Origin of the sequence: Novosphingobium sp. ST904 (assembly GCF_001298105.1) — a bacterium.
GTDB lineage: Bacteria > Pseudomonadota > Alphaproteobacteria > Sphingomonadales > Sphingomonadaceae > Novosphingobium.
In genome coordinates, this window is sequence record NZ_LGJH01000147.1 from 54494 (window position 1) to 95974 (window position 41481).

Here is a 41481-nt window from a genome sequence, read left to right on the forward strand (position 1 = left end):
CCGCCGCGCATGAACCACCAGGCCCCGCCGCCACCGGCCAGCAGGGCCAGAACCGCGGCTCCGCCGATCACCAGCATTTTCCGCCCGGGCTTCCTGGGCTCCGGCACATCGACCGGCGTCACGTCGATCACGTCGTCGCTGGACACTTTCATCCCCTTGGCTGTCGGGATGCGCCCCCTCACCGAAATGGTGTCCGCGCATCCGCTTTCGCGATTTCGCCTCTATTATAGGAAAGCCGCGCGGCAAAATCTGCCTAGCGCCGAATATCGAGAACTTTTTCGCAAGGTGCTGGAATGGACGTATCCTCCTTCGTTCTGCTGAGCCACGAGCAGGCCTTGCGCCGGCAGCTCGACATCACCGCCAACAACATGGCGAACACCAATACCGTGGGCTACAAGCGTGAGCAGGCGCTGTTCCACGAATATGTCGAGACCGTGAAGGATGCGCCCGTCCAGGATGCGCGCAAGACTTCGTTCGTGCTCGACTTCGGCGCCGTGCACGACACCGCGCAAGGCGCGTTCCAGTCTACCGGCAACCCGCTCGACGTGATGATCGACGGGCCGGGCTACCTCAACGTGGAAACGCCCGAAGGCGGCGTCGCCTATACGCGGGCAGGCTTCGTGAAGATCCTGAGCACCGGCGAACTGGCCAGTTCCGGCGGCCAGCGCCTGCTGGACCAGAACGGCCAGCCGATCACCATCCCGGCCGACCAGATGAACCAGGTGTCGATCACCGAGGACGGTTCGGTCATGGCCGCGGGCGCCCAGGTCGGCCGTCTCGCCGTCACCAGCTTCGCCGACGAGAACATGCTGGAACCGCGCGGCGACGGGATGCTTACCGGCACCGGCGGCCGCTTCCTCGCCGCCGCGCAGACCAAGCTCAAGACCGGCGGGGTCGAGGCCTCCAACGTCGAGCCGATCAAGGAGACCACCAACATGGTCGAGATCCTCCGCTCGTACCAGACCAGCCAGCGCCTCTCCGCCGACCTCAACGACATGCGCAAGCGCGCGATCGACCGGCTCAGCCGCGTAAGCTGACCCCCGCACAGTCCCACCTCATTTTCACGAAGGAGCCATCATGCGTTCGCTCTCCATCGCTTCGACCGGCATGCTCGCGCAGCAGACCAACGTCGATGTCATCTCGAACAACATCGCCAACATGAACACCACCGCGTTCAAGCGCCAGCGCGCGGAATTCCAGGACCTGCTCTACCAGCAGGTCTCGCGCCCCGGCGCGGCGACCAGCGCCGACGGCACGCGGGTTCCCTCGGGCATCCAGATCGGCGCCGGCGTGAAGACCGGCGGCGTGTACCGCATCACCGAGCAGGGCGCCCTCACCAACACCGGCAACAGCTACGACCTGGCGATCGACGGCCCGGGCTACTTCCAGGTCATGATGCCCTCGGGCGACCTGTCCTATACCCGCGCCGGCTCGTTCCAGCTTTCGGACCAGGGCGAACTCGTCACCACCGACGGCTACCGCGTCCAGCCCGACATCACGATCCCGCAGGGCGCGCTGGGCGTCACCGTCTCCAAGTCGGGCGAAGTGCAGGTGAAGATCGCCGGGCAGACCGAACTGCAGACCGTGGGCCAGCTCGAACTGGCGACCTTCATCAACGAGGCCGGCCTCGAAGCCATCGGGTCCAACCTCTACCTCGAAACCAGCGCTTCCGGCCAGCCGACCGTCTCGACGCCGGGCCAGCCCGCTTTCGGCACCCTGAGCCAGGGCTTCGTCGAAGCCTCGAACGTCAACCCGGTCTCGGAAATCACCTCGCTGATCACCGCGCAGCGCGCCTACGAGATGAACAGCCGCGTGCTCAAGACCGCCGACGAGATGCTCCAGACCTCCACGCAGATAAGCTGAGACCATGCTCACCGCTCTCCTCCTCGCCCCCGCGCTGGCCAGTGCCCCGGCGCTTCCGGCCGGCGAACCCGCGCCGGTTCTCGCCCGCACCGTAGAGCGCGGCGAAGTGCTCTCGAAGGCGGACTTCGTCACCGCGCCGGTGCTGCCGGCAGTGGCCCGCAACGCGCTGAGCCCGGCCGAAGCGGCGGGGCAGGAAGCGGTGCGCCGTCTCAACGCCGGAGCGCCCGTGCGCGCCACCGACCTCACCGCCCCGCACCTCGTGCGGCGCGGCGAGGCGGTGACGATCTCGCTCATTTCCGGCGGCCTCAAGATCACCTCGGCGGGCCGCGCGCTCAGCGACGGCGCCAAGGGCGAACAGGTGCGCGTGCTCAACCTCGCCACCAACCGCACGCTGGATGCCGTGGCCGAAGGCAGCGGCGATGTCCGCATGTCGGTCCAATAAGCGGCGCAGCGGTACCCAGCCCTGCGCCCAAGGAGGCAAGCTCATGAAATCGCGTTTCACGCCGTTCGTTTCCGCGCTGCTCGCCGCCAGCCTGCTGTCAGGCTGCGGTTCGATCGGACGGCTCAAGAACGTCGGCAAGGCGCCGAAGATGTCGGAAGCGGAAAGCCCGGTCGCCCCGCGCCTCCAGCCCTCGCTCGGCAATCACTCCGTCGATGACCGGGCGCTGGCGGGCGGCGATGCCCCGCAGGCGGACGCGGCGCGCGGCGCCTCGTTGTTCCGCACCGGTGGCGGCGCCTTCTTCCGCGACCAGCGCGCCTCCCGCGTGGGTGACATCGTGACGATCCGCATCAACATCGCGGACAACGCCCAGGTCGCCAATTCGACCACCCGCACCCGCAACGGCAGCGAGACCGGCGGGATCGCCGCGCTGCTGGGGCTCGAAAGCCAGATTCCCAAGATCCTGCCCGGCAGCCCCGATCCGGGGAACCTCGTCAGCACGGACTCGAAGTCCAGCGCCACCGGCATCGGCAACACCACCCGGAGCGAACAGATCAACATGACGGTCGCCGCCACCGTCGTCGGCGTGCTGCCCAACGGCAATCTCCAGATTCGCGGCAAGCAGGAAGTGCGCGTCAATTACGAACTGCGCGAACTCGTCGTCACCGGCGTGATCCGGCCCGAGGACATCGCGCGCGACAATTCGATCAAGCACTCCCAGATCGCCGAGGCCCGCATCAGCTACGGCGGACGCGGCCAGCTTACCGATGCACAGCAGGCACGCTGGGGCCAACAGATCTACGACGCGCTCTTCCCGTTCTGAGCGCAGTCCATTGCGAAAATGCATGGCCTCTCCGGCATTGGCCGGAGGGGTTTTCGCACATCTGCAATAACGGTTTCAAACCGACCCTATATTCACTGTAAACTCCGAAAATATTTTCGGCACATCGCCCGCAGTTGTTTTCGAACTTCCTAGAATGAAATCGCAGCCGGAAGATTTCCTGCTGCACGCATGGCAGCGTGATCTGCCGTCTGGCCGCAGAACCGGCCTGTAATTCTAGAAGGAAATGATACAATGGCGTTTTCGGTTAACACCAATGCTGGCGCAATGGCGGCTCTGCAGAGCCTCAACTCGACCAACCGCGGCATGGAAACCACGCAGAGCCGCATCAACACCGGCCTGAACGTTGCTTCGACCAAGGATGACTCGGCGAAGTACACCGTGGCCCAGACCCTTCGCGGCGACCTCGGCAAGCTGAGCGCGGTTACCTCCTCGCTCAACAACGCCAAGAGCGTCACGGACGTTGCGGTTGCCGGTGCAGAGCAGATCTCCGACCTGCTCAACGAGATGAAGTCGAAGACCCTCGAGGCTTCGGACACTGGTCTCGACGTCGAAAGCCGTACCGCGATCTCGAAGGACCTGGTTTCGCTGAAGAACCAGATCGGCACGATCATCGACGGTTCGGACTTCAACGGCACCAACCTGCTGAAGGGCACTGCCGCAGCCACCGACGGCAACGTCAGCGCTCTCCAGTCGATCGCTTCGGGTGCAGCTACCCTGACGGTTGCGAACCAGGGCTTCACCACCAAGGCCGACACGGCCTTCGGTGCGTCCGGTACCGACACCGACATCACTGCCCTGAACGATGCCGACTCGGCAACCGGCGCTGCCGCAGCCACCGCCCTTTCGACCAAGCTCGACACTTTCTTCGACGAAGTTAAGGACAGCCTGAGCGATCTGGGTGCAGCTTCGCGCCAGCTCGAAGGTCAGCAGACCTTCAACAGCAAGCTGACCGACGTGGTCACGACCGGCGTGGGCAACCTCGTCGACGCCGACCTCGCCAAGGAATCGGCGACCCTTCAGGCCCTTCAGGTCCAGCAGCAGCTGGGCGTGCAGGCTCTGTCGATCGCCAACCAGGCGCCGCAGACGATCCTGTCGCTCTTCCGTTAATCGGAGGATCGATGGTCTCCCGGTTCGCCGGGAGGCCAATCGTCAGGAAGGCCGGGATGGTTCACCATCCCGGCCTTCTGTCGTTTCGGGGAGCATGAACCGGGGTGAGGTCGAAAGCGCAGGAGCCAGAATTCCTGAGATCGGCAAACACCATGGACAGGCAGCCGGGCGGACCCTGGAGATAGCCCGGAACCCGCAGTTTTCCGGGAATCCGGGACCAGCGATTCACCCGCCGAACTATAATGATAATGGCGCGCCCATGGCGGGACCGACCCCCCAAGCAGGAACTGGAATACAAATGCTTGATTTTCTGAACAATTGGCGGTTGCCCAAGAAGTTGTGGGCGGCCTTTTCGATCATCAACATCATCATTGCCGTGGTCGGCATCAACGGGTTCTTCGCAACCCGTGAACTCAATTCCATCGCGCAGCAGCATGTCGAGCGCGGTCTTGCAGGCATGTCCCGCCTCGCCGATCTCATCAGCGACGTGAAGGAACTGCGGATCGTCGTCTACAGCTACTACAACGCCAATTCCGCCGAGGACGCCGCCAAGCTGCGCGACCGCCTCAAGGAAGGCGAGGACAAGCTGATCGGCTCGGTGAACGCTTATGCCGAAGTGGCCGGAGACGATTTCAAGGCCGACGTCGACCAGATGCGCGAACGCGCCGTGGCGCTCAACAAGATCAACGACCATATCTTCGAAACGCGCACCAAGGGTGATTTCGACGGTGCGATGGGCCTCATCAAGAACGAGGGCAAAGTCGCCTCGCACGACATGATCGCCCAGACCGAAGGCCTGATCGAGAAGTCGCGCCAGCGGTCCAAGATTGCCGCCGAGGCAGGCGCGCACACCGCGGACGTGGCGATCTACCTTTCGGCCACTCTTGCCATTGTCGGCATGGGCCTGATCGTGTTCATCTGGCTGCTCATCAACCGCACCGTCGCCGCGCCGATGAGCCGTATCGCGGATGTCACCACGACGCTGGCGGAAGGCGGGCGCGCCGATGTTCCCTATCGCGAGCGCCATGACGAGATCGGCGAGATCGCCGCGCCGTCGAGCAGTTCCGCGCCGCCGCCGAGGCCCGCGCCGAGATCGACGCCAAGGCCGCCCGCGAACAGGAAGTCGTCACCTCCACCCTGCGCGGCAGCCTCCAGGCGATCAGCGAGGGCGACCTCACCCAGACCATCTCCGCCGAGTTCCCCCCCGCTTACGGCGAACTCAAGAGCAACTTCAACTCCGCCCTCGGCGCCCTGCGCGACCTCATCGGCGCCGTCGCCGAAAGCGCCGTCGCCATCCGCACCGGCTCGAGCGAGATCGCCCAGGCCTCCGAAGATCTCGCCCGCCGCACCGAGAGCAACGCCGCCAGCCTCGAAGAGACTTCGGCCGCGATCACCCAGATGGACGAGCGCCTGCGCGCCACCGCCGCCGCGCCGGACGCACCGTGCAGCGCGCCGACGGGGCGATGACCGTGGTCGGTTCCGGCCGCGACATCGCCGACGAGGCGGTGCAGGCCATGGGCCGCGTCAGCGAAAGCGCCAAGGGCATCGATTCGGTGATCGAGGGGCTCGACAAGATCGCCTTCCAGACCCGCGTCCTTGCCATGAACGCCGCCGTCGAGGCGGGCCGCGCAGGCGATGCCGGTCGCGGTTTCGCGGTCGTGGCCGATCTCGTCTCGGCGCTCGCCATGCGCTCGGAAGAGGAAGCCAAGCGCGCCCGCGAACAGCTCACCGCGACCCAGACCGACATCGGCACCGCCGTGGAAGCGGTCCAGCGCGTGGACGGCGCCCTGCAGAACATCTCGGGCGACGTCACCGAAGTGCACTCGCTGCTGAGCAACATCGCCAGCGACAACCAGGCCCAGTCCTCGACGATCACCCAGATCAGCGCCACGATCGGCACGATGGACCAGGCCACCCAGCAGAACGCCGCGATGGTCGAGGAAACCTCGGCGGCGGCGCGCAACCTCAACAGCGAGGTCACCTCGCTGTCGGACCGCGCCGCGATGTTCCGCATCGGCAACGAACCGCAGGGCCTGCGCCCGGCGCTCCGCCCCGTGCCTGTCAGCAGCTCGGCCAGCATCCCAACCGGCATCCCGGCCAGCGCGCCGATCCAGACGATGGCCTCGCGAAAGCCGCTGAAAGCGCTCGCCACCGCCGATGACTGGATGGACTTCTAAAAAGCCTGCCTGAAAACCGGAAAGCCGCCCCCGAAAGGGGCGGCTTTTTCCTTGCCGGCTACTTCAGCACCAGCGGCAGCCCCGCCGCGACCAGGACGGCATGATCCACGGTTGCCGCGACCTGCTGGTTGAGCCGCCCCGCCTCGTCACGAAAACGCCGGCCCAGCGAGGTCTCGGGGACGATCCCCATCCCGACCTCGTTCGCCACCAGCACCAGCGGCTTGGGACAGTCGGCGATAGCCCGGCACAGCGCATCGAACCGCGGCTGCACTGCCGCTTCCGCCAGCATGAGGTTCGACAGCCAGAGCGTCAGGCAATCGACCAGCACGGCGTCGGCTTCCCCTGCCGCCTTCAAGATCGCCTCGACAAGTTCCATCGGCGCCTCCAGCGTCGACCAGCGCGGACCGCGATCCTCGCGGTGCCGGGCGATCCGCGCCTCCATCTCGTCATCGAGCGCCTGCCCGGTAGCGATGTAGACCAGGCGGCCGGGAACCCCCTCGACCAGAGCCTGCCCGTGCCGGCTCTTGCCCGACCGCGCGCCCCCGAGAACGAATGTGCTGGTCATGCGCGATACTCCGTAAGGGCCAGCAGGCCGTCGATATCGAGATGGCGCTCCATCCCGGCGGCCAGTTCGTCGAGCGCGGCATCGACACCGGCTCCATGATCGCGCCGGTCGCTTTTCGCGCCGAGGCGCGCAAGCAGTTCGGCGCGCAGATCGGTGGAGGCGAGCAAGCCGTGGCAGTACGTTCCCATCACCATTCCGCTTGCATCGACAGCGCCGTCGGGCCGGTTGCCGCCCAGCATGGCGAAAGGTTCGGCCCGGTGTCGTTCAGTCACCCCCAGGTGCATTTCAAACCCGGTCAGCGGCTTGCCCAGCGCGGTGCCGGAAACCTCGCGCAGGGCCTTGCGATCCCCGAGCACGGTCGTCACGTCGAGCAGGCCCAGACCGGCGATCTCGCCCGCCGCCCCCTCGATACCGAGCGGATCGGCGATGCTGCGCCCCAGCATCTGGTAGCCCCCGCAGATCCCCAGGATCATGCCTCCGCGCCGGTGATGGGCAAGCACGTCGATGTCCCAGCCCTCGGCCCGCAGGAATGCCATGTCCGCCACGTCGCCTTGGAGCCCGGAATCACGATGAGCGCCGCTTCGGCCGGAATCGGCGTGCCGGGCGGGATCATCGCCACGTCCACGCCGGACTCCTGCCGAAGCGGTCGAGGTCGTCGAAATTGGCGATGCGCGGCAGGATCGGGCAGGCGACGAGCAGCTTGCCCCCGGCGCCGCCGAGCCCGCGTTCGAGCACCACGGCGTCCTCGCTCGGCAACCGGCCGACCGCGCCGGCCCAGGGCATGACTCCGTAGCCGCGCCAGCCGGAAAGACGCTCGATCGCGGCGTATCCATCGGCGAACAGGGCCGGATCGCCGCGAAACTTGTTGATGAGGAAGCCCCGGATCTGTGCGGCATCGTCAGGCTCGATCACCGCCCGCGTGCCCGCCACGGCCGCGATCACCCCGCCCCGGTCGATATCGCCGACCAGCACCACCGGCACCCCGGCCTCACGCGCGAAGCCCATGTTGGCGATGTCCCCGGCGCGCAGGTTGATCTCCGCCGGAGAGCCCGCGCCTTCCACCACCACGAGATCGCAGCGCGCCTCAAGCCGGCGATAGCTTGCCATGACTTCGGGCAGCAGGGTCCGCCGCGCCTCCCGGAAATTGGCGCTGCCAAGCGTGCCGCGCACCTCGCCGTGGACGACCAGCTGCGAGGTCCGGTCCGCCTGCGGCTTCAGCAGGACCGGGTTCATGTCGACATGGAGCGGCGCCCGCGCGGCCAGGGCCTGAAGCGCCTGCGCCCGCCCGATCTCCCCGCCTTCCGGCGTGACGGCGGCATTGTTGGACATGTTCTGCGGCTTGAACGGCAGGACCTTGAGCCCGCGGTTGGCCAGCGCCCGACACAGCCCCGCCACCATGACCGACTTGCCCACGTCCGAGCCGGTTCCCTGCAACATCAAGCCAGCCATGCCACTCCCAACGCGATAATTCCCAGCAAGGCGCAGGCCCTGCGATAAATGCCCAGCGCCCGGCGCAGATCGCGCGCGCCCGCTTCCCGGCCCTCCTCCCCGATCCAGGGCTTGGCCGCAAGCACACCGTCGTAGATGATCGGCCCGGCGAGCCGCACGCCCAGCACGCCCGCCATCGCCGCCTCCGGCCACCCGGCATTGGGCGAGGCATGGCGTCCGTGATCGCGCGCCATGACCCGCCACCCGCCGCCACCGGCGAGGCAGATCAGCACCCCCGCAAGCCGCGCCGGAATCAGGTTCGCCGCATCGTCGATCCGGGCCGCCGCCCAGCCATAGGCACGCAGCGGCGGCTCGGGATGGCCGATCAGGCTGTCCGCCGTGTTGATCGCCTTGTAAGCCCAGCCCCCCGGCACACCGCCCAGCAGCAGCCAGAACAGCGGCGCGGCCACACCGTCGCAGAAACTCTCGGCAAGGCTCTCGATCGCGGCGCGAACCACGCCCGCCTCGTCGAGCCCTGCGGTATCGCGGCCGACGATCATGCCGACCGCATGGCGGGCCTCGGCCAGATCCCCTGCCTCCAGCGCGGAGAGAACCGGGCGAACGTGATCGTCGAGACTGCGCGCCGCAAGTGCCGGCCATGCGAGGATAGCCAGCAGCAGCCAGGCCCAGTCGCCCGCCATGCCGCGCACGATCCAGACGATGAACGCGGTGCCCGCCCATACCATGCCGATCAGGCCGAGCATCGCCGCAAGCCCGGCGATCCGGCGCGCCATGTCGGACCAGTCCGCCCGGTTCAGCTTCCGCTCGCAGCCGGTGATGACCCTTGCGAAAAGGCCCACGGGATGACCGATCAGGCCGTAGAGCCGCCCCGGCCAGCCCAGCCCGCCTTCCAGCACCATGACCGCAAAGCCGACCGGCTCGATCACGCCAGCGCCTCGCCAAGCCGGTCAAGCGCGGCGGGATCGGCGGGCACGCCCAGCCGCACCCAGTCGGGATGTTCCGCGAAGGGCCGCACGAGAATGCACGCACGGGCAAGCCGCTCGAACAGTGCCTTGCCCTCGCATCCCGTCACCAGCCGGAATAGCGGGCAGTCGCCCTCGGGCGAAAGGCCGTGACGGCGCAGCACCGTATCGAGCGCCGCGGCGCGGACCGGAAGCTGGCGCCGCGTCTCGGCAATCCACGCACTGTCGCCATAGGCCGCCTCGCCCAGCGCCAGCGCGGCCGAATGCACCGGCCAGCTACCCAGCATCTGGCGCAGCAGCATCATGAGCGCGGGCTGGCCGAGCACGAAGCCGAGCCGCAATCCCGCAAGCCCGAAGAACTTCCCGAACGAGCGCAGCACGATCATCCTGAAGCCGGGTGCCACCGCGCCGGCTACGCTGGCCTCGGGCTGACAATCCGCGAAAGCCTCGTCCACGATCAGGAATCCGCCCGCCTCGTGGATGTGCCTCGCCCATTCGATGACCGCTTCGGGCGCGCGCAGCACGCCGTCAGGGTTGTTCGGATTGGCCATGACGAAGACCTCCTGCCCCCGTGGCACTTCGCCGAATTGCGCCGGACGCGACGGGAAGAACGCCTCCTTGTGCGTGCGATAGGCCGGAACCAGCGCCCGGCCCGGCAGCGCCAGCGCCTTTCCGAGCAGGCGCAGCGCGGTTTCGCTGCCCGGCACCGCACAGCACAGGCCGGGCTCCACGCCGAAATGGCGGGCGGCGGCGGCTTCGAGGCGGGCCAGCGCATCGGGATCGGGCAAGGCGGTCCAGTCTACCGGGGCCTGCGCGGGCCAGGGCAATGGATTGAGGCCCGTGGAAAGGTCCAGCCAGTCCTTCGGCGCGCCGCCGTAGAGTCTGGCGGCCTCGCTCACCCGGCCGCCGTGGAACATGAAGGCGCCGCTCATCGCACCACCAGCAGTGCGAGGAGCAAGGCGGTTTCCACCAATTCGATCCCGGCCCCGTGCCCGTCCCCGGAAATGCCGCCGATCCGGCGTTTCAGCCACCAGCCCCACGCCGGAACCGCAAGGAACACCGCCAGCAGTGCGGGCGCGACCAGCAGCCCGGCGGCCAATGCCGCCACGCTCCAGCCGATGACATGCCCCCAGCCGACGGCGCTGCGAAACCGGCTGCCGAGCCCTTCGTGCAGCGGCGGCAGCGTGAGCGTCCACACCAGCGGTGCGATACGCGCAAGCGGCGGGACAAGCACCAGCGCCCACACCGCTCCGCCCACCTGCCCCGTCATCTGCCCCGCCATGTGCCCTGCCGCCAGCGCGTGAAGCAGGACCAGCTTGGCAAGCAGCTGGAGCACCACCGCAACCACCGCGAAGCTGCCGACATGAGGGTCCGCCATCACGGCGGACATGCGTGCCCGATCCTTGTGCGCCGCGCCCGCACCGTCGGCAACGTCGCCAAGGCGTCGAGATGGAGCGCGCCGGTTATCGCGGCCCAGCCGGCCAGGCCAAACAGCGCCGCCAGCCAGGCGTCGCCGGTGTACATGCCCAGCCGCCACGCCGCCGCCACCGCCGCGCCGACCGCCAGCCCCGCCACCGGGAACCAGCGCATGGACCGCGCGAAATCACCGGCATCGGCCTGGACCGCCGGAAGCGGCAGCCGGGTCAGGAACTGGAGCGCGAGGACCAGCCCCCTCATGCCGGCTTGCCGCTGTCGAGCGTGATGATCTGCGCGGCGGGCAGGTTCTCCCCCGGCCAGATGCGCAGGCTGACGAGCGCGCCATAGGGCAGTTCGAATGCCCAGACCTGCCGATGGTCGAACCCGAACAGCACCGAAAGAGCCGCCCGCATGGCGCCGCCATGCGTGAGGATCAGGCTGGCGCCGTGGATCCCGGTCAGCGCCTCGCCGACGCGGGCACAAAGCTGCGACCAGCGCTCGCCGCCGGGCGGGGCATGGGTTTCCGGATCGTCCCAGAACTGCGCCTGCACCGCCGGATCGAGCTGCTGGGGGGCAAGGCCGTCCCATTCGCCGAAATCGATCTCGCGCCAGCGCGGATCGCGTTCGTGCGGCAGGCGGCGGCTGACCGCGATCTGCGCGGCAGGAATGCTGGACCGGCGCAAGTCCGAAGAGATCACCCGATCGAACGTCAGCCCGCCCGAACGCGTGACGCAGCGCGCCACGCCCGCCGGGGTCGGCGCATCGTCGCGGTGGCCGAGCAGCAGGCCCGGCTCCTGCGGCGCCCCATGCCGCATCAGGTGGACGAGGATCCCGCTCACGCCTGCGCCGTTTCCGCGTCCCTGCCCGCGTCCTTGCCCGCAACCGCCGCTTCGGCGAACGTCGCCATGCCATTGTGCGCGGCGAGCGCCAACGCACGATCTGCGCCGCCACCGCCGCGCCCGAGCCTTCGCCCAGCCTCATGCCCAGTTGAAGCAGCGGATCGAGGCCGAAACGATCGAGCAGGCGGGCATGGCCCGCCTCCGCCGAACAGTGCGCGGCAAGGCAGTGCGCCAGAAACGCGTCATTGTCGGCGAGCAGCGGCGCCATCGCCGCGCAAGTGATGAACCCGTCGAGCAGGACCGGCACCCGCAAGTGCCGCGCCGCCAGCACCGCGCCCGCCATGGCGGCGATCTCCCGTCCGCCGAGACGGCGCAGGGTCTCGAAGGCGGTGCCGCAATGCCGGCCGTGCAGCGAAAGCGCGGCCGCCACCGCCGCGGCCTTGCGCGCCAGCCCGTCATCGTCGAGCCCGGTGCCTCGCCCGATCCAGTCCGCCGCCTCGCCCCCGAAGACCTGCGCGGCGAGCGCGGCGGCAGGCGTGGTGTTGCCGATGCCCATCTCTCCCACGAACAGCAGTTCGGTATCCGCCGCTACCGCTGCCGCACCGGCGTTGAGCGCGGCCAGGCAATCCCCCTCGCTCATGGCGGGCATGCAGGTGATGTCGCCGGTCGGTCGGTCAAGATCGAGCGGCACCACCGCAAGTTCGGCCCCGCAGGCCGCGGTCAGCGCATTGATCGCCGCGCCTCCGGCTCGGAAGTTGGCGACCATCTGCACCGTCACTTCGGGCGGATAGGCGCTCACCCCGCGTGCGGCGACGCCGTGGTTGCCTGCGAAGATCACGGCGCGGATCAGATCGGCGCGCGGATGTTCGCGGCCCTGCCAGCCGGCCATGAACACCGCGATCTCCTCCAGCCGGCCGAGCGAGCCCAGCGGCTTGGTCAGTTCCGACTGCGCGCGCGGGCGGCCTCGGTAGCCGCCGCATCGGGCGCGGGAAGCCGGGCGAGTGACGCCGCGAAGGCGGCAGGATCGGCGAAACGGATCATGAGCAGATGAAACCTTCAGGCGGCGTGCGGGTGATGAAGTGGCCTTTCACGCCCTGCGGCCACTCCCGATAAGGCACCTGGCCTTCCTCGCTGGCAGCATGGCGCACGGCATATTCGAGGATCGCACGGGCAGCCTGCTCGTCCGGCGCGAAGTCACCCAGCACATAGCCGAGCTTGCCCGGCGCCCGGATCGCCACGGTGCAATGGCGCTGGCAGGCGAAGAGGCAGGGCATCTCGTGAACGGCAACGCCCTGCAGGTCGGGCTCCGCCGCCTGCACGTCGCGCATGGCCTCGGCCAGCAGCGCACCGCCGCGCTGGCCGTTTTCGTCATCGCGTGCCTCGGCGGAGTGACGGCATGTGCTGCACACCAGCACGGCGGGACCGGGTTCGACGGGGCGCAGCATCAGAACCGGCTCCTCAGCCCGAGGTACAAGGTGCGGCCGAGCGTGCCGTAGCCGCTCACGGTCTCATAATTCTCGTTGCCCACGTTTTCGATACGTCCTTGAAGAATAAGGCCTTCCCTGACCTGCCACTGCGCGCGCAGGTCCACCAGCCAGTAGTCGCCGAGCATGGCGGTGCCGGTGGCGGCGTTGTAGCTCTCGCCCGAATAGCGCGCGGCCACGCTGGCGCGCAGGCCCTGCGGCAGGTCCACGCCGGCCTCGGCATTGGCGAGGTGCCGGGGCACGCGCTGGAGCTGGCGGCCGTAAGTGCTGCTGCCCGCTGTGCGGTCCTCTGCCTCTATCAAGCTGTAGTTGCCCTGGGCGAAGAGGATGCCCCATCTGGCCGAAGCCGCCAGCTCCAGCCCGCGCGCGTGGCTCGCCTTGACGTTGGCGTAATAGCCGAAGCGCGATGTCGTGGTGCCGGGAACGTAGCACACGTCCGGCAGGGCGCCGCTGGTCGGGCAATAGGCGAAATCGATCAGGTTGTCGGTGTCCCGCTCGAACCAAGTCGCGGAAATGCGCAGCACTTCGCCGAAACCCTGTTCGGCGCCCACTTCCCAGCCCCTGGCCTTCTCGGGCCTGAGATCGGCCGCGCCGTAGAGGCTGAACAGCTGATAGAGCGAGGGCGCCTTGAAACCCTCGTCATAGCTGGCGCGCAGCACCGTGGCGCCGGCGTTGGGCGTATAGACCGCGCCCGCGCTGAACACCGTGCTGCCGCCGAAGCGCGACTGGTGATCGTAGCGCGCGCCCCCGTTGAGCGTCAGCCCGGCCAGCGGTGTCAGGCGCAGTTCGCCGTAGACGCTGTCCGTATCCGCCGTGGTGGGGGTGAGAACATAGGCCGCCGTGCTGTTGGAGGGCGAGGCGGTGGTCATCCGCTGCTCCTCGCGCTCGGCGCCAAACACGGCCTGCACCTCGTCCGAGAACGCGTAAGTGCCCTGGTACTCGAAGCGGCGCACGCGGCCATGGGCGTCGAAGGTGATGGGGCGGATCGTCCGCGCGGGGTCGTAGTTTTCGCGGTCGGTCTCGGTCTGGAGCACGGCGACGCGGTTGGCCAGCCTGCCGCCCGCCAGTTCGAAATTGAGCCCGGCATAGCCCGACCATTCCCCGGTCCGGCCATAGGCCCGTGAATCGCCCGAGGTGCCGTCGAAATCGTTCTTCGAATCCGACCAGTAGCCGCGCAGGTCCAGCGAGACGCCCGGCGCAACGCGGAAGGTCATGGTGCCGCTTGCGGAACTGCGCCGGTAGCCATCGTCCTCGGTGCCGTTGGACCGGGCCGAGATGCCGTCGGTGGTGAAGCGGGAGGCGGAAATCCGCCAGTCGATCGCCTCGGAGGTGCCTCCCACCCCGGCGCGGGCCGAAACAGTATCGTGAGTTCCGGCCTCCAGCGCGAAGCTGCCTTCCAGCGGCTCGGTCGGACGGCGAGTGCTGACATTGACGACCCCGCCGATGGCATCGCTGCCCCACAGGATGGACTGCGGTCCGCGCAATATCTCGATGCGGTCGATATCGTCGACGAACAGGTTGGCGAAACCGTATCCCCCTGCCGTCGAGGAGGCATCGGACAGGCGCATCCCGTCGATCACCATGACGGTCTGCCCGGCATCGGCGCCGCGAATGCGCAGCGAGGTGGTGGTGCCGTAGCCACCGTTGCGCGACAGGCTGATACCTGGCGTGCGCAGCAGCGCGTCGGTCAGCGCGATGGGCTGGGCGGCGACGATCTGCGCCTCGTCCAGCACGGTGACGGTGTCGGCCACGCGGTCGGCCGCAACCGGCGTGCGCAGCGCGGTAACGACGATGCGCTCGCCGGAGGACGCGGCATCGGCCTCCTCGGCCAGCGCCGCGAGAGGGTGACAGGCCAGCGCAAGAGCAAGGGTGCTGGCGGCGGGTATTCGGCAGTTCACGGCATGTCCTTCAAGCGAGCGTCGAACCGCCGGGTCGGCGACTCGCGCGAAAGGCAGCAGTCGTTCGGCAGGCGACGACAGGCCCTTTCGCGCCGGGAGCCGGCACGGCAGTGGCTGTCGTTGCGCGAGGATGGCCCTTCGCCCGGCTCACCCTGTCCGGTCGAAGAACGACTGCGGCAGGCAGGTCTCCTGGCTCACGGGTCAATGCCGTTTCGGCCGCCTTCTCAGGGATTTGCACCCCCAATGGCGAAATGGCCGCACGGCTCTCCGCTTACAGTTGCAGGGGCAGCCCGGGTCTTGAACCCGCGTTCCCTTTTGATCCCCTCGCGGGGAACCTGTCGCAGCGGCGGCCCTATCGGGTGGCGGTCCGGCGTGCAAGAGCGCGCTGCTTGCGCAGCCTTGCGAAGTGCCATAGGTCCGGCCGCCGGAAGGGGGGAACCGAACCATCATGCACCACTGCCGAGCCTTTCCGTCCGGGCGATATCCGTGCCTCCGCGCGGTGGCTGCCCGATGACCGCCTGCCCCGCCCTGCTCGTCGCCGCGCCGTCCTCGGGACAGGGCAAGACGCTGGTGACCGCCGCCCTCGCCCGCCGCCATGTCCGTGCCGGGCGCCGGGTGCGGGTGTTCAAGTGCGGGCCGGACTTCCTCGACCCGATGGTCCACCAGATCGCCAGCGGCGCGCCCGTCCACCAGCTGGACCTGTTCATGTGCGGCGAAGACCAGTGCCGCGCGCTGCTGCACGAAGCGGCGCTGGAGGCCGACCTGATCCTTGTCGAAGGGGTGATGGGCCTGTTCGACGGCACCCCGTCCTCCGCCGACCTCGCCCGGCATTTCGGCCTTCCGGTTATGGCGGTGATGGACGGTTCCTCCATGGCGCAGACTTTCGGCGCGCTCGTCCACGGTCTGGCGACTTACCGCGACGATGTGACCCTCGCCGCCGTGCTCGCCAACCGCGTGGGCAGCGAACGCCATGCCGAACTGCTGGAACGCGGCCTGAGGGAAGGCGTGCAATGGCTCGGCGCGATGCGGCGCGACGAGGGTGCCGGCCTGCCGAACGTCATCTCGGACTGGTGCAGGCCGTGAAGTCCCCGATATCGAAGCGCGGATAGACCGCGCCGCCGATCTCCTGCCCGAAAGCGCCCTGTGGCTGCCGGAACCGGTGTCCTTCCCGGCCGCCCCGCGCCCCGCCGCGCCGCCGCCCTCGCTGGCGGGCCGGCGCATCGCCGTGGCCCGGGACGAGGCGTTCGGGTTCATCTACCCGGCCAACCTCGCCTTTCTCGAAAGCGCGGGCGCCCGGCTGTCATTCTTCTCGCCCCTGCGCGACACGGCGCTGCCGGAATGCGACGCGCTCTGGCTGCCCGGCGGCTATCCCGAACTTCACCTCTGCGCGCTCACCGCGAACCGGACGATGATCGGGGCCATACGGGAGCATTTCCTGGCCGAACGCCCGATCCTCGCCGAGTGCGGCGGCATGCTCTACGCCTGCGAACGGCTGGAGGACGCATCGGGCACGAGTGCACCGATGCTGGGGCTGCTGCCCGCCCAGGCCAGGATGCAGCCCCGGCTTGCCGCACTGGGCATGCAGGAAGCCGAACTCGGCGGCCACGCAGTCCGCGGCCACACGTTCCATTACTCCATGCTGGAAACCGGCCTTGAACCCGCAGCGCTCGCCCGCACGCCGGACGGGCGCAAGGGCGAGCGGATATTCCGGCAGGGCTCGCTCACCGCGAGCTACATGCACTTCTATTTCCCGTCGGCGCCGGAACTGATCGCGGCACTTTTCGGCTAGGCAATCGCCGGCAGCTTCGCGAGGTGCTTGTCCAGCGTGATCGGATAGTCGCGAATGCGGACGCCCGTCGCGTTATAGACCGCGTTGGCCACTGCCGCCCCCACGCCGCAAAGCCCGAGTTCGCCCACGCCCTTGGCCTTCATCGGCGAGACCTTGTCGTCCGCCTCGTCCAGGAACACCACTTCCTGATGCGGGATGTCGGCGTGGACCGGCACTTCGTATCCGGCAAGGTCGTGGTTGACGAAGAAGCCGAAACGCTTGTCCACCGCCAGTTCCTCCATCAACGCGCCGCCCACGCCCATGGTCATCGCGCCGATCACCTGGCTGCGCGCGGTCTTGGGGTTGAGGATGCGCCCGGCCGCGCAGACCGCCAGCATCCGCCGCACGCGGACTTCGCCGGTATAAGAATCCACTGCCGCTTCCACGAAGTGCGCGCCGAAGGTCGATTGCTGGAACTTCTTGGCGAGATCGCCCCACTGCATCGTCTCTTCGGCAACGAGTTCGCCCGATTTCGCGGCATCGGCCAGCCGTGCCGAACGGTTGCCCGCGCGAATCTCGCCATCGGCGAATTCGGCCGCCTGCGGGTCCATGCCGAGTTGCTGCGCCGCCATCTCGCGCAGCTTCACGCAGGCCGCGTAGACCCCCGAAGTCGCGCTGTTGGCGCCCCATTGCCCGCCCGAGCCCGCCGAGGCCGGGAACGAGGAATCGCCCAGCTTCACGCGCACTTTCTCCACCGGCAGGCCCATCATCTCCGCCGCGGTCTGGGCGATGATGGTGTAGGAGCCGGTGCCGATGTCGGTCATGTCGGTCTCCACCGTGACCATGCCGTCACCCGACAGGCGCACGCGCGCCGCCGAAGTCATGTTGATGTTGTTGCGGAACGCCGCCGCCACGCCGAGCCCGACGAGCCAGCGCCCGTCACGCACTTGCGCCGGTCTGGCGCTGCGCCGGTCCCAGCCGAAACGCCGCGCGCCGTCCTCGAGGCAGCGCACCAGGTTGCGCTGCGAGAACGGCCGCTCGGGATGCTCGGGATCGACCTGCGTATCGTTGAGCACGCGGAACTTCACCGGGTCCATGCCCAGTTTCTCGGCCATCTCGTCCACCGCGATCTCCAGCGCCATGAGCCCCGGCGCCTCGCCCGGCGCGCGCATGGCGTTGCCTTCGGGCAGGTCGAGTTCGGCCAGCCGCAGGGCGGTGAGGCGGTTCGCACCGGCGTAGAGCAGCTTGGTCTGCTGCGTCGCCCCTTCCGGCCCGCCGCCGGGCAGATCGCCGGACCAGCTTTCGTGGCCGATGGCGGTCAGCTTGCCGTCCTTCGTCGCGCCGAGGCGGATACGCTGGATCGTCGCCGGACGGTGCGTGGCATTGTTGACCATGAACGGGCGCGGCAAGGCGATCTTGACCGGCCTTCCGCAAGCCTTGGCGCCCAGCGCGGCCATCACCGCATCGGCGCGCAGGAACAGCTTTCCGCCAAAGCCGCCGCCGACATAGGGAGACATGACGCGCACCTTCTCCGGCGGCATCTTGAACGTCGCCGCCAGTTCCCGCTTGTTCCAGGCGATCATCTGGTTCGAGGTCCAGAGCGTGAGCGCATCGCCTTCCCACCAGGCGATCGTGGCGAAAGGCTCCATCATCGCGTGGTTGTGATCGGGCGTGGTGTAAGTCTGGTCGATCTGCACGGGAGCCGCGGCGAAAGCACCCGCGAAGTCTCCGGTGTGGGTGTCGGCATCGTTGCCGGTCAGCGGCTGGGCGCCCGGCTTCTCCTTGGCGAGATCGAAGCGTCCCGCCGCGCGCTCGTACGTGATCCGCACAGCATTGGCGGCAGAGCGCGCCTGTTCGAAGCTTTCCGCCATCACCACGGCAAGGGCCTGATGGTAATGATCGATATTGGGCCCGCCCAGCAGCTTGGCGGTGTTCATGCTGCCCTTGCCCAGCGGCTGCGCGTTCTCGGCCGACACGATGGCCAGAACGCCCGGCATCCGCCGCGCGTCGTCCGCGTTGAACGTGGCGATACGGCCCTTGGCGATCCCGGCACCGATCACGAAGCCATAGGCGGGCTTGCCCGGCACCTCCCGGTGCTCATAGGCATAGGGCGCCTGTCCGGTGGTCTTGAGCCTGCCGTCCACGCGGTCGACGGCCTTGCCGATCACCTTCATCGCATCGATGGGATTGGTGCCTGCGGGCGTTTCGAACTTCATGCCCTGTTCTCCGCGATGAGAGCCGCCAGCGTGCGCTCGGCCAGCGTGATCTTGAAAGCGTTCTCGTGCGTGGGACGAGCGCCCGCGAAAGCCGCGCGTGCCGCCGCGCCGGCACCGGCAGGCAATTGCGCATCGGCAGCCTCCACCCGCCACGGCTTCGGCGCAACGCCGCCGAAGGCGACCCGGCCGCTGCCGTCCGCGTTCAGCACCGCCGCGACCGAGACGAGCGCGAAGGCATAGGAAGCACGGTCGCGAACCTTGTGGTAGAAGTGGCTGCCGCCGATCGGGGCGGGCAGGGTCACGGCGGTAATCAGCTCGCCGGGCTGGAGCGCGTTCTCCACATGCGGGGTATCGCCGGGCAGGCGGTGGAATTCCGCCACCGGAATGCTGCGCGTCTTGCCGCCTGCATCGACGGTTTCCACCGAGGCATCGAGCACGCGCAGGGCCACGGCCATGTCGCTGGGATGCGTGGCGATGCAGGCATCGCTCGTGCCGATCACACCGAGCTGGCGGTTGACGCCGCCGATCGCCGCACAGCCCGAGCCGGGCCGGCGCTTGTTGCACGCCTGGTTGGTATCGTAGAAATAGGGGCAGCGCGTGCGCTGGAGCAGGTTGCCGCCGGTGGTCGCCTTGTTGCGAAGCTGGCCCGATGCCCCCGCGACGATGGCCCGGGTCAGCACGCCGTAGTCCTTGCGCACCCGGCGGTCCGATGCCAGCGCGGTATTGCTGACCAGCGTGCCGATGCGCAGGCCGCCGTCCTTCGTCTCCTCGATCCGGTCCAGCCCGAGGTCCTGCACGTCGACCAGATGGGTCGGCGTCTCGATCTCCAGCTTCATCAGGTCGAGCAGGTTGGTGCCGCCCGCGATGAACTTCGCGCCCTTTTTCGCGGCGACGGCAGCGGCGGCAGCGGCGGGCGTCCGCGCCCGTTCATAAGTGAAGGCCCTCATGCTTCGACCTCCGCATCGTGGGTTTCGGCGATCCGCACGCCCGCCACTTCGGCCATGGCCTCGGCGATGTTGGAATAGGCGCCGCAGCGGCAGATATTGCCGCTCATGCGTTCACGCATTTCAAGCGCGGTAATCTCCGGCGCGCTGCCGACATCGGCCTGCACATGGCTGGGAACGCCCGCCCTGATCTCCTCCAGCACCGCCACCGCAGAGCAGATCTGTCCCGGCGTGCAATAACCGCACTGGAAACCGTCGTGCTTGACGAAGGCCGCCTGCATCGGATGCAGGCCATCCGGCGTGCCGAGCCCTTCGATCGTGGTGACTTCGTCGCCTTCGTGCATGACCGCCAGGCTCAGGCAGGAATTGATGCGCGTGCCGCCCACCAGCACCGTGCAGGCGCCGCACTGTCCGTGGTCGCAGCCCTTCTTGGTGCCCATCAGGCCGATATGGTCGCGAAGCGCATCGAGCAACGTGGTGCGCGTATCGAGCAGGAGCGCCTGCGGCTTGCCGTTGACCTTGAACGTGACTGCCATCGACGGGGGCTGCTGTGCCATGGGTGCCGCTCCTTCCGCGACGGAAGGAATGGCGGAAATTCCGACGCTTGCCGCGCCACCCGCCAGAACCGCCCGTCTGGATACCTCGAAATGCGCCGTTTCGCTCATTGCCCGTCCTTTTCGCACCATGGGGACGCATGACCGTCCATCTGGCACGATAACGCACAGGCGCGCCAAACGGCACTGCGCTAAATCGCATGCCGTCATGAACGGGGCTCATGATCAACTGTTCCCGAGGGGCGTCCCGGGGGGGGGGCGAGGTGCCTAGGCCGCGCGGCCGCGCAGGAGCGAGGCCAGCAGGCCCGCTCCGCCCGCCAGCAGCAGGACATCGATCAGCAGCGATCCGCCGCCGGGCAAGGCCGCCGCGCCGTGGATCAGGGCCAGCATCGCCAGCAACCCCGCCAAGGCCCAGCGCCAGCCCCGTGCGAGCCGGGGTCCGGAAACCGACCTTGCCAGCGCCGAGGCCACTATCGACAGGACGGTGAGCCCCAGCCATGCCTGCGGAAGCGGCGCTTCGGGTGCGAATCTCGCCAGCAGCGCGGTCATGGCGAGGATCGCGGGCTGCCCCCAGCAGACGGCGGCCCAGATCCGCTCCCACTGCGGGGCCGCGCGGCCCCGGTCGCGGCGGCGGGCGAGCCAGATCGTCACCCCGCTCGACGTCACCACGCAAAGCGCCGCGCCCAGCAAGGCATAGGCGATCCGCACCGGCAGTCCGCCGTACCAGCCGAAGTGCAACTGGCCGATACCGCCAAGGATGCGGGTTCCGGTGGCGATGTCTTCGGGATGCTCCTGCGCGATGGCCTTGCCGGCGGCATCGAAACGGGTCTCGTCCTGCTGGACCAGAAGCCGGTCCCGTCCGCCGTGAACCGCAATGCGCATGTCGGCGCGGCCGGGCCGTTCGACCACGACGCTCTGCGGCCGGGCCTCGGGCGAATGCGCGCGCGCCTCGGCCATGAGGGCAGCGATATCCGGCAGCGGAACGGCGCGCGTATCGACGGGCGGCGGCGCATCGAGGAACAGTTCGTAGACCTTCTTCATCCCGCCTTGCGGGTAGAGCAGCAGGGCCAGCACCGCGACGATGATGGTGCTGAGGCCCAGCAGCGCCCCGGTCAGCGCCAGGGTGAAGTGGAACGGCAGCGCCCAGATGCCGAGCCGGTTGTGCAGATCCGCCTCCTGCAGCCGCCGCGAACCGCCGAGGCGCAAGTGGAAGGCATCGCGCAGCACCCGCGGATGGGCGAGAATCCCCGAAACGAGGGAGGACAGCAGCGCCACGCCGGTCAGCCCGACGATGAACTCGCCCCAGCTTCGCGGCAGGTGCAGGTTGACGTGAAGGTGGATCAGGAACTCGGTCCAGACCGCTTCGAGCCGCGAAAGCGAACCGTCCTGCGCCACCGCCCACTTGCGCTCGAACGTCGGGCTATAGGCGACCAGCGTGGCCCCCTCGCTGGCGGCGCTCGGCAGGGTCAGGTACAACGCGGCGTCGGCGGGCGTCTCCTTCGCGCCCTCGGCGATGGCGCGTGCGGCAGCCCGATCGCTCAGGCTTCGCGCCACCGGCGTGGCGGGAACTTCCCAGCGTTCGAGATCCGGCGCAAGGACGGCCACGGTCCCGGTCACGCAGACGAGATAGATCACCGCCGCAAAGGCGAGGCCGAGGATCGAATGGCTGCTGAGCACCGAACGCACCGTCTCGGGCGAGATCGGCCAGCGCCACTGTTTCTTGCGGGTATTGCTCATCACGAGGCTCCCAGATGGGCAAGGCCGAAGCCGATCACGCTGGTGCCCACCAGCACCGCCGCGGCGCGCAGGATGCGGCGGTCCGCGAGGGTCCAGGTCATGGCAAGGCCCCAGAGCACCGGCATCAGCAGCCCGCCCAGAACGATCCGGGTGCGCGGATCGCCCGGCAGGTAGACGGTCACGCAGAAGGCCACCGCCATCGCCGCAGTCATGCCGAGCGGCCCGGCTAGCAGCGTGCGCAGGACGCCGCGCCAGAAGCGGCCCGGTTCCTCCAGCGGTTCGGGCGCGGTGTCCGCCTCGCGCAGGCGCGCGGCCTTGCGCCGGACCCGGCCCAGCCAGATCACGACGAGCGCCCCGATGCCTTCCATGACGAGCGCCAGCGCGGTTCCCTTCACCGGGCCGATCGCGAATGCCGCCGCCAGCAGGAAGCCGAGCAGGACGAACCAGCCCCCGGCCACCAGGCCAAGGGCCGAACCGTCACGCCGCAGCCACGATCGCCGCAGCAGGAAGGCGCCGGACGCGCCCCCCGCCATCAGCAGGAGGCTTGCCGGCCAGATCACCAGTGGACCCCGGCGCCCAGGCCGAAGGTCTGCGGCTCACCCAGGATCGCCTGGTGGATCGCCGCATATTCGTACTGCTTGTACTTCTCGTTGAAGATGTTGCGGGCGAAGACGAAGAGCGACCAGTTCCCGGTCTCGTAGCCGAGCTTGCCGTTCACCACGGTACGGGCCGAAACCTTGTACTGCGCCTGGTCCTGCCCGACCCCGGTATAGACCGAGGTGCGGTAATTGGCGTTGACGTTCGCGGTGAACCCGCCGCCGAACTGCGCGTTCGCGCCGCCCGAAAGCGTCCATCGCGGGGCATAGGGGAACTGCGTGCCCTGGAGATCGACCGTGCTGGTGGCGCCCGTCGGCAGGGTGAAATCGTCGAACCGGGTGCGAACGTGCCCGACCGATGCATAGAGATCGATACCCGTCGCCACGGCGGCGTTCGCCTCCACCTCGAACCCGTAGAGATGCGATCCCGCCGCGTTGACGGTGTTGTAGTCATAGGCGTTCAGCCCGAAGTAGGCGGTGACCTGCTGGTCCTTCCACTCCATGTAGAAGAGGTTGGCGTTAAGCGTCAGGCGGCCGCCCAGCCACTTGGAGCGCAGCGAGCCTTCGTAGTTCCAGCTGAATTCGGAATCGTAGGGCACCAGTTCGGCGCGCGCGGGTTCTGGCTCGACCCGCCCGAGCGGTAGGCCCGCTGCACGGTGAAGGCGGTGGTGAGGTCGGGCGTCCAGTCCATGCTGATCCCGGCCTTGGGCAGGAAGGCGTTGAACGTGCGGCTGTTGGAGGCCAGCGGCGAGGAAGCATCGGAAACGAGGCCGAGCACGCCCTGGTTGATGACCGAGATGACCGGCGCATAGGCCGTGCCCATGAAGTTCACGTCCGGCAGGGTGCCGTTGAAGGCGGCCACGGTCTCCGCCGCGTAACGGTTGCGCTCGTGATCGAAGCGGAAGCCTCCGATCAGCGTCAGCCGGTCGGTCAGCTTGAAGCGGGCATCGCCGAACAGGGCCATCGTCTCGACCTTCTCGGGCTGCTCGGCGCTATAGGCAACCGGGATGACCGGAAGCTGGGCCGCATAAGCCGTAGCGATGGACTGCGCGGTTGCCGCGTTGAAACCGTTGGCTTGAAGCAGCCCCGCGATCGTCGCGGTCGGCGTGGCGATGTTGACGCGGCTGTTCTGGTCGATCGCGCCGGTGCGGCGATAGTACCACGCGCCCAGCAGCCCGCTCAGCCGCTCGTCCTCGTAATTGAGGCGCAGTTCCTGCGTCAGCGTCCTGTAGAGGTAGCGGTTGTCGATCGCCTGGATATCTTCCGGCGTACCGTCGGTGTCGATCACCGAGTGGACCTTGGAACGGTTCCACGAAGTCACGCTCGACAGCTTGAGCCCGCCTGCCAGCGGATAGCTGAGGTTCAGCACCGCCAGATCGCTGTCGATCTTGCCGCGGCTGGGCTGATCGCCGGTCGAGATACGGTGATCGAAGTAGTCCGGCACGTCGGTCCGCGAATATTCGTAGAGATAGCCGCCGTCGCGCCGCACGCGGTTATAGCTGGCCACCGCTTCGAGGCCGGGAATCGCGCTCGGCGTCCACATGACCTTGCCGCGCAGGTTCAGCGATTTCAGCGCGTCGTCATAACCGCCGCGCGTGACGTTGCGCACCAGCCCGCGATCCGCCCGCCGCTCGGCCGAAAGGCGTACGCCCAGTTCGTCCCTGATGATCGGACCGCCGATCGCGGCGGAGAAAGTGCGATCGTCATGCTCGGTCCAGAGCACGCGCGCATCGCCGCTCCAGCGGTCGAGAGCAGGGTTCTTGCTGGTGATGACGATACCGCCCGCCAGCGCATTGAGCCCCTGGATGGTGGACTGCGGCCCCCGCAGGACTTCGACCTGCTGCACGTCCCACATGTCGGTCGGGCCGCCATAGAGCGCCCACTTGGGGATCGGCGCGCCATCGACGTAGACGCTCGCCGCATCGGCCTGACCGCCGGCGCCCACGCCGGTATTGCTGACGCCGCGAATGGTGAAGCCCGACGAGCCATAGGTCTCGGAAAGGTTCGCGGTGCGGTTGTAGACGTCCTGAATGGTGATCAGGTTTTCCCGCTCGATCTTCTCGGATGTGGTGACGGCGATGCTGGTCGGCGTCTCCTGAAGCGTGCGGGCGCTCTTCTCGCCGGTGACGATGATGTCGTCAGGCCCGGAAACCTCGTCGACCGGAGCGCCCTGCGCGTGGGCGGGAACGGCGAGCGCAGCCATGGCGACGCTCGAAAGCAATGCGGAAAACCTGAACATGAAACCCCCTGTTCCTTCGCGCGGGGGCATAGATTTCATCGATATTGCGAGTCAATCGCATTCTCATTTTACCACGCCGCATTTTCCGCGACATGTCCGGCCCGGGTCTCGCCGCCCCGCGCGCAGGCCACGAGTCCGGGCGAGCGCACGAATGCCCCGGCGATGAATTTGTCGACGCGGCGGCGCTATCGATGCGATTGCGCAAATTTAACAAGCAGATTCCGTGATATATTGTTGAATAAGCGGCGTGTTTACCCCGTCGTAACCCTACCCGTTATCGTTTGTTAGTACGCAGGCGGTACTCTTTCATCCCGTCACAGGGGGCGCGGGCCATGGTGCCGATTGAAAGTATACTTTCGCCGAACAGAAAACTGACAAGCGCTCGCCGCGCCTCGGTTCATCTCGTTCAGGCGGCAAGCGCGGCCGGTGCCGTGGCCAGCATCTTCACCGAGGGCGCGGTTTCGCATGGCTTCGCCGCCGTTGCGGCGATCGGCGCGATTGCCACTCTTGCCGTCGGCATCCGCTACGGACGCCGCGCGGTGGCCGAACTCGATTCCCACCTCAAGCTGATCGACGAAGCCGGAGAGGCCCGGCGCCAGCTTGAGGAACTCTTCGCGATGACCGACATGCTACAGGCGGCGGAAAACCACGAAGATGCCGGCGCCGTCCTGCGGGCAAGCGCGGAACGCCTGCTGCCCGGCTTCAGCGGCGCGCTTTACGTCTTCAACAATTCCCGAGACCGGCTGGACCTGGCCAAGTCATGGAGCCGGAGCGAGGATTTCGAGCCGCCCTGCACGCTGTTCCCTGACAATTGCTGGGCACTCAAGCGTGGCAAGCCCCATATCAACGACGCGCGCAGCGGCACGTTATGCTGCCTCCATCCGATCGGTGGCAGTTCCACCATCGAAGTGCCGATGATGGCGCGGGGGCAGGTATTCGGGCTGCTGGTGTTCGCCAGCGAGGCGCCGGACGCGCTCGAACGGCTGACGGACCTGCTCCGCGTGGCACGCGCGCTGGCGGATTCGATGTCGCTCGCGCTGTCCAACATCACCTTGCGCGAAAAGCTGCGCACGCAGTCCCTGCGCGATCCGCTGACGGGGCTCTACAACCGCCGCTACATGGAAGACGCGCTCGAACGCTACATCAGCCTCGCCCAGCGCACCGGCACGGCAACTTCGGTGCTGATGATCGACCTCGACAACTTCAAGCGCCTGAACGACGATTACGGCCACGCCAAGGGCGATGCGGTTCTGCGCGACGTTGCCGGACAACTGGTGGGAACACTGCGGCCGTCCGACGTGGTGGCCCGCTACGGCGGCGAGGAACTGCTGGTGATCATGCCCAAGTGCAGCATCGACAATGCCGCCGCCAAGGCCGAAATCCTGCGCAAGCGGATCGAGGGGCTTTCGGAAATCCATGCCGCGCAGATCAGCGCCTCTTTCGGCGTGGCCGCCGTGCCCGAAACGGCAACCGGCGCCGCCGACCTCGTACCCATGGCCGACAATGCGCTCTACGCCGCCAAGCAGGCCGGCAAGAACCGCGTCGTCATCGCCTCCCGCCGCGGCAAGGCCGAGGACAAGAGCGCCCTGCGCCTGACCGCCTCGGCCTGATAGCCACCAACTGAAAGCCTCCGCCCGGTCCTGTCCCGAACACGAAAAAGGGGCCGCATCGCTGCGGCCCCTTCGTCTTTTCGGGTCCTGAAAGGCCGATCGCGCCGCGATCAGTCCTCCTTGAGGAACGCCGGCAGGTGGTCGGGATCGCCGCCGCCATTGCCGCCATCACGCGGACCACGGGGACCGCGATCGCCGCGCGGGCCACGATCGTTGCCGCCACGGCCGCCGTCACGGCGCGGACCACGACGGTCACCGCCGCGATCGTCGCGGGGACCACGATCGCCGCGCGGTTCGCGCGGTTCGCGGGCCGGACGGGTGTCTTCCAGCTCGGCACCGGTTTCCTGGTCGACGACGCGCATCGACAGGCGAACCTTGCCGCGCGGATCGATCTCGAGGACCTTGACCTTGACTTCCTGGCCTTCCTTCACGACGTCGGTCGGCTTTTCGACACGCTCGTTCTTCATTTCGGAGACGTGGACGAGACCGTCCTTGCCACCCATGAAGTTCACGAAAGCGCCGAAGTCGACGATGTTGACGACCTTGCCGTTGTAGATCTTGCCGACTTCCGCTTCCTCGACGATGCCGAGGATCCACTTCTTGGCGGCTTCGATCTGGGCGATGTCGGACGACGAGATCTTGATCACGCCTTCATCGTCGATGTCGACCTTGGCGCCGGTTTCGGCGACGATCTCGCGGATGACCTTGCCGCCGGTGCCGATGACGTCACGGATCTTCGACTTGTCGATCTGGATCGTCTCGATGCGCGGGGCGTGAGCCGACAGTTCGGTACGCGAGGAACCGAGCGCCTTGGTCATTTCACCCAGGATGTGCGCGCGGCCGGCCTTCGCCTGCTCGAGCGCCTTGCCCATGATTTCCTTGGTGATGCCGGCGATCTTGATGTCCATCTGCATCGTGGTGATGCCGAGTTCGGTGCCTGCCACCTTGAAGTCCATGTCGCCGAGGTGATCCTCGTCGCCCAGGATGTCCGAGAGGACGGCGAAGTCTTCGCCTTCCAGGATCAGGCCCATGGCGATGCCCGAAACCGGACGGATCACGGGAACGCCCGCGTCCATCATGGAAAGGCAGCCGCCGCAGATCGTCGCCATCGAGGACGAGCCGTTCGACTCGGTGATGTCCGACAGGATGCGGATGGTGTAGGGGAAGTCTTCCTTGGCGGGCAGCACCGGGTGCAGCGCGCGCCATGCCAGCTTGCCGTGGCCGATTTCGCGGCGGCCCGGGGCGCCGAAGCGACCCACTTCGCCGACCGAGTAGGGCGGGAAGTTGTAGTGCAGCATGAACGACGAGTACGACAGGCCTTCGAGGCCGTCGATCATCTGCTCGGCGTCCTTGGTGCCCAGCGTGGTGGTGCAGATCGCCTGCGTTTCACCGCGGGTGAACAGCGCCGAACCGTGGGTGCGCGGCAGGAAGCCGACCATCGATTCGATGGGGCGGACCTGGTCGAGCTTGCGGCCGTCGATACGCTTGCCGTCCTTGAGGATGGCGCCGCGAACGATTTCCGCTTCCAGCTTCTTCATGGTCTTGATGGCGACCATCTGCGTCTGCGGCGTTTCGTCCGAGAAGGCTTCCTTGGCCTTGGCACGGGCGGCGTTCAGCGCATTGGCGCGGGCCGACTTGTCGGTCAGCTTGTAGGCGGCGGTAACGTCCTTGCCGACGGCCTTCTTGAGCTTCGCCTTGATGTCGGCGGTATTGTCCGACAGGTCGATTTCCCAGGGGTCCTTGGCGGCCTGCTCGGCGAGGTCGATGACAAGGTTCACGACCTTGCGGCATTCGTCATGCGCGAACATGACGGCGCCGAGCATCTCTTCCTCGGTCAGTTCCTTGGCTTCCGATTCCACCATCATCACGGCGTTGCCGGTAGCGGCGACGACGAGATCGAGGCGGCCATCGGCCAGCGCGGCGGTCTGCTTCGGGTTCAGCGTGTATTCGCCGTCGACGAAGCCGACGCGGCAGGCGCCGATCGGGCCCATGAAGGGCACGCCCGAGATGGTCAGCGCGGCCGAAGCGGCGATCATCGCAACGATGTCGGCCTCGGTTTCGCCGTCATAGCTCAGGACCTGGCAGATGACGTTGATTTCGTTGTAGAAACCTTCGGGGAACAGCGGACGGACCGGACGGTCGATCAGGCGGCTGGTCAGCGTTTCCTTTTCGGTGGCGCCGCGTTCGCGCTTGAAGAAGCCACCCGGGATGCGTCCTGCGGACGAAAACTTTTCCTGGTAGTGCACGGTCAGCGGGAAGAAGTCCTGGCCTTCCTTCACCGACTTGGCGGCGGTAACCGCGCAGAGCACGACCGTTTCGCCATAGGTGGCGAGGACCGCGCCGTCAGCCTGACGGGCAACGCGGCCGGTTTCCAGAGTGAGCGTCTTGCCGCCCCACTCCATGCTTACGGTTTTGACGTCGAACATAAGAGGTTTTCCTCAGCCCACCGGCCCTATTGCACGGCGGGGTTTACTGCCGGGTATGCCGTCCCGGTCCGGTATGGAGCCGCTGTGGGGCCCCTGGGTCTGCCGCCGAATTGCGGACCGACCCCTGATGCAAGAAGCGGCCCGCTAGGGGCCGCCTCCCGTTAGTCTTACTTACGCAGACCCAGCTTCTGGATCAGGGCGTTGTACCGCGCGACGTCCTTCTTCTTAAGGTAGTCGAGCAGCGAGCGGCGCTTGTTGACCATGGCCAGCAGACCGCGACGCGAGTGGTTGTCCTTGTGGTGAGCCTTGAAGTGCTCGGTCAGGTTGCGGATGCGCTCGGTGAGGATCGCGACCTGAACTTCCGGGCTGCCCGTGTCGCCAGCGACGCGTGCGTTGTCCGAAATGATGTCCTGCTTCTTTTCAGCGGTAACCGACATAAACTTTACTCCGCGACATCCGATAGGTTGAACCCCCTGACAACGCGGGCTTCGCCGCCCGAAAGCTCCATGAGCGCGACGGGAATGATCCCTTCTCGCGCCCAGCAGAGCCCGTCATCATGGGGCAGTCCGGTCAGAACGCGGCCCTGTCGGACCGCCCTTACCTGCTCCGGACCGAGGTCGATGGCCGGGATGTCGTCCAGCCCCACCTCAAGTGGCAAGAGTATCTGTTCAAGCGGTGCGCCCTTGCCGATTTCGTTCAATTTGTCCAGCGAAATCGCGTGAGACAGGTCGAACGGGCCGGCCTTCACGCGGCGCAGCATGGTCACTGTTCCGCGCGTTCCAAGAGCTTGCGCGACGTCCCGGGCCAGGGATCGGATATAGGTTCCCTTGGAGACGTGGGCGAGCAATGTCGCCCCCTCCTCCGGATCGAATCGTTCGAGGCGCAAATCGAGGATAGTGACCGCGCGGGTCTTCAGCTCGACCTCCTGCCCGGCACGCGCAAGGTCGTAAGCCCGCTCGCCATCGACCTTCAGGGCGGAATAGATCGGCGGCACCTGTTCGATCGGGCCGGTGAAGCGCGGCAGCACCGCCTCCACCTGCTCAAGCGCCGGGCGCACGTCGCTTGTGGCGATCACTTTGCCTTCGAGGTCGAGCGTGTCGGTTTCCGAACCGAAGCGCACGGTGAAAAGGTAGCTCTTGCTGGCATCGAGCATGCGCCCGGCCAGCTTGGTCGCCTCGCCCAGCGCAACCGGCAGCACGCCGGTCGCCAGCGGATCGAGTGTGCCGCCGTGGCCGACCTTGACCTTCTTGCCGTAGCCCGCCTCGCGCAAGTTGCGCTTCACGGCGGCGACGGCCTGCGTCGAGCCTAGCCCCAGCGGCTTGTCGAGGATGATCCAGCCATGCGGAGCCGGGCGAGTCTGGGCGGGTGCATTCATCCCTCTCCCCAAGTCGCGCCGGGCCGGTTTGTCAACGATCGTCCGCCGAAACGGCGGCTCAGTCTCCTGCCACGAACTGCGCGAGGGCGTAGTAGTGCCCGGTCGCCCACATGACCGGCGGCACGACAAGGCGGCCGACCAGCCCCCACTGCGGGAAGAAGTAGGGAACGACGAGCAGGAGCACGATCAACAGCGGAAAACCATAGGGGCGAAGCCGTGCATAGGGCTCCGCCAGCCCGCGCGGCAGCAGTCCCTCGACGATGTGCGATCCGTCGAACGGCGGGATCGGCAGGAGGTTGAACAGCGCGAGGAAGACGTTGATCATCATGAAGTTGTTGAGGTTCTGCCCGGCGAACTGAAGCACATCGCTCTCGGACGACCCCGCCAGCCTCACCAGCAGTCCCAGCAGCACCGCGCCGATCGCCGCCAGCACGAGATTGGAAACCGGCCCCGCCGCCGCGACCACCATCATCCCCCGCTTCGGATCGCGCAGGCGCCAGCGGTTGACCGGCACCGGTTTGGCCCATCCGAAGATCGGCGCGCCGGCCAGCGCCAGCGCACCGGGGAGGATGACCGTGCCCACAGGATCGACGTGGCGCAGCGGATTGAGCGACAGCCGCCGCTGCTCCCGCGCGGTGGGATCGCCCAGCGCGAGCGCGGTCCAGCCATGCGCCACTTCGTGGAAGACGATGGCAAGGATCAGGGGAATGACGAGCGCTGCGGCCTGCAGCAGGGTCTGGTTCATGCCCGTGATCTAGGTGCGCATGCGCTCGCCCGCAATGGGCCCGTCACCGCCCGAGCGCTTCGCCGAAATGCTTGCGGCACAGCGCCACATAGCGATCGTTGCCGCCGATCTCGGTCTGCGCGCCTTCGTGAACGGCGCCGCCCGCGGCATCGACCCGCAAGTTCATCGTCGCCTTGCGGCCGCAGTGGCACACGGCTTTCAGTTCGATCAGGGCATCGGAGATACCCAGCAATACCGCCGAACCGGGGAACAGTTCGCCCCGGAAATCGGTGCGCAGCCCGTAGCACAGCACCGGGATGTTCAGCCGGTCGGCGATATGGGCGCATTGCCAGGCCTGCCCAGGCGTCAGGAACTGCGCCTCGTCGACCAGCACGCAGGACAGCGGCTCCACCGCGTGGACCGCCTTCACGTGTGCCACCAGGTCGGTATCGGTCAGAAAACGGCGCGCTTCGGCATGGAGGCCGATGCGGCTTTCGATCGCGTGATCCTCGCCCCGCGCCTCGCTGCGGTCGTCCAGCCCCGCGGTCCAGAGCATCGTGCGCATGCCGCGTTCGTGGTAATTGAAATTCGCCTGAAGCAAAGTCGCCGACTTCCCGGCATTCATGCTGGCATAGTAGAAATAGAGCTTGGCCATCGCGACTGGGGATAACATGCGTATTCCCGGCCTGCACGGCACACGCGGCGATTGTCCCCGCTTGAATGAATTGTTCCGCCGCTATCTAATCCCGCTCGAACGACAACCGTGGTTGGAGTTGGGCATGAAGAGATGGATCGCCGTCATCGTGATCTTCGCGCTGGCCGGGCTGACCACCGGGTATCTGGCGCTCGCTCCGCGTGCCGCCCATGCCACCGGCTCGCTGCGGCAATTGCTGGACCCGCTGGACCAGCGCGCCGCCGATCTCGTTTCGCTCCTTGGCCGTACCGGCGCGCTGATCGCACCGCTCGCGCTGGCTCTCGTGCTGTCGCTGGCCGTTCTCCTCGCCGCCCGCTTCGCGCGCCGCAAGCCCGCGCCCGGTCCGGTCTGGCGGCCCGAACCGCTGACCGACGAACAGCGCATCGCCGGGCCGCACGGCCGGTTCGCGCCCTCGCCGCCGACCACCGGCGAACTCGCAGACTTCGCTCCCCCGCCGCGCCCCGTCGTCCTTGTCCGCAAGCCGCGCGAGCGCGGGCGCGACTGGTTCGGCGATGCAAGCTGGCTCGGCGGCCTGCCCCGGCTCGGCAAGACCCCGTGGCCGAGAGACGAGAACGGCGTGCCGCTGCCCTTCGCCGCGCAGATCGATCTGGCGGAACTCGCCGCGGCATGCCCGGAAAGCCCGCTGCCGCATCAGGGTTCGCTTGCCTTCTTCGCCGGTCCGGGCGCGGTCATCCCGGTGCCGCCGGGCAGCGGCGATTTCTCCGCCCCGCCTGCCCAGCTGCCTCCTGCCGATGACGAAGGCGGCCATGCGCTTCCCGCTGATGCCGCCCGTCTCGGCCACAGCTTCTTTCCATACTGGCCGGTGGAGCCGGTCGCCATCACCCTGCCTGACGAACTGAACGATTACCGCGAGATCGGAAACGACGAGGCGATCGAACAGGCCATGCTGGATCGCCTGCGCGCCCGCTATCCGCTGCGGACCGGGCCATTCACGGTGGAAGAGCCGGTCAGCTGGATGTGGTGGCACGGCGCGATCCATCTGGCCACGGAGTTCCGCGCCGCGATGGACCGCGCCCCGCGCCTGATCGCATTGCGAGAGGACCGCACCGCCGCCGCCCGCGCCGATCTCGACATGCTGGAAGACGATCCCTCGACCACCCCGCTCCAGCTCGAAGCGGCGCGGCGCGCGCTGGATCGGGAAGATGCGCGGCTTCGGGCCATCCGAGCGCAGTACGAAGCCCTGCCGCAAGTCATCGCCGCGATGGACGGCTTCGTCGATGGCCGCGATCCCTGGGCGCCGCTGGGCGCGGAGGAACTGGCGGTGGTGCGGGACGTGCTCTCTCACGTCCACCGGGACTGCGGGGAACTGGTCCGGCAACACGCGCCCCGCAGCCCTGCGGAACTGGCGGCGCTTTCACTGCGGGCGATGGTTTCGGGACCGCCGGAAGCGCTGCCGCAGATCCCGGATGCGGAACTGGCGCGGATCAACGCGGGCTTCCGCCTCGCCAACCTGCACCAGCACCAGGTCTTCGGCCCCGGCAGCCGCCACCACGCCGCGCGCGACGATCATCGCGGCGACGTGCTGCTGCTGCAGCTCGGCCATGACGACATGATGGAATGGAACTGGGGCGAGCTTGGGCTCTACCAGTTCTGGATCGCCCCGCATGACCTTGCGGAAGGCCGGTGGGACAAGGTCGCGCTCACTTTCGAGGCGGGCTGAGGCGATCCCGGATACCCGCGCTCAGGCGGGCCAGGTCATTCCTCGCCGGCGCTGTCCTGCAGATCGCGCTTCACGCGCGGGTCGTTCAGCAGCGAATCGATACGGCTGGCCTCGTCGAAGGTCTCGTCGGCGCGGAAACGGATCTTCGCCGCGTAGCGCAGCTTGAGCCGCTGGGCGACCTCGCGCTGGAAGAACGCGGTGTGCGTGCGCAGCGCCTTGAGCACCGCTTCCTCGTCCTCGCCCAGCAGGGGCTTCACGAAAACGTTCGCATGTCGCAGATCGGGCGTCATGCGCACTTCGGTAACGGACACCGCATGCGTGCTGAGTGTCTGGTCGTGCACCTGCTGGCGGGTGAGAATCTCTGAAAGGACGTGACGCACCTGTTCGCCCACCTTCAGGAGGCGGACGGCGTGCTGCTCGGGAGTTACTTGCTGGCGTACCATGGCTTTGTCCCATGTGGGCTGACGACGACAATTTGCAACAATTGATTACGGCTCGAAAGCCGCTTTGTGTGGTTTAGCTCCTGCAAGTCATACTTCGAGGAGCTACCGAATGAGGAATTTCACCGCTGCCCTGCTCGCCGCCGCCCTGCTCGCGCCGACCGTGGCGGCGCCGGCCATGGCCGCCCCCGGCGGCCACGAGCCTGACCGTTCGCAGGCCCATTCGCAGCAGTCGAACCACGCGCCGGCCAGGAAGGCCCCGCAGCAGAACAAGGGTCCGCACCAGTTCCGCAAGGGCGAGAAGTTCGACCGCAACCGCGCCTCGAACTACCAGGTCGTCGACTATCGCAAGTACCGCAACGTGAAGGCGCCGCCGCGCGGCTACCACTATGTGCGCTCGGGCAATGACCTGCTGCTGGTGGGCATCACCAGCGGCATCGTCGCCGCCGTGACCAGCGGCATGTTCCGCTGATCGCGAACGGATCGCGAATGACGGGGCGCCGTGCCGGACCAGGCACGGCGCCCCTTTTCACATCTTGGTCACGATCCGCGCCAGCGTGCGCACGTTGCGCGCCGCGCCCCGGCAGCCGAGCCGCTTCTCGATGAATTCCATCGTCAGCGGGCTCTCACCCATCGGCCCGCCGAAATCCACGAACAGGCAGCGATCGCCGAGCGCAAGCCGCTCCGCGCCGATACTGCCGTGGTCGCCAACCAGACGGCCGAACTGCTGCTTGGTCGGCTGCCGTTCCAGCAGCACGGTATGGACGAAGGCGTCGTCACTTCCCACGAAGGGATTTTCCTCCACCGCCGCGCGAATTTCGTCGCGATTGCGGACGGCCGTGTAGGCCGACATGTCGAAGCGGTCACGCATCAGGTAGGAGAGCAGATCCTCCAGCCCCTCGGTCGGGCGTTCCTCGTATTCGAACAGGACATTGCCGCTGGAGATCACCGTTTCGGCATTCTCCAGTTCCTCGCGCTCGAAGGCATAGCGCAGATCCGCCATCGACAGGCGATCCCCGCCGACGATCAGCGAGGCAAAAAAGGCGCAGTAGCGGGTCATCGGTTCACCATCATGGCCAGGGGATGCGGGCGGCAGGCCGAATAGCGGCCCCGGTATCCACCCACATCCCGACGTTTCAAACAGACCGGCAAGGGAAGCATCGGCATTTCCGCCCGGCGTCTTGCGGCGGCCCGGCTCCCCAAAGACCGACGCCACCGCCGGGCTTCATGCCCGACGGTGGCCGTCCGATACTCAGGAGCCGAAGCCCTGCAAGCCTGGTCCTGCGGACCTTAGCCGACAGTACGCTCGCGGTGGCTGACTTCGAAGACTTCGAGGTGGTCGCCCGCCTTGATGTCGTTCGTATCGGCCAGCACGACACCGCATTCCAGACCGGCGCGCACTTCGTCCACGTCGTCCTTGAAGCGGCGCAGCGAGGAGATCGTGGTCGCCGAAACGATGACATCGTTGCGGGTAAGACGCGCGCTGAGACCCTTGCGGATGAAGCCGTCGACAACGAGCAGACCTGCTGCCTTGTCGCGCTTGCCGGCCGGGAAGACCTGCTTGACCTCAGCGCGACCGACGACGGTTTCGATGCGTTCCGGACCCCAGATGCCGGCCATCTGCTTGGCGACTTCGGCGGTCAGTTCATAGATGATGTCGTAGTACATCATCGGCGTCTTGGTCTTCTCGATCTGCTCGCGCGCCTTGGCGTTCGGGCGGACGTTGAAGCCCACGATCGGCGCACCCGAGGCCGAAGCCAGGGCCACGTCGGTTTCGGTGATGGCACCGCGCCCGAATGCAGGATGCGAACCTTGATCTCGTCGTTCGAAAGGGCATGGAGCGCGGCGTTGATCGCCTCGACCGAGCCCTGCACGTCCGCCTTGACCACCACCGGATACTCGATGACGCTCTGCTTGGCGGCAAGCGCCGAGAACATCGTGTCGATGCTGGCGGGAGCCGTGGCGGTGCGCTTGGCGGTCGCCTGTTCCTGACGGTAGGCCGAAACCTCGCGGGCACGCTGCTCGCTGTCGACGACGGTCAGCTTGTCACCGGCCATCGGCACACCGCCGATACCCAGCACTTCGACCGGCATCGACGGCGGCGCCGCCTTCACCTGACGGCCCTTGTCGTCGAGCATGGCGCGCACGCGGCCGCTCTCGGTGCCGACGACGAGGATGTCGCCGACCTTCAGGGTGCCGCGGTTCACCAGCACGGTCGCCAGCGGGCCCTTGCCCTTGTCGAGCTTGGCTTCGATCACGGTCGCCTCGGCCTCGCGGTCGGGGTTGGCCTTGAGCTCCATCAGTTCAGCCTGGAGCAGGATCTTCTCGATCAGCTCGTCCAGACCGGCGCCCGTCTTGGCCGAAACCTCGACGTCCTGCACGTCGCCCGACATCGCCTCGACGACGATCTCGTGCTCCAGCAGACGCTCGCGGACACGCTGCGCATTGGCTTCGTGCTTGTCGATCTTGTTGATCGCCACGATCATCGGCACGCCGGCGGCCTTGGTGTGATTGATGGCCTCGATCGTCTGCGGCATGATGCCGTCGTCGGCGGCGACCACCAGGATGACGATGTCGGTGACGTTCGCACCGCGCATGCGCATCTGGGTGAAGGCAGCGTGGCCGGGCGTGTCCAGGAAGGTGACGAGATCGCCGCCCTTGGTCTTGATCTGGTAGGCGCCCATGTGCTGGGTGATGCCGCCGGCTTCGCCGCGAACCACGTCGGTACCGCGCAGCGCATCGAGCAGCGAGGTCTTGCCGTGGTCGACGTGGCCCATGATCGCCACGACCGGGGGACGCGACTTCAGGGTCTCGACCGCATCGACGTCGGCCGAAGTGTCGATGTCGACATCGCTTTCGGACACGCGCTGGATGTTATGGCCGAATTCGGTGACGAGCAGTTCGGCGGTATCCTGGTCGATCGTCTGGTTGACGGTGACCATCATGCCCATCTTGAACATCGCCTTCACCAGGTCGGCGCCCTTTTCGGCCATGCGGTTCGCCAGTTCCTGCACGGTGATCGCCTCGGGGACGACCACGTCGCGGACCTGCTTTTCACGCTGCTGCGTGTAGCCGCCGAAGTGTGCACGGCGTTCCTTCTCGCGGGCGCGCTTGAGCGCGGCGAGCGAGCGGGCGCGGGCGCCTTCGTCCTCGTTGAGCGCACGGTTGACCGTGAGCTTGCCCGACTGGCGGCGATCGCCACCCTTGCGGTCGCGGTCGCCGGGGCGCGGAGCGGGAGCCGGAGCGCCCTTCTTGGCCGCGGCCGGGCCCTTCGCGGCGGTGTTGCCGCCCGAGGTGTTGCCCGAAGAGGTGTTGCCCGAGGCGGCACCCGCCGAACCGGCGTTCGCGGCAGGCGCATTGCCCGAACCGGCGTTGCCGGCATTGGCATTGCCCGAAGCGGCACTGGCGGCGGCCGGAGCCACGGGTTCCGGCTTGCGGATGGGTTCGGGGCGCTTCACCGGGGTGAAGCGACGCGCGCCGGGGCCGGGGCCACGGGCGCTGCGACCGGCGCCGGGGCCGGAGCAGCGGCAGCCTTGGCTTCCGGTGCCTTCACTTCGGCAGGCGCGCTTTCGGCAGCCTTGGCGACCGGAGCGGCAACAGCCGGTTCCACCGGAGCAGCAGCTGCGGCCGGGGCTTCCGGCGCCGGGGCAGCGGCAGGCTCGGGAGCAACAGGCTCGGGCGCAGCGGACTGGGCCGCCTGTTCCTCTGCCTGGCGAACCTTGGCTTCTTCCTCGGCACGGCGATTGTCTTCGGCGCGGCGCTTCTCTTCCTCGTGAGCACGAACCTTTTCTTCGTGTTCACGGCGGTTCGCTTCCTCGAGCGCGGCGAGTCGGGCTTCCTCGGCCTCGCGCTGAAGACGGGCGACTCGCTCCTGCGGAGTCTCGTTCGAGGGAATCGGCTTGCGCGGCGGCGGCGGCGGAGCCGCGCGCTGCGGGGCAGGCTGAGGCGCGGCGGCTGCGGAGCAGGTGCGGCCTGAGGTGCGGGTGCGGCCTGGGGCGCGGCTTCGACGGCGCCTTCGGAACCCGGCTTGCCGAGCACCTTGCGGCGCTTTACCTCGACCACGACCTTGTTGGTCCGGCCATGGCTGAAGGTCTGCTTGACCTCACCGGCTTCCACGGAACGCTTAAGCCCCAATGGCTTGCGGCCCAGGGTCGGTTTGTTGTCGGTCTCGCTCATATCTCTCGTCGTGCCCTTCAGTCTCAATTCGTCGCCTCGGGCGCGGCGCTGCGTGCCGGCCCGTTGCCACCATCCATACCGTCCCCGTCCGTCTCGGTGCGGGGCTGCCCCTGGAAATGCAGAAGGCGCTGCAGCAGCGATGCGACTCGTTGAGCCGCTCCGCGATCGTTCAGCGCCAGGTGAACGACGTTGTCGCGGCCCAATGCCACAGACAGCGTCTCCCGGTCCAGAGGCAAGCGTATGCCCTTTAGACCGCTTCCTTCCGCCTCGCTCCCGACTCTCCAGGCCTGGTCGAGCTTGCGCGAGCCGTCTTCGCTCGCATCGGCGGCGTGGGCAAGCCAAGCGACCCGGCCCTCACGCGCGTTCTGCGCGATGCGGTCCGAGCCCATGAGCAGCCTGCCCGATTTCAGTTCGAGGCCCAGCCGATCGGCCAGTGCGCGGACAAGCGCCTGTTCGATCCGATCGGCAAGGTCTTCGGGGATGGCCAGCGGCGCGCCTTTGTAGGCACGCGCCATCGCCCCTTTCAATTTGCCCTTCTCGAGCGATTTTTCAAGGTCCGAACGAGAAACGCCAATCCACGCGCCGCGCCCGGGGGCACGCGCGTGGATGTCGGGAAGGACCAATCCGTCCGGCGAGATCGCCAGACGATGAAGTCCTCACGCGCACCGATCTCACCGGAGAGAATGCATTTCCTCTCCGGGCCGGCGCCGTCAATGTCGGAGCTTACGCGCTCATTGCGAGGATTCCGCATCGGCGGCCTCCTCGGTCTGCGGTTCGGACTCTTCCGAGTCCTCGAACCAGTGGGCGCGAGCTGCCATGATGATTTCGTTACCCTGTTCTTCGTTCAGGCCGTACTCGCCGAGTACGCCGCCCTTGTCTTCGTCACGCGCGCGCGGTTCACCGAACCGTCGCGGCGGCGCTGCTCGGAGCGCTTCTTGGCGATGAGCTCGTCCGTGGCGAGATCGGCCAGGTCGTCCAGCGTCTTGATGCCCGCCTTGCCCAGAACCACCAGCATGGCCTCGGTGAGGTGCGGCAGTTCGGCCAGTGCGTCCTCGACGCCGAGCGCGCGGCGTTCCTCGCGGCTCGCTTCCTCGCGGCGCTCGAGCGCTTCGAGGGCGCGGCTCTGCAGTTCCTCGGCGAGTTCCTCGTCGAAGCCCTCGATCGCGGCCAGTTCGTTCAGCTCGATGTAGCCCACTTCCTCCAGCTCGCTGAAGCCTTCGGCCACCAGCAGCTGCGAGAGGGTTTCGTCGACGTCGAGCTCTTCCTCGAACATCTTGGAGCGCTCGGTGAATTCCTTCTGGCGCTTTTCCGAAGCCTCGGCCTCGGTCATGATGTCGATCTGCGAAGCGGTCAGCTGCGAGGCCAGACGCACGTTCTGGCCGCGGCGGCCGATTGCCAGCGAAAGCTGGTCATCGGGCACGACGACTTCGATGCGGCTTTCTTCCTCGTCGATGACGACGCGGCTGACGGTCGCGGGCTGGAGCGCGTTGACGACGAAAGTCGCGGTGTCCTCGCTCCAGGGGATGATGTCGATCTTCTCGCCCTGCAGTTCCTGCACGACGGCCTGCACGCGGCTGCCCTTCATGCCGACGCAGGCGCCGACCGGGTCGATCGAGTGATCGTTGCTGATCACGCCGATCTTGGCGCGCGAGCCCGGATCGCGGGCAGCGGCCTTGATCTCGATGATGCCGTCGTAGATTTCGGGCACTTCCTGCGCGAAGAGCTTCTTCATGAAGTCCGGGTGCGCGCGGGAAAGGAAGATCTGCGGACCGCGGTTCTGGCGCTCGACGCGCATGACCAGCGCGCGGACGCGCTCGCCGACGCGGGCGGCTTCGCGGGGGATCTGCTGGTCGCGGCGGATGACGCCCTCGGCGCGGCCGAGATTGACGATCACGTGGCCGAATTCGACCGACTTGATGACGCCGGTGATGACTTCACCCGCGCGATCCTTGAATTCCTCGTACTGGCGATCACGCTCGGCGTCGCGGACCTTCTGGAAGATCACCTGCTTGGCCGACTGGGCGTCGATGCGGCCGAGATCGACCGGGGGCAGCGGATCGACGATGAAGTCGCCGAGCTGCGCGCCCTTCTGGAGCTTGTCGGCCTGCTTGAGATCGACCTGCTTGAAGTAGTCCTCGACGTTCTCGACCACTTCGACGACGCGCCAGAGACGCAGGTCACCGGTGCGCGGATCGAGCTTCGCGCGAATGTCGTTTTCCGCACCGTAGCGGTTGCGGGCCGACTTCTGGATGGCTTCTTCCATCGCCTCGATGACGATCGACTTGTCGATCATCTTTTCCGAAGCGACGGAGTTCGCGATCGCGAGCAGCTCGGCGCGGTTGGCGGAAATCGCACTGGCCATGGCTTAGTCTTCCTGTTCCTCGACAATCTCGTCGGCCCCGCTGTCGTCCAGCGGGCGGGTTGCTGCGATCAGCCTGTCGGTGAGGACAAGCCTTGCGGAATGAATATCACTGAGCGGAAAGGTCACGCGGCCCGACTTGCGATCGTCCAGCGTCACCACTTCGCCTTCGAGGCCCACCAGATCGCCCTGGAGCGTCTTGCGATTGCCTTCCACCGGCGCCGTCAGCGTGACCTTGGCTTCGTGCCCGGCCCAGTTCACATAGTCCTGCGGACGGGTGAGCGGACGGTCGATGCCCGGCGAGCTGACTTCGAGGCGGTAGGCTTCGCTGATCAGGACTTCACCGGCTTCCTCGAGCGCGTCCATGCGGTCCGAGACGCGGTGCGAGAGCTTCACGCAGTCATCGATCACGAGCTGGCCCGTCGCCGGGTTCTCGGCCATGATTTGGAGCGCGATCTCGTCATCGCCCACTTCGCTCTTGCCGAAGATTCGCACGCGCACGAGATCGAATCCGAGGGCCTTTACCTCCGGCTCGATGACTTCGGTAATGCGTGCAATGTCGGCCAAGCCCAGTTCTCCGGTAAGATTCGCGATGATCAAAGCGACATCAGGTGCCACGCAGTTTCGCGCCGGCCCCTTCCGGCGCCAGCCCGAACCTTGTTTCACCAATGTCGGGATGAGGCGCAGATAAGCCCATCGCCGGAAAAATGCAAGAGAGAGTCTTGGCCCTGCGCGCGCCCCCGGCGGCGGCGGAAAAATCCGCCTCTTGCGGGATTTCGCGGACGCGGCCCAGCCGCCATGGCCCCTCACCCGGGGAGCGGGACGGCAAGTACATGAAAGTGCAGGCCGGGCGAGTTTCGGGTGGGGGGGGACCCGCCCGGCCTGCGTCGGCGGGGGAG

31 protein-coding genes, 8 pseudogenes and 1 riboswitch (1 of these 40 running past the window's edge) are annotated in these 41481 nt (G+C 67.4%); of the genes and pseudogenes, 12 read left to right on the plus strand and 27 right to left on the minus strand.

What is annotated here, in order from left to right; all coding sequences use genetic code 11:
- Positions 1-146: the start of a flagellar basal body-associated FliL family protein gene (locus ADT71_RS14625; protein WP_054438003.1), read on the minus strand. 358 nt of this gene lie to the left of the window's left edge; the window shows 146 of its 504 coding nt (coding positions 1-146); its start codon is at positions 144-146; its stop codon lies beyond the left edge, outside the window.
- A 147-nt stretch (positions 147-293) separates the two neighbouring features.
- Between ADT71_RS14625 and ADT71_RS14630 the strand changes: the two genes are divergently transcribed.
- The 7 genes and pseudogenes from ADT71_RS14630 (at position 294) to ADT71_RS35760 (ending at position 6430) form a co-directional block, all read left to right on the plus strand.
- Complete coding sequence (locus ADT71_RS14630) at positions 294-1037, plus strand: flagellar hook-basal body complex protein (protein ID WP_054437928.1); 744 nt, start codon at positions 294-296, stop codon at positions 1035-1037.
- A gap of 40 nt (positions 1038-1077) precedes the next feature.
- The gene (gene flgG / locus ADT71_RS14635; protein WP_054437930.1) at positions 1078-1863 is read left to right on the plus strand and encodes a flagellar basal-body rod protein FlgG; all 786 of its coding nucleotides are present in this window, start codon (positions 1078-1080) and stop codon (positions 1861-1863) included.
- 4 nt (positions 1864-1867) lie between these two features.
- Positions 1868-2305, plus strand: coding sequence for a flagellar basal body P-ring formation chaperone FlgA (flgA, locus tag ADT71_RS14640; protein WP_054437932.1), 438 nt, complete (start codon positions 1868-1870; stop codon positions 2303-2305).
- A 43-nt stretch (positions 2306-2348) separates the two neighbouring features.
- Positions 2349-3125: a flagellar basal body L-ring protein FlgH gene (gene flgH, locus ADT71_RS14645; protein WP_054437934.1), complete on the plus strand. Its 777-nt coding sequence runs from the start codon at positions 2349-2351 to the stop codon at positions 3123-3125.
- A 252-nt stretch (positions 3126-3377) separates the two neighbouring features.
- Complete coding sequence (locus ADT71_RS14650; protein ID WP_054437935.1) at positions 3378-4253, plus strand: flagellin; 876 nt, start codon at positions 3378-3380, stop codon at positions 4251-4253.
- 298 nt (positions 4254-4551) lie between these two features.
- Positions 4552-5037: pseudogene (locus ADT71_RS35755) on the plus strand (MCP four helix bundle domain-containing protein); the annotation flags it as partial.
- 658 nt (positions 5038-5695) lie between these two features.
- A complete protein-coding gene (locus ADT71_RS35760) occupies positions 5696-6430 on the plus strand; it encodes a methyl-accepting chemotaxis protein (protein WP_054437941.1) in 735 nt (244 codons plus the stop codon).
- A gap of 58 nt (positions 6431-6488) precedes the next feature.
- Here the strand turns inward: ADT71_RS35760 and cobU are convergent, their stop codons facing one another.
- The 9 genes and pseudogenes from cobU to ADT71_RS14710 form a co-directional block, all read right to left on the minus strand.
- On the minus strand, positions 6489-6995 hold the full coding sequence (gene cobU, locus ADT71_RS14670; protein WP_054437943.1) for a bifunctional adenosylcobinamide kinase/adenosylcobinamide-phosphate guanylyltransferase: 507 nt from the start codon (positions 6993-6995) through the stop codon (positions 6489-6491).
- A pseudogene (locus tag ADT71_RS14675) lies at positions 6992-8444 on the minus strand (cobyric acid synthase). Before ADT71_RS14675 ends, cobU begins: the two are co-directional and overlap by 4 nt.
- Complete coding sequence (gene cbiB / locus ADT71_RS14680; RefSeq protein WP_054437945.1) at positions 8432-9370, minus strand: adenosylcobinamide-phosphate synthase CbiB; 939 nt, start codon at positions 9368-9370, stop codon at positions 8432-8434. Before cbiB ends, ADT71_RS14675 begins: the two are co-directional and overlap by 13 nt.
- Positions 9367-10338: a threonine-phosphate decarboxylase gene (locus tag ADT71_RS14685; RefSeq protein ID WP_054437947.1), complete on the minus strand. Its 972-nt coding sequence runs from the start codon at positions 10336-10338 to the stop codon at positions 9367-9369. The genes cbiB and ADT71_RS14685 overlap by 4 nt, the downstream gene beginning before the upstream one ends.
- Positions 10335-11083, minus strand: a pseudogene (locus tag ADT71_RS14690) (adenosylcobinamide-GDP ribazoletransferase). Before ADT71_RS14690 ends, ADT71_RS14685 begins: the two are co-directional and overlap by 4 nt.
- A complete protein-coding gene (locus ADT71_RS14695) occupies positions 11080-11661 on the minus strand; it encodes a histidine phosphatase family protein (protein ID WP_054437949.1) in 582 nt (193 codons plus the stop codon). Before ADT71_RS14695 ends, ADT71_RS14690 begins: the two are co-directional and overlap by 4 nt.
- Positions 11658-12702, minus strand: a pseudogene (cobT, locus tag ADT71_RS30395) (nicotinate-nucleotide--dimethylbenzimidazole phosphoribosyltransferase). Before cobT ends, ADT71_RS14695 begins: the two are co-directional and overlap by 4 nt.
- Positions 12699-13106 carry a DUF1636 domain-containing protein gene (locus ADT71_RS14705; RefSeq protein WP_054437954.1) on the minus strand — a complete coding sequence of 136 codons (408 nt, stop codon included), beginning with the start codon at positions 13104-13106 and terminating at the stop codon, positions 12699-12701. The pseudogene cobT and the gene ADT71_RS14705 overlap by 4 nt, the downstream one beginning before the upstream one ends.
- Positions 13106-15043: a TonB-dependent siderophore receptor gene (locus ADT71_RS14710; protein WP_054437956.1), complete on the minus strand. Its 1938-nt coding sequence runs from the start codon at positions 15041-15043 to the stop codon at positions 13106-13108. Before ADT71_RS14710 ends, ADT71_RS14705 begins: the two co-directional genes overlap by 1 nt.
- Positions 15044-15204: 161 nt before the next feature.
- Positions 15205-15397: riboswitch (cobalamin riboswitch) on the minus strand.
- Between the two features lie 156 nt (positions 15398-15553).
- Here ADT71_RS14710 and ADT71_RS33700 point away from each other — a divergent pair.
- Together ADT71_RS33700 and ADT71_RS33705 are read left to right on the plus strand one after the other, a co-directional pair.
- Positions 15554-16126 carry a hypothetical protein gene (locus ADT71_RS33700; RefSeq protein ID WP_231635893.1) on the plus strand — a complete coding sequence of 191 codons (573 nt, stop codon included), beginning with the start codon at positions 15554-15556 and terminating at the stop codon, positions 16124-16126.
- Positions 16083-16832: a hypothetical protein gene (locus ADT71_RS33705; RefSeq protein WP_231635894.1), complete on the plus strand. Its 750-nt coding sequence runs from the start codon at positions 16083-16085 to the stop codon at positions 16830-16832. Before ADT71_RS33700 ends, ADT71_RS33705 begins: the two co-directional genes overlap by 44 nt.
- On the opposite strand, the gene paoC is transcribed toward ADT71_RS33705, so the two are convergent.
- From paoC to ADT71_RS14745, 6 genes and pseudogenes are all read right to left on the minus strand, one after another.
- A complete protein-coding gene (paoC, locus tag ADT71_RS14720; protein WP_054437958.1) occupies positions 16829-19027 on the minus strand; it encodes an aldehyde oxidoreductase molybdenum-binding subunit PaoC in 2199 nt (732 codons plus the stop codon). The two genes, ADT71_RS33705 and paoC, sit on opposite strands and share 4 nt — an antisense overlap.
- Positions 19024-19974 carry a xanthine dehydrogenase family protein subunit M gene (locus tag ADT71_RS14725; RefSeq protein ID WP_054437960.1) on the minus strand — a complete coding sequence of 317 codons (951 nt, stop codon included), beginning with the start codon at positions 19972-19974 and terminating at the stop codon, positions 19024-19026. The genes paoC and ADT71_RS14725 overlap by 4 nt, the downstream gene beginning before the upstream one ends.
- Complete coding sequence (gene paoA / locus ADT71_RS14730; RefSeq protein WP_054437962.1) at positions 19971-20636, minus strand: aldehyde dehydrogenase iron-sulfur subunit PaoA; 666 nt, start codon at positions 20634-20636, stop codon at positions 19971-19973. The genes ADT71_RS14725 and paoA overlap by 4 nt, the downstream gene beginning before the upstream one ends.
- 156 nt (positions 20637-20792) lie before the next feature.
- Positions 20793-22262 (minus strand): PepSY domain-containing protein, encoded by a 1470-nt coding sequence (locus tag ADT71_RS14735; RefSeq protein WP_054437965.1) that lies wholly within the window; start codon positions 22260-22262, stop codon positions 20793-20795.
- Entirely contained in the window at positions 22262-22825 is a 564-nt protein-coding gene (locus ADT71_RS14740; RefSeq protein WP_054437967.1) for a hypothetical protein, read from the minus strand. Before ADT71_RS14740 ends, ADT71_RS14735 begins: the two co-directional genes overlap by 1 nt.
- Positions 22819-25097, minus strand: a pseudogene (locus ADT71_RS14745) (TonB-dependent receptor). The gene ADT71_RS14740 and the pseudogene ADT71_RS14745 overlap by 7 nt, the downstream one beginning before the upstream one ends.
- Positions 25098-25528: 431 nt before the next feature.
- On the opposite strand from ADT71_RS14745, the gene ADT71_RS14750 reads away from it, so the two are divergent.
- Positions 25529-26707, plus strand: coding sequence for a sensor domain-containing diguanylate cyclase (locus tag ADT71_RS14750; protein ID WP_165913232.1), 1179 nt, complete (start codon positions 25529-25531; stop codon positions 26705-26707).
- A gap of 110 nt (positions 26708-26817) precedes the next feature.
- Here the strand turns inward: ADT71_RS14750 and pnp are convergent, their stop codons facing one another.
- From pnp to ADT71_RS14775, 5 genes are all read right to left on the minus strand, one after another.
- A complete protein-coding gene (pnp, locus tag ADT71_RS14755) occupies positions 26818-29133 on the minus strand; it encodes a polyribonucleotide nucleotidyltransferase (RefSeq protein ID WP_054437972.1) in 2316 nt (771 codons plus the stop codon).
- Positions 29134-29300: 167 nt separating this feature from the next.
- The gene (rpsO, locus tag ADT71_RS14760; protein WP_021232261.1) at positions 29301-29570 is read right to left on the minus strand and encodes a 30S ribosomal protein S15; all 270 of its coding nucleotides are present in this window, start codon (positions 29568-29570) and stop codon (positions 29301-29303) included.
- A gap of 5 nt (positions 29571-29575) precedes the next feature.
- Positions 29576-30508 carry a tRNA pseudouridine(55) synthase TruB gene (truB, locus tag ADT71_RS14765; protein WP_054437974.1) on the minus strand — a complete coding sequence of 311 codons (933 nt, stop codon included), beginning with the start codon at positions 30506-30508 and terminating at the stop codon, positions 29576-29578.
- A 58-nt stretch (positions 30509-30566) separates the two neighbouring features.
- On the minus strand, positions 30567-31253 hold the full coding sequence (locus ADT71_RS14770) for a site-2 protease family protein (protein ID WP_054437976.1): 687 nt from the start codon (positions 31251-31253) through the stop codon (positions 30567-30569).
- 43 nt (positions 31254-31296) lie between these two features.
- Positions 31297-31887, minus strand: a complete 591-nt coding sequence (locus ADT71_RS14775; protein WP_054437978.1) for a thymidine kinase — start codon at positions 31885-31887, stop codon at positions 31297-31299.
- 124 nt (positions 31888-32011) lie between these two features.
- On the opposite strand from ADT71_RS14775, the gene ADT71_RS14780 reads away from it, so the two are divergent.
- Positions 32012-33607: a DUF1963 domain-containing protein gene (locus ADT71_RS14780; protein WP_054437979.1), complete on the plus strand. Its 1596-nt coding sequence runs from the start codon at positions 32012-32014 to the stop codon at positions 33605-33607.
- A gap of 35 nt (positions 33608-33642) precedes the next feature.
- Here the strand turns inward: ADT71_RS14780 and rbfA are convergent, their stop codons facing one another.
- Positions 33643-34050 (minus strand): 30S ribosome-binding factor RbfA, encoded by a 408-nt coding sequence (gene rbfA / locus ADT71_RS14785; RefSeq protein ID WP_054437981.1) that lies wholly within the window; start codon positions 34048-34050, stop codon positions 33643-33645.
- A 109-nt stretch (positions 34051-34159) separates the two neighbouring features.
- On the opposite strand from rbfA, the gene ADT71_RS14790 reads away from it, so the two are divergent.
- Positions 34160-34519 carry an RcnB family protein gene (locus ADT71_RS14790; protein WP_054437983.1) on the plus strand — a complete coding sequence of 120 codons (360 nt, stop codon included), beginning with the start codon at positions 34160-34162 and terminating at the stop codon, positions 34517-34519.
- Positions 34520-34576: 57 nt separating this feature from the next.
- On the opposite strand, the gene ADT71_RS14795 is transcribed toward ADT71_RS14790, so the two are convergent.
- From ADT71_RS14795 to rimP, 5 genes and pseudogenes are all read right to left on the minus strand, one after another.
- Complete coding sequence (locus ADT71_RS14795; RefSeq protein ID WP_054437985.1) at positions 34577-35107, minus strand: DUF1697 domain-containing protein; 531 nt, start codon at positions 35105-35107, stop codon at positions 34577-34579.
- A 230-nt stretch (positions 35108-35337) separates the two neighbouring features.
- Positions 35338-38223: pseudogene (gene infB, locus ADT71_RS14800) on the minus strand (translation initiation factor IF-2).
- Between the two features lie 23 nt (positions 38224-38246).
- Positions 38247-38974, minus strand: a pseudogene (locus ADT71_RS14805) (DUF448 domain-containing protein).
- A pseudogene (gene nusA / locus ADT71_RS14810) lies at positions 38955-40585 on the minus strand (transcription termination factor NusA). The pseudogenes ADT71_RS14805 and nusA overlap by 20 nt, the downstream one beginning before the upstream one ends.
- A gap of 3 nt (positions 40586-40588) precedes the next feature.
- On the minus strand, positions 40589-41149 hold the full coding sequence (gene rimP, locus ADT71_RS14815; RefSeq protein WP_054438005.1) for a ribosome maturation protein RimP: 561 nt from the start codon (positions 41147-41149) through the stop codon (positions 40589-40591).
- Positions 41150-41481 lie beyond the last annotated feature (332 nt).

Excerpts from the sequence above, each read along its gene's own strand:
- ADT71_RS33700 (WP_231635893.1), top strand. The coding sequence starts at position 15,554 with ATGACCGCCTGCCCCGCCCTGCTCGTCGCCGCGCCGTCCTCGGGACAG.
- pnp (WP_054437972.1), bottom strand. The coding sequence starts at position 29,133 with ATGTTCGACGTCAAAACCGTAAGCATGGAGTGGGGCGGCAAGACGCTC.
- ADT71_RS14650 (WP_054437935.1), top strand. The coding sequence starts at position 3,378 with ATGGCGTTTTCGGTTAACACCAATGCTGGCGCAATGGCGGCTCTGCAG.
- flgG (WP_054437930.1), top strand. The coding sequence starts at position 1,078 with ATGCGTTCGCTCTCCATCGCTTCGACCGGCATGCTCGCGCAGCAGACC.
- ADT71_RS14780 (WP_054437979.1), top strand. The coding sequence starts at position 32,012 with ATGAAGAGATGGATCGCCGTCATCGTGATCTTCGCGCTGGCCGGGCTG.
- ADT71_RS14725 (WP_054437960.1), bottom strand. The coding sequence starts at position 19,974 with ATGAGGGCCTTCACTTATGAACGGGCGCGGACGCCCGCCGCTGCCGCC.
- truB (WP_054437974.1), bottom strand. The coding sequence starts at position 30,508 with ATGAATGCACCCGCCCAGACTCGCCCGGCTCCGCATGGCTGGATCATC.
- flgA (WP_054437932.1), top strand. The coding sequence starts at position 1,868 with ATGCTCACCGCTCTCCTCCTCGCCCCCGCGCTGGCCAGTGCCCCGGCG.
- ADT71_RS14770 (WP_054437976.1), bottom strand. The coding sequence starts at position 31,253 with ATGAACCAGACCCTGCTGCAGGCCGCAGCGCTCGTCATTCCCCTGATC.
- rpsO (WP_021232261.1), bottom strand. The coding sequence starts at position 29,570 with ATGTCGGTTACCGCTGAAAAGAAGCAGGACATCATTTCGGACAACGCA.
- ADT71_RS14630 (WP_054437928.1), top strand. The coding sequence starts at position 294 with ATGGACGTATCCTCCTTCGTTCTGCTGAGCCACGAGCAGGCCTTGCGC.
- ADT71_RS14735 (WP_054437965.1), bottom strand. The coding sequence starts at position 22,262 with ATGAGCAATACCCGCAAGAAACAGTGGCGCTGGCCGATCTCGCCCGAG.
- paoC (WP_054437958.1), bottom strand. The coding sequence starts at position 19,027 with ATGAAGTTCGAAACGCCCGCAGGCACCAATCCCATCGATGCGATGAAG.
- ADT71_RS14795 (WP_054437985.1), bottom strand. The coding sequence starts at position 35,107 with ATGACCCGCTACTGCGCCTTTTTTGCCTCGCTGATCGTCGGCGGGGAT.
- ADT71_RS14705 (WP_054437954.1), bottom strand. The coding sequence starts at position 13,106 with ATGCTGCGCCCCGTCGAACCCGGTCCCGCCGTGCTGGTGTGCAGCACA.
- rbfA (WP_054437981.1), bottom strand. The coding sequence starts at position 34,050 with ATGGTACGCCAGCAAGTAACTCCCGAGCAGCACGCCGTCCGCCTCCTG.
- cobU (WP_054437943.1), bottom strand. The coding sequence starts at position 6,995 with ATGACCAGCACATTCGTTCTCGGGGGCGCGCGGTCGGGCAAGAGCCGG.
- ADT71_RS14685 (WP_054437947.1), bottom strand. The coding sequence starts at position 10,338 with ATGAGCGGCGCCTTCATGTTCCACGGCGGCCGGGTGAGCGAGGCCGCC.
- ADT71_RS14790 (WP_054437983.1), top strand. The coding sequence starts at position 34,160 with ATGAGGAATTTCACCGCTGCCCTGCTCGCCGCCGCCCTGCTCGCGCCG.
- flgH (WP_054437934.1), top strand. The coding sequence starts at position 2,349 with ATGAAATCGCGTTTCACGCCGTTCGTTTCCGCGCTGCTCGCCGCCAGC.
- paoA (WP_054437962.1), bottom strand. The coding sequence starts at position 20,636 with ATGAGCGAAACGGCGCATTTCGAGGTATCCAGACGGGCGGTTCTGGCG.
- ADT71_RS14775 (WP_054437978.1), bottom strand. The coding sequence starts at position 31,887 with ATGGCCAAGCTCTATTTCTACTATGCCAGCATGAATGCCGGGAAGTCG.